This is a genomic window from Polaromonas sp. P1_F4 (genome assembly GCF_056405675.1).
Window position 1 is genome coordinate 1 of the sequence record NZ_JBFUBP010000014.1, and the last position, 57671, is coordinate 57671.

The 57671-nt window shown below is 62.3% G+C and carries 50 protein-coding genes, 2 tRNA genes and 1 pseudogene (1 of these 53 running past the window's edge); 36 read left to right on the top strand and 17 right to left on the bottom strand.

Annotation, left to right across the window (positions count from 1 at the left end; translation table 11 throughout):
• The 19 genes from AC1DYQ_RS20950 to AC1DYQ_RS21040 form a co-directional block, all read left to right on the top strand.
• A partial coding sequence (locus AC1DYQ_RS20950) for an EF-Tu C-terminal domain-related protein (protein ID WP_477686924.1) occupies positions 1–246 on the top strand: 246 nt, incomplete at its 5' end.
• A 17-nt stretch (positions 247–263) separates the two neighbouring features.
• Positions 264–339 (top strand) — tRNA-Trp (locus tag AC1DYQ_RS20955).
• A gap of 132 nt (positions 340–471) precedes the next feature.
• Positions 472–855 (top strand): preprotein translocase subunit SecE, encoded by a 384-nt coding sequence (gene secE / locus AC1DYQ_RS20960; RefSeq protein ID WP_477688415.1) that lies wholly within the window; start codon positions 472–474, stop codon positions 853–855.
• A 68-nt stretch (positions 856–923) separates the two neighbouring features.
• Positions 924–1451: a transcription termination/antitermination protein NusG gene (gene nusG / locus AC1DYQ_RS20965; protein WP_245660946.1), complete on the top strand. Its 528-nt coding sequence runs from the start codon at positions 924–926 to the stop codon at positions 1449–1451.
• Positions 1452–1591: 140 nt separating this feature from the next.
• Positions 1592–2026, top strand: a complete 435-nt coding sequence (rplK, locus tag AC1DYQ_RS20970; RefSeq protein WP_007871338.1) for a 50S ribosomal protein L11 — start codon at positions 1592–1594, stop codon at positions 2024–2026.
• Positions 2023–2718 (top strand): 50S ribosomal protein L1, encoded by a 696-nt coding sequence (gene rplA / locus AC1DYQ_RS20975; RefSeq protein ID WP_457282626.1) that lies wholly within the window; start codon positions 2023–2025, stop codon positions 2716–2718. Before rplK ends, rplA begins: the two co-directional genes overlap by 4 nt.
• 262 nt (positions 2719–2980) lie before the next feature.
• A complete protein-coding gene (gene rplJ / locus AC1DYQ_RS20980; RefSeq protein WP_477688416.1) occupies positions 2981–3511 on the top strand; it encodes a 50S ribosomal protein L10 in 531 nt (176 codons plus the stop codon).
• A 29-nt stretch (positions 3512–3540) separates the two neighbouring features.
• The gene (rplL, locus tag AC1DYQ_RS20985; RefSeq protein WP_431094480.1) at positions 3541–3918 is read left to right on the top strand and encodes a 50S ribosomal protein L7/L12; all 378 of its coding nucleotides are present in this window, start codon (positions 3541–3543) and stop codon (positions 3916–3918) included.
• Positions 3919–4174: 256 nt separating this feature from the next.
• Positions 4175–8287 carry a DNA-directed RNA polymerase subunit beta gene (gene rpoB, locus AC1DYQ_RS20990; RefSeq protein WP_477688417.1) on the top strand — a complete coding sequence of 1371 codons (4113 nt, stop codon included), beginning with the start codon at positions 4175–4177 and terminating at the stop codon, positions 8285–8287.
• 27 nt (positions 8288–8314) lie between these two features.
• On the top strand, positions 8315–12535 hold the full coding sequence (gene rpoC, locus AC1DYQ_RS20995) for a DNA-directed RNA polymerase subunit beta' (RefSeq protein WP_477688418.1): 4221 nt from the start codon (positions 8315–8317) through the stop codon (positions 12533–12535).
• A gap of 293 nt (positions 12536–12828) precedes the next feature.
• Positions 12829–13422: a LemA family protein gene (locus AC1DYQ_RS21000; protein WP_477688419.1), complete on the top strand. Its 594-nt coding sequence runs from the start codon at positions 12829–12831 to the stop codon at positions 13420–13422.
• A gap of 168 nt (positions 13423–13590) precedes the next feature.
• Positions 13591–14592, top strand: a complete 1002-nt coding sequence (locus AC1DYQ_RS21005; protein WP_477688420.1) for a M48 family metalloprotease — start codon at positions 13591–13593, stop codon at positions 14590–14592.
• Between the two features lie 170 nt (positions 14593–14762).
• Positions 14763–15086 (top strand): c-type cytochrome, encoded by a 324-nt coding sequence (locus AC1DYQ_RS21010; protein ID WP_477688421.1) that lies wholly within the window; start codon positions 14763–14765, stop codon positions 15084–15086.
• A 12-nt stretch (positions 15087–15098) separates the two neighbouring features.
• Positions 15099–16409, top strand: coding sequence for an FCSD flavin-binding domain-containing protein (locus AC1DYQ_RS21015; RefSeq protein ID WP_477688422.1), 1311 nt, complete (start codon positions 15099–15101; stop codon positions 16407–16409).
• Between the two features lie 173 nt (positions 16410–16582).
• Complete coding sequence (rsmB, locus tag AC1DYQ_RS21020) at positions 16583–18031, top strand: 16S rRNA (cytosine(967)-C(5))-methyltransferase RsmB (RefSeq protein WP_477688487.1); 1449 nt, start codon at positions 16583–16585, stop codon at positions 18029–18031.
• Positions 18012–18674: a DUF4390 domain-containing protein gene (locus tag AC1DYQ_RS21025; RefSeq protein ID WP_477688423.1), complete on the top strand. Its 663-nt coding sequence runs from the start codon at positions 18012–18014 to the stop codon at positions 18672–18674. The genes rsmB and AC1DYQ_RS21025 overlap by 20 nt, the downstream gene beginning before the upstream one ends.
• On the top strand, positions 18671–20977 hold the full coding sequence (locus tag AC1DYQ_RS21030) for an ATP-binding protein (RefSeq protein ID WP_477688424.1): 2307 nt from the start codon (positions 18671–18673) through the stop codon (positions 20975–20977). Before AC1DYQ_RS21025 ends, AC1DYQ_RS21030 begins: the two co-directional genes overlap by 4 nt.
• Positions 20978–21044: 67 nt before the next feature.
• Positions 21045–21725 (top strand): response regulator, encoded by a 681-nt coding sequence (locus AC1DYQ_RS21035; RefSeq protein WP_457282636.1) that lies wholly within the window; start codon positions 21045–21047, stop codon positions 21723–21725.
• A gap of 57 nt (positions 21726–21782) precedes the next feature.
• Positions 21783–21858 (top strand) — tRNA-Phe (locus tag AC1DYQ_RS21040).
• Between the two features lie 127 nt (positions 21859–21985).
• Here the strand turns inward: AC1DYQ_RS21040 and AC1DYQ_RS21045 are convergent.
• On the bottom strand, positions 21986–22753 hold the full coding sequence (locus AC1DYQ_RS21045; RefSeq protein ID WP_477688425.1) for an SDR family NAD(P)-dependent oxidoreductase: 768 nt from the start codon (positions 22751–22753) through the stop codon (positions 21986–21988).
• Positions 22754–22903: 150 nt separating this feature from the next.
• The gene (locus tag AC1DYQ_RS21050; RefSeq protein WP_477688426.1) at positions 22904–23596 is read right to left on the bottom strand and encodes a FadR/GntR family transcriptional regulator; all 693 of its coding nucleotides are present in this window, start codon (positions 23594–23596) and stop codon (positions 22904–22906) included.
• A gap of 124 nt (positions 23597–23720) precedes the next feature.
• On the opposite strand from AC1DYQ_RS21050, the gene AC1DYQ_RS21055 reads away from it, so the two are divergent.
• The 7 genes and pseudogenes from AC1DYQ_RS21055 to AC1DYQ_RS21085 all read left to right on the top strand — a co-directional run bounded on the left by AC1DYQ_RS21055 (position 23721) and on the right by AC1DYQ_RS21085 (position 30224).
• Positions 23721–24122, top strand: coding sequence for a helix-turn-helix domain-containing protein (locus AC1DYQ_RS21055; RefSeq protein ID WP_477688427.1), 402 nt, complete (start codon positions 23721–23723; stop codon positions 24120–24122).
• Between the two features lie 66 nt (positions 24123–24188).
• A pseudogene (locus AC1DYQ_RS21060) lies at positions 24189–24341 on the top strand (dehydrogenase); the annotation flags it as partial.
• 252 nt (positions 24342–24593) lie between these two features.
• Positions 24594–25697, top strand: a complete 1104-nt coding sequence (locus AC1DYQ_RS21065; protein WP_477688428.1) for a sugar ABC transporter substrate-binding protein — start codon at positions 24594–24596, stop codon at positions 25695–25697.
• A 75-nt stretch (positions 25698–25772) separates the two neighbouring features.
• Positions 25773–27308, top strand: coding sequence for a sugar ABC transporter ATP-binding protein (locus tag AC1DYQ_RS21070; protein ID WP_477688429.1), 1536 nt, complete (start codon positions 25773–25775; stop codon positions 27306–27308).
• Positions 27305–28288 (top strand): ABC transporter permease, encoded by a 984-nt coding sequence (locus tag AC1DYQ_RS21075; RefSeq protein WP_477688430.1) that lies wholly within the window; start codon positions 27305–27307, stop codon positions 28286–28288. Before AC1DYQ_RS21070 ends, AC1DYQ_RS21075 begins: the two co-directional genes overlap by 4 nt.
• Positions 28288–29274, top strand: a complete 987-nt coding sequence (locus AC1DYQ_RS21080; RefSeq protein ID WP_477688431.1) for an ABC transporter permease — start codon at positions 28288–28290, stop codon at positions 29272–29274. The genes AC1DYQ_RS21075 and AC1DYQ_RS21080 overlap by 1 nt, the downstream gene beginning before the upstream one ends.
• 2 nt (positions 29275–29276) lie before the next feature.
• On the top strand, positions 29277–30224 hold the full coding sequence (locus tag AC1DYQ_RS21085) for an SMP-30/gluconolactonase/LRE family protein (protein ID WP_477688432.1): 948 nt from the start codon (positions 29277–29279) through the stop codon (positions 30222–30224).
• 84 nt (positions 30225–30308) lie between these two features.
• Here AC1DYQ_RS21085 and AC1DYQ_RS21090 read toward each other — a convergent pair whose 3' ends face one another.
• Together AC1DYQ_RS21090 and AC1DYQ_RS21095 are read right to left on the bottom strand one after the other, a co-directional pair.
• Positions 30309–31286 (bottom strand): ABC transporter substrate-binding protein, encoded by a 978-nt coding sequence (locus tag AC1DYQ_RS21090; protein WP_477688433.1) that lies wholly within the window; start codon positions 31284–31286, stop codon positions 30309–30311.
• Positions 31287–31372: 86 nt separating this feature from the next.
• The gene (locus AC1DYQ_RS21095; RefSeq protein ID WP_477688434.1) at positions 31373–32371 is read right to left on the bottom strand and encodes an NAD-dependent epimerase/dehydratase family protein; all 999 of its coding nucleotides are present in this window, start codon (positions 32369–32371) and stop codon (positions 31373–31375) included.
• Between the two features lie 626 nt (positions 32372–32997).
• Between AC1DYQ_RS21095 and AC1DYQ_RS21100 the strand changes: the two genes are divergently transcribed.
• A complete protein-coding gene (locus tag AC1DYQ_RS21100) occupies positions 32998–33960 on the top strand; it encodes an amidohydrolase family protein (RefSeq protein WP_477342354.1) in 963 nt (320 codons plus the stop codon).
• A gap of 21 nt (positions 33961–33981) precedes the next feature.
• On the opposite strand, the gene AC1DYQ_RS21105 is transcribed toward AC1DYQ_RS21100, so the two are convergent.
• Positions 33982–35175, bottom strand: coding sequence for a XylR family transcriptional regulator (locus AC1DYQ_RS21105; RefSeq protein WP_477688435.1), 1194 nt, complete (start codon positions 35173–35175; stop codon positions 33982–33984).
• Positions 35176–35330: 155 nt separating this feature from the next.
• Between AC1DYQ_RS21105 and xylA the strand changes: the two genes are divergently transcribed.
• The 7 genes from xylA to xylB are packed head-to-tail and all read left to right on the top strand — an operon-like array spanning position 35331 to position 43839.
• On the top strand, positions 35331–36656 hold the full coding sequence (gene xylA, locus AC1DYQ_RS21110) for a xylose isomerase (protein ID WP_477688436.1): 1326 nt from the start codon (positions 35331–35333) through the stop codon (positions 36654–36656).
• Between the two features lie 23 nt (positions 36657–36679).
• A complete protein-coding gene (locus AC1DYQ_RS21115) occupies positions 36680–38167 on the top strand; it encodes a sugar ABC transporter ATP-binding protein (protein ID WP_477688437.1) in 1488 nt (495 codons plus the stop codon).
• Positions 38154–39164 carry an ABC transporter permease gene (locus AC1DYQ_RS21120; protein WP_457282702.1) on the top strand — a complete coding sequence of 337 codons (1011 nt, stop codon included), beginning with the start codon at positions 38154–38156 and terminating at the stop codon, positions 39162–39164. The genes AC1DYQ_RS21115 and AC1DYQ_RS21120 overlap by 14 nt, the downstream gene beginning before the upstream one ends.
• A 55-nt stretch (positions 39165–39219) precedes the next feature.
• On the top strand, positions 39220–40182 hold the full coding sequence (locus tag AC1DYQ_RS21125) for an ABC transporter substrate-binding protein (RefSeq protein WP_477688438.1): 963 nt from the start codon (positions 39220–39222) through the stop codon (positions 40180–40182).
• 7 nt (positions 40183–40189) lie between these two features.
• Positions 40190–41215, top strand: a complete 1026-nt coding sequence (locus AC1DYQ_RS21130) for a sugar phosphate isomerase/epimerase family protein (protein ID WP_477688439.1) — start codon at positions 40190–40192, stop codon at positions 41213–41215.
• Complete coding sequence (locus tag AC1DYQ_RS21135; RefSeq protein WP_477688440.1) at positions 41212–42366, top strand: Gfo/Idh/MocA family protein; 1155 nt, start codon at positions 41212–41214, stop codon at positions 42364–42366. Before AC1DYQ_RS21130 ends, AC1DYQ_RS21135 begins: the two co-directional genes overlap by 4 nt.
• Positions 42367–42369: 3 nt before the next feature.
• On the top strand, positions 42370–43839 hold the full coding sequence (xylB, locus tag AC1DYQ_RS21140; RefSeq protein ID WP_477688441.1) for a xylulokinase: 1470 nt from the start codon (positions 42370–42372) through the stop codon (positions 43837–43839).
• Between the two features lie 85 nt (positions 43840–43924).
• On the opposite strand, the gene AC1DYQ_RS21145 is transcribed toward xylB, so the two are convergent.
• The 6 genes from AC1DYQ_RS21145 to AC1DYQ_RS21170 form a co-directional block, all read right to left on the bottom strand.
• Positions 43925–44629, bottom strand: coding sequence for an SDR family oxidoreductase (locus AC1DYQ_RS21145; protein WP_477688442.1), 705 nt, complete (start codon positions 44627–44629; stop codon positions 43925–43927).
• 45 nt (positions 44630–44674) lie between these two features.
• Positions 44675–45676 (bottom strand): NADP-dependent oxidoreductase, encoded by a 1002-nt coding sequence (locus AC1DYQ_RS21150; RefSeq protein WP_477688443.1) that lies wholly within the window; start codon positions 45674–45676, stop codon positions 44675–44677.
• The gene (locus tag AC1DYQ_RS21155; RefSeq protein ID WP_477688444.1) at positions 45673–46509 is read right to left on the bottom strand and encodes an oxidoreductase; all 837 of its coding nucleotides are present in this window, start codon (positions 46507–46509) and stop codon (positions 45673–45675) included. The genes AC1DYQ_RS21150 and AC1DYQ_RS21155 overlap by 4 nt, the downstream gene beginning before the upstream one ends.
• 158 nt (positions 46510–46667) lie before the next feature.
• Positions 46668–47285, bottom strand: a complete 618-nt coding sequence (locus AC1DYQ_RS21160; protein WP_477688445.1) for a TetR/AcrR family transcriptional regulator — start codon at positions 47283–47285, stop codon at positions 46668–46670.
• Positions 47286–47486: 201 nt separating this feature from the next.
• The gene (locus AC1DYQ_RS21165) at positions 47487–47846 is read right to left on the bottom strand and encodes a DUF4148 domain-containing protein (protein WP_477688446.1); all 360 of its coding nucleotides are present in this window, start codon (positions 47844–47846) and stop codon (positions 47487–47489) included.
• Between the two features lie 380 nt (positions 47847–48226).
• Positions 48227–49153, bottom strand: coding sequence for a LysR family transcriptional regulator (locus AC1DYQ_RS21170; protein WP_477688447.1), 927 nt, complete (start codon positions 49151–49153; stop codon positions 48227–48229).
• A 206-nt stretch (positions 49154–49359) separates the two neighbouring features.
• On the opposite strand from AC1DYQ_RS21170, the gene AC1DYQ_RS21175 reads away from it, so the two are divergent.
• On the top strand, positions 49360–49644 hold the full coding sequence (locus AC1DYQ_RS21175; RefSeq protein WP_477688448.1) for a DUF4148 domain-containing protein: 285 nt from the start codon (positions 49360–49362) through the stop codon (positions 49642–49644).
• 138 nt (positions 49645–49782) lie between these two features.
• Positions 49783–50604 (top strand): hypothetical protein, encoded by an 822-nt coding sequence (locus tag AC1DYQ_RS21180; protein ID WP_477688449.1) that lies wholly within the window; start codon positions 49783–49785, stop codon positions 50602–50604.
• A gap of 292 nt (positions 50605–50896) precedes the next feature.
• Here the strand turns inward: AC1DYQ_RS21180 and AC1DYQ_RS21185 are convergent, their stop codons facing one another.
• The 6 genes from AC1DYQ_RS21185 to AC1DYQ_RS21210 all read right to left on the bottom strand — a co-directional run.
• Positions 50897–52048, bottom strand: coding sequence for a DUF1513 domain-containing protein (locus tag AC1DYQ_RS21185; protein WP_477688450.1), 1152 nt, complete (start codon positions 52046–52048; stop codon positions 50897–50899).
• A gap of 8 nt (positions 52049–52056) precedes the next feature.
• Positions 52057–53163, bottom strand: a complete 1107-nt coding sequence (locus AC1DYQ_RS21190) for an imelysin family protein (protein ID WP_477688451.1) — start codon at positions 53161–53163, stop codon at positions 52057–52059.
• A 77-nt stretch (positions 53164–53240) separates the two neighbouring features.
• On the bottom strand, positions 53241–54710 hold the full coding sequence (locus tag AC1DYQ_RS21195; protein ID WP_477688452.1) for a di-heme oxidoreductase family protein: 1470 nt from the start codon (positions 54708–54710) through the stop codon (positions 53241–53243).
• Positions 54710–55915: an imelysin family protein gene (locus AC1DYQ_RS21200; protein ID WP_477688453.1), complete on the bottom strand. Its 1206-nt coding sequence runs from the start codon at positions 55913–55915 to the stop codon at positions 54710–54712. The genes AC1DYQ_RS21195 and AC1DYQ_RS21200 overlap by 1 nt, the downstream gene beginning before the upstream one ends.
• Before the next feature lie 117 nt (positions 55916–56032).
• Positions 56033–57358, bottom strand: a complete 1326-nt coding sequence (locus AC1DYQ_RS21205) for a cation:proton antiporter (protein WP_477688454.1) — start codon at positions 57356–57358, stop codon at positions 56033–56035.
• A 252-nt stretch (positions 57359–57610) separates the two neighbouring features.
• Positions 57611–57671, bottom strand: partial view of a phospholipase A gene (locus AC1DYQ_RS21210; RefSeq protein WP_477688455.1) — the 3' end only. The gene runs 1145 nt beyond the window's last position; only the last 61 of its 1206 coding nucleotides appear in the window; its start codon lies off the right edge, out of view; its stop codon occupies positions 57611–57613.

The following is a 57671-nucleotide window of genomic DNA, read 5'->3' on the forward strand; positions in this document are numbered from 1 at the left end:
AAGGACGAAGGCGGCCGCCACACGCCCTTCTTCAACAACTACCGCCCCCAGTTCTACTTCCGTACGACGGACGTGACCGGAGCGATCGAGTTGCCAGAAGGCAAGGAAATGGTCATGCCAGGCGATAACGTGTCGATCACCGTCAAGCTGATCAACCCGATCGCCATGGAAGAAGGCCTGCGCTTTGCCATCCGCGAAGGCGGCAAGACCGTCGGCGCCGGCGTCGTTGCCAAAATCATTGCGTAATTTGTAAGGTTTGATGGAGGGGTATAGCTCAATTGGCAGAGCGTCGGTCTCCAAAACCGAAGGTTGTAGGTTCGATTCCTACTGCCCCTGCCACCCGGCTTTGATGAGTGTCGATGCTGAGGGTGGTTTGAAAAGATAAAAAGCAAGCCCGCCAGGAGTCAAAAACTCCAGGTGGGCTTAAGCGTCTGCAGAGACGCATGAAGATTGAACAGGAAATCGGCGACCATGGCCTCTTCTCAAGTTGAAACCGTCAGTACCAACGCCGACAAGGCCAAGTTGGGTGTGGCTGTCGCGCTGGTGCTGGCCTCGCTGGTGGGCTTCTATTTCTTTGCCAAGCAAGGTCAAGTGGCCCAGTGGGGTGCCCTGATTGCCGGTTTGGTGGCGGCGGTTGCTGTGTTCATGACCTCGGAGTCGGGCAAGCAATTTGTGGCTTTTGGACGGGACTCGTGGCGCGAAGTCCGGAAAGTTGTCTGGCCGGCTCGTAAAGAAGCCATCCAGATGACGGCCTATGTATTCGGTTTTGTGGTGATCATGGCCTTGTTCTTGTGGCTTACGGACAAAACGCTCGAATGGGTGTTTTACGACCTGATCCTGGGATGGAAAAAATAATGAGCGATCTGAACGGCACGGTAGTCAGCGAAGTGGCGGCGGGAACGTCCCTTACGCCGACCCCAGGCATGCAGTGGTATGTCGTCCATGCCTATTCCGGCATGGAAAAAGCGGTCGAGCGCAACATCGTTGAGCGCATCAACCGTGCGGGCATGCAGGCCAAGTTTGGTCGTTTCCTGGTGCCCACTGAAGAGGTGGTTGAGATCAAGAACGGTCAGAAGAAGACGACCGAGCGCCGGTTTTTTCCGGGCTATGTGCTGGTTGAAATGGTCATGGATGATGAGACCTGGCATCTGGTGAAGCACACCAACAAGGTGACGGGTTTTGTCGGTGGCGCCAAGAATCGCCCAGCCCCGATTTCTGAGGAAGACGTTCAGAAGATCGTCAGTCAGATGCAGGTTGGCACCGAGAAGCCGCGCCACAAGGTCGAGTTTGAAACGGGTGAATACGTGCGCGTCAAGGACGGCCCGTTCACCGACTTCAACGGTACGGTCGAAGAAGTCAATTACGACAAGAACAAGGTTCGCGTTTCGGTCACGATTTTCGGACGTGCAACGCCGGTAGAGCTGGAATTCAGTCAGATCGAAAAAACGTAATTTCGATTCGGTAAATAATTTCGCGCCTTGCAACTCGGCGCGAAACGGTCCTTGCGGATTGTTTTTGAGTTGTGTAACCCCCGGGGAGCCCGGACCTGCCTTGGCAGCGTTCAGGCGTTATGACCCGCAAGGAGAAAAGTATGGCGAAAAAAATCGTCGGCTTCATCAAGCTGCAAGTGCCAGCTGGTAAGGCCAACCCGTCCCCCCCGATCGGCCCTGCGCTCGGTCAGCGTGGGCTGAACATCATGGAATTCTGCAAGGCATTCAATGCGCAGACCCAAGGTGTTGAGCCAGGTCTGCCGCTGCCTGTGGTGATCACGGCATTTGCCGACAAGAGCTTTACCTTCGTCATCAAGACGCCTCCTGCAGGCGTGCTGATCAAAAAGGCCATCAAGCTCGACAAGGGTTCGTCCACGCCGCACACGGTGAAGGTTGGCAAGATTTCCCGCGCACAGCTTGAAGAAATCGCCAAGACCAAAATGAAAGACATGACGGCTGCTGACCTCGACGCTGCAGTTCGTACGATTGCCGGTACGGCCCGCTCCATGGGCGTGTCGGTGGAGGGTGTTGTATGAGCAAACTGACTAAACGCCAGAAGACCATTGGCGACAAGATCGACAGCAACAAGCTGTACGCCATTTCCGATGCCCTCGGCCTCGTGAAGGAATTCGCAGTCGCCAAGTTCGATGAATCCATCGACGTGGCTGTACAGCTCGGCATCGATGCCAAGAAATCCGACCAGGTCGTACGCGGCGCTGTCGTGCTGCCAAACGGCACCGGCAAGACCAAGCGCGTGGCTGTGTTCGCCCAGGGCGCCAAGGCTGAAGAAGCCAAGGCTGCCGGCGCTGACATCGTTGGCATGGATGATCTTGCCGCTGAAATCAAGGCAGGCAAGATGGACTTTGACGTGGTGATTGCTTCCCCCGATGCCATGCGCATCGTGGGTACGCTGGGCCAGGTGCTCGGTCCTCGCGGTCTGATGCCTAACCCCAAGGTTGGCACCGTGACGCCTGACGTGGCGCAAGCCGTCAAGAACGCCAAAGCCGGCCAGGTTCAGTTCCGTGTCGACAAGGCCGGTATTGTTCACGGCACGATTGGTCGCCGCTCTTTCGACACCGCCAAGCTGCAAGGTAATCTGGCTGCATTGATCGACGCGTTGCAAAAAGCCAAACCGGCTTCGAGCAAGGGCGTGTATTTGAAGAAAGTTGCGGTTTCGTCAACGATGGGTGTGGGCGTTCGCGTCGACACGCAAACCATCGCAGCGTAATCGCAGAAATTTGAGCAACCCGCAGGGGTTGTTCAATGTGGTGGGCTGCCGGGGTTCGCTCCGGCAGGTCATCAAAGACCGTTGGCGTGGCAGGCTCTTTGGGCTTGCCGCTTAATCGAAAGACAGCCAACGCAGATGGCGGTCCCGCTGCAGATGGTTTTGCAAAGAATCTGAAACAGTTGGTCGCTGAACATGAGCGTGTTGAAGGTAGAAGGTGGTGAAAGCCGCTGGAACCTGACCACACATTTTTAAGGAGTAGACCTTGAGTCTCAACCGCAGTGAGAAACAAGCCGTCATTGATGAAGTGACTGGCCTCGCCGCTAAAGCTCAAACGCTCGTGATGGCGGAATACCGTGGTATCACGGTCGCTGACATGACCCGTCTGCGCAGCCAAGCCCGCGACAAAGGCGTGAACCTGAGTGTTCTGAAGAACACCCTGGCTCGCCGTGCCGTGGCAGGCAGTGCATTCGAAGTCGTGTCCGACCAGATGACCGGTCCGCTGATCTATGGCTTTTCCACAGATGCCGTGGCTGCTGCAAAAGTAGTCGCTGACTTCGCAAAAACCAATGACAAATTGGTGATTCGCGGTGGTGCATTTGGCGGTAAATCCCTGGACGTGAACGGCGTGAAGCAACTGGCCAACATTCCTTCCAAGGAAGTGTTGCTCGCCCAGTTGTGTGGCTTGCTGATGTCGCCTATGTCGCGTACGGCCGTTGTGCTGGGCGCCCTGGCGGCCAAAAAGGGCGGCGGCGCAGCCGATGCTCCCGCAGCAGCTGAAGCTGAAGCAGCGTAATTTGTACCCAACTTTTTAGGAAATTCAAAATGGCATTCGATAAAGACGCATTTTTGACCGCGCTGGATAGCATGACGGTCCTCGAACTCAACGAACTGGTGAAATCCATCGAAGAGAAATTTGGCGTGAGCGCAGCTGCGATGGCTGCTCCCGCTGCTGGCGGTGGCGGCGGTGCTGCTGCAGCTGCTGAAGAGAAGACCGACTTCAATGTCGTGCTGCTCGAAGCCGGCGCCAACAAGGTGTCGGTCATCAAGGCCGTTCGCGAAATCACCGGTCTGGGCCTGAAAGAAGCCAAGGACCTGGTTGACGGCGCTCCAAAGAACGTCAAGGAAGGCGCTCCAAAGGCTGACGCAGAAGCTGCGAAGAAGAAGCTCGAAGAAGCCGGCGCGAAAGTCGAACTCAAGTAATTCTTGGTGTTTGAGAAGGCTGGAAGACCGTAGTCGGGCTTCCAGCCTTTCGTGTTTCAAGGAACACACCGAAAAGAAGATTGCCGCAGTCTTTTTTCCAGTGTTTTCTGACCCCGACTGCAGAAAACGCCTTGGTTCGGGTGACGTGCAATGCGTCACCGTCCGCCATGGTTGGTAGTGGCCAACCACCAAGCTGCCTGAATACGTGGTGTATTCGGGCACGAGAGTCGCCAGAGCCCATCAACGCGGAGAACTCATGGCCTATTCCTACACCGAACGTAAACGCATCCGCAAAAGCTTCGGCAACCGCGAAAGCGTGTTGACTGTTCCCTATTTGCTGCAAATGCAGAAAGACGCGTACACAGCGTTCCTGCAAGCCGACCGTGCGCCTCAAAAGCGGACCGTTGAAGGCCTGCAGGCAGCGTTTGAAAACGCCTTCCCCATCGTCTCGCACAATGGTTTTGTCGAGATGAAATTCATCGAGTACAACCTGGCCAAGCCGGCGTTTGACGTGCGTGAATGCCAGACCCGTGGTCTCACTTTCGCCTCGGCCGTGCGCGCCAAGGTGCAGCTGATCATTTATGACCGCGAATCCTCCACATCGCAGTCCAAGGTGGTCAAGGAAGTCAAAGAGCAAGAGGTTTATATGGGCGAAGTGCCGCTCATGACCGACAAGGGCTCTTTTGTGATCAACGGGACCGAACGCGTGATCGTGTCCCAGTTGCACCGGTCGCCTGGCGTGTTTTTTGAACACGACAAGGGCAAGACCCACAGCTCGGGGAAGCTCCTGTTTTCGGCCCGCATCATTCCCTACCGCGGTTCCTGGCTCGACTTCGAGTTCGACCCCAAAGACATCCTGTACTTCCGCGTTGACCGTCGCCGCAAGATGCCCGTCACGATTCTGCTCAAGGCCATTGGCCTGAACCCGGAATCCATCCTGGCTAACTTCTTTGTGTTCGACAACTTCCGCCTGATGGATAGCGGTGCACAGATGGAATTTGTGGCCGAGCGCATGCGCGGTGAAGTGGCCCGTTTCGACATTACCGACAAAAACGGCAAGGTCGTGGTCGCGAAAGACAAGCGCATCACCGTTCGCCATACCCGCGAGCTGGAGCAAAGCGGCACCACGACAATCAGCGTTCCCGAAGATTTCCTGATCGGCCGTGTGGTCGCCAAGAACATCGTTGATGCTGAGACCGGTGAAATCATCGCCAAGGCCAATGATGAACTGAGCGAAGTGCTGCTGAAGAAGTTGCGCGTTGCCGGTGTGCAGGACCTGCAGGTTTTGTATACCAATGAACTCGACCAGGGTTCGTACATTTCCCAGACTTTGCGCTCCGACGAAACCGCAGACGAGTTTGCTGCGCGCGTTGCCATCTACCGCATGATGCGCCCCGGCGAGCCACCCACCGAAGATGCCGTGCAGGCCCTGTTCCAGCGCTTGTTCTACAACCCGGATACCTACGATCTGTCCAAGGTCGGCCGCATGAAGTTCAACGCCCGCGTCGGCCGCGATTCTTCCACCGGCCCCATGGTCATGACCAACGAGGACATCCTGGCTGTCGTCAAGATCCTGGTCGACCTGCGCAACGGTAACGGCGAAGTCGATGACATTGACCACCTCGGCAACCGCCGTGTGCGTTGTGTCGGCGAACTCGCTGAAAACCAGTACCGCACCGGTCTGGCACGTATCGAAAAGGCAGTGAAAGAGCGCCTTGGCCAGGCCGAGCAAGAGCCGCTGATGCCGCATGACCTTATCAACAGCAAGCCGATTTCGGCTGCGTTGAAAGAGTTCTTCGGTGCATCGCAACTCTCGCAGTTCATGGACCAGACCAATCCGCTGGCCGAAATCACCCACAAGCGCCGTGTTTCGGCTCTTGGCCCGGGCGGTTTGACCCGCGAACGTGCCGGTTTTGAAGTGCGCGACGTGCATGTGACCCATTACGGACGCGTTTGCCCGATTGAAACCCCCGAAGGTCCGAACATCGGCCTGATCAACTCGCTGGCCCTGTACGCCCGCCTCAACGAATACGGTTTCATTGAAACGCCGTATCGCCGTGTGGTGGATGCCAAGATTACCGACCAGATCGACTACCTGTCGGCCATCGAAGAAGGCAAATACGTTATCGCTCAGGCCAATGCGGCCCTGGACGACGGCGGCAAGCTGACCGGTGACCTCGTGTCCGCCCGGGAAAACGGTGAGTCCGTCCTGGTGGGCGCAGAGCGTGTCCAGTACATGGACGTGTCGCCTGCACAGATCGTCTCGGTGGCGGCTTCCCTGGTTCCGTTCCTGGAGCACGATGATGCCAACCGTGCTTTGATGGGCGCCAACATGTCCCGTCAGGCCGTGCCTGTACTGCGTCCCGAAAAGCCGCTGGTCGGCACGGGTATTGAGCGGGTTGCGGCGGTTGACTCCGGTACCGTGGTGACCGCCAACCGCGGCGGCGTGGTTGACTACGTTGATGCAACCCGTATCGTGGTGCGCGTCAACGACGCAGAAGCCCTCGCCGGCGAAGTCGGTGTGGACATCTACAACCTGATCAAGTACCAGCGTTCCAATCAGAACACCAATATCCACCAGCGTCCTATCGTCAAGATCGGCGACAAACTGGCCAAGGGTGATGTGATTGCCGACGGCGCATCGACTGACCTGGGCGAAATCGCCATCGGCCAGAACATGCTGATCGCGTTCATGCCGTGGAACGGCTACAACTTCGAGGATTCGATCCTGATTTCCGAGCGCGTGGTGGCCGAAGACCGCTATACCTCGATTCACATCGAAGAACTCGTCGTGATGGCCCGTGACACCAAGCTGGGTGCTGAAGAAATCACGCGCGACATCCCCAACCTGTCCGAGCAACAGCTGAACCGCCTCGACGAATCCGGCATTATTTATGTCGGTGCTGAAGTCCAGCCGGGCGATACGCTGGTCGGCAAGGTCACGCCCAAGGGCGAGACCACGTTGACGCCGGAAGAAAAGCTGTTGCGCGCCATCTTCGGCGAAAAGGCCAGCGATGTGAAAGACACCTCGCTACGCGTGAGCCAGGGCTCGCAAGGCACCGTGATCGATGTGCAGGTCTTCACCCGTGAAGGCATCGTGCGCGACAAGCGCGCCCAGCAGATCATCGACGACGAACTCAAGCGTTTCCGCCTGGACCTGAACGACCAGCTGCGTATCGTCGAGGCCGATGCGTTCGACCGTATCGAAAAACTGCTGATCGGCAAAGTTGCCAATGGCGGCCCGAAGAAGCTGGCCAAGGGCACCAAGATCGACAAGGCCTATCTGGCCGATGTCGAGAAGTACCACTGGTTTGACATTCGTCCTGCCGATGACGAAGTGGCTGCGCAGCTCGAAAGCGTCAAGAACTCGATGGAGCAGACGCGCCACAGCTTTGACCTGTCTTTCGAAGAAAAGCGCAAAAAACTCACGCAGGGCGACGAGTTGCCAGCGGGCGTGCTCAAGATGGTCAAGGTTTACCTTGCCGTCAAGCGCCGCCTCCAGCCTGGCGACAAAATGGCCGGCCGTCACGGCAACAAGGGTGTCGTGTCCAAGATCGTTCCGGTTGAAGACATGCCGCACATGGCCGATGGCACACCGTGCGACATCGTGCTGAACCCGCTGGGCGTGCCTTCACGGATGAACGTGGGCCAGGTGCTTGAGGTGCATTTGGGCTGGGCCGCCAAGGGTCTGGGCCATCGCATCGGGGACATGCTGCAAGCCGAAGCCAAGGTGCAGGAAATCCGCAAGTTCATGGAAACGATCTACAACAAGTCAGGCCGCGCAGAGGACCTGGCGAAGTTGTCGGATACCGACATCATCGAGATGGCCGGCAACCTCACCACTGGCGTGCCTTTTGCCACTCCGGTGTTTGACGGTGCTTCCGAGGCCGAGATCATGGGCATGCTCCAGCTGGCTTATCCGGACGACATTGCCAAGGCCAAGGGCCTGACGGCAACGCGTACCCAGGCCCAGCTGTATGACGGCCGTACGGGTGATGCGTTCGAGCGCACGACCACGGTGGGCTACATGCACTTCCTGAAACTTCACCACCTGGTGGACGACAAGATGCATGCACGGTCGACCGGTCCTTACTCGCTCGTTACCCAGCAGCCGCTGGGCGGCAAGGCGCAGTTCGGCGGACAGCGTTTCGGCGAGATGGAGGTCTGGGCGCTGGAAGCGTACGGCGCCGCCTACACGCTGCAGGAAATGCTCACCGTCAAGTCGGACGACGTGCAGGGCCGTACCAAGGTCTACGAAAGTATCGTCAAGGGCGAGCACGCGATCACGGCCGGCATGCCCGAGTCGTTCAACGTGCTGGTCAAGGAAATCCGCTCGCTCGGTATCGACATCGAACTCGAACGCAGCTAATCAACAGGAAAGAAAAGGATTTAACTCATGAAATCATTACTCGACCTGTTCAAGCAATTCACGCCGGATGAGCATTTTGATGCCATCAAGATCGGCATGGCTTCGCCCGAGAAGATCCGTTCGTGGTCTTTCGGCGAAGTGAAGAAGCCTGAAACCATCAACTACCGTACCTTCAAGCCAGAGCGCGACGGTCTTTTTTGCGCCAAGATCTTTGGCCCCATCAAGGACTACGAATGCCTGTGCGGCAAGTACAAGCGCCTGAAACACCGCGGTGTCATCTGCGAAAAGTGCGGCGTTGAAGTCACACAAACCAAGGTTCGCCGCGAGCGCATGGGTCACATCGACCTGGCCGCACCGTGCGCGCACATCTGGTTCCTGAAGTCGCTGCCGTCGCGCCTGGGCCTGGTGCTCGACATGACGCTGCGCGACATCGAACGCGTGCTGTACTTTGAAGCATATGTAGTCACCGACCCCGGCATGACCCCGCTGAAGAAATTCAGCATCATGTCGGAAGACGACTATGACGCCAAGCGCAAGGAATACGGTGATGAATACACCGCCAAGATGGGTGCGGAAGGCATCAAGGACCTGCTCGAAGGGCTGGATCTCGACGTTGAAATCGAGAAGCTGCGCAACGACCTGACCGGTTCCGAAATCAAGATCAAGAAGAACGCCAAGCGCTTGAAATTGATGGAAGCGTTCAAGAAGTCCGGCATCAAACCGGGCTGGATGGTGCTCGACGTGCTGCCTGTGCTGCCGCCGGACCTGCGTCCGCTGGTGCCACTGGACGGCGGCCGTTTTGCGACCTCCGACCTGAACGACCTGTATCGCCGCGTGATCAACCGCAACAGCCGTCTGCGCCGTTTGCTGGAGCTGAAGGCGCCGGAAATCATTGCCCGCAATGAAAAGCGCATGCTGCAGGAAGCTGTGGACTCGTTGCTCGACAACGGACGCCGTGGCAAGGCCATGACGGGCGCCAACAAGCGCGCACTGAAGTCTCTGGCCGACATGATCAAGGGCAAGTCAGGCCGCTTCCGCCAGAATTTGCTGGGCAAGCGCGTCGACTACTCGGGCCGTTCTGTTATTACTGTGGGCCCAACGCTCAAGCTGCACCAGTGCGGCTTGCCCAAGCTCATGGCGCTGGAACTGTTCAAGCCTTTCATCTTCGCTCAGCTTGAGTCGCGCGGCATCGCCACGACCATCAAGGCGGCCAAGAAGGAAGTCGAATCCGGCACGCCAGTGGTGTGGGACATCCTGGAAGAAGTCATCAAAGAGCACCCTGTGATGCTGAACCGTGCGCCCACGCTGCACCGTTTGGGCATTCAGGCCTTTGAGCCTATCCTGATCGAAGGCAAGGCCATCCAGCTGCACCCGCTCGTCTGCTCGGCCTTCAATGCCGACTTCGACGGTGACCAGATGGCTGTCCACGTGCCGCTGTCGGTGGAAGCACAGATGGAAGCCCGCACCCTGATGCTGGCTTCGAACAACATCCTGTTCCCTGCCAACGGCGAGCCGTCCATCGTTCCTTCGCAGGACGTTGTGCTGGGCCTGTACTACACGACCCGTGACCGTACCAACGGCAAGGGCGAAGGCCTGGTGTTCTCCGACACTGGTGAAGTGCGTCGCGCATTTGACGCGGGTGAGCTTGACCTGAACGCCCGCATCAGCGTGCGCCTGACCGAGTACACCAAAGACAAGGCCACCGGCGAATTTGTGCCGTCGACCAAGCTGTGGGAAACCACGGGCGGCCGTGCACTGCTGTCCGAGATCCTGCCCAAAGGTTTGCCTTTCTCCAACATCAACAAGGCGTTGAAGAAAAAGGAAATCTCCAAGCTGATCAACGTGTCTTTCCGCAAGTGCGGATTGAAAGAGACCGTGGTGTTTGCCGACAAGCTGCTGCAGTCGGGCTTCCGCCTGGCGACAAAAGCCGGCATCTCGATTTGCATCGACGACATGCTGATCCCCAAGGAAAAGCCCGCCATCATTGCGCGTGCACAGAAGGAAGTCAAAGAAATCGAGCAGCAGTATGTCTCGGGTCTCGTGACGTCCGGCGAGCGCTACAACAAGGTGGTCGACATCTGGGGCAAGTCCGGCGACGAAGTGTCCAAGGTCATGATGGCCCAGCTTTCGAAAGAGAAAGTGCTGGACCGTAACGGCAAGGAAGTCGAGCAGGAATCCTTCAACTCCATCTACATGATGGCCGACTCCGGCGCCCGCGGTTCCGCTGCGCAGATTCGCCAGGTCGCCGGTATGCGCGGTTTGATGGCCAAGCCTGACGGCTCCATCATCGAAACGCCGATTACCGCCAACTTCCGTGAAGGCCTGAACGTGCTGGAGTACTTCATCTCCACCCACGGTGCCCGTAAGGGCCTGGCCGATACGGCGCTGAAAACGGCCAACTCCGGCTACCTGACCCGCCGCCTTTGCGACGTGGTTCAGGATCTGGTGGTCACCGAAGAAGACTGCGGCACGCAAGAGGGTTCCCTCATGCGCGCCATCGTCGAGGGCGGTGAAGTCATCGAGTCGCTGCGTGACCGTATCCTCGGCCGCACGGCGGTTGAAGACATCCTGCACCCGGAAAACCGCTCGGTGCTGGCCAAAGCCGGGATCATGCTGGACGAAGACCTGATCGAAGAGCTCGAAGCAGCTGGCGTGGACGAAGTGAAAGTGCGTACTGCACTGACCTGCGAAACCCGTTTCGGCCTGTGCGCCAAGTGCTATGGCCGAGATCTGGGCCGCGGCGGCCTCATCAACATCGGCGAAGCGGTCGGTATCATCGCCGCGCAGTCGATCGGTGAGCCCGGCACGCAGCTGACGATGCGTACCTTCCACATCGGCGGCGCCGCATCGCGCGCAGCGATTGCCTCCAGCGTCGAAGCCAAGTCCAACGGCGTGATCGGCTTCAATGCACCGATGCGCTATGTGACCAACAGCAAGGGCGAACTGGTCGTGATCGCCCGTTCCGGTGAGATCATCATCCATGATGAACACGGCCGCGAGCGTGAGCGCCACAAGGTGCCGTACGGTGCCACACTGACCGTCAAGGCCGACCAGACCATCAAGGCCGGCGCCATTCTGGCCAACTGGGATCCGCTGACGCGCCCCATCATTACCGAGTTCGCCGGCAAGGTGGCCTTCGAGAATGTGGAAGAAGGCGTGACAGTTGCCAAGCAGGTTGACGATGTGACGGGTCTGTCCACCCTGGTGGTGATCGATCCGAAACGCCGCGGCGCCACGAAAGTGATCCGTCCGCAGGTCAAGCTGATCGACGCCTCCGGCCACGAAGTCAAGATCCCCGGCACCGATCACTCGGTGACGATTGGCTTCCAGGTGGGTGCGCTGGTCCAGGTGCGTGACGGCCAGGACGTGGGCCCCGGCGAAGTGCTGGCCCGTATCCCGATCGAAGGCCAGAAGACCCGCGACATTACCGGCGGTCTGCCGCGTGTTGCCGAGCTCTTCGAAGCCCGTACGCCGAAAGACAAGGGTACGCTGGCCGAAATGACCGGTACCGTGTCGTTCGGCAAGGAAACCAAAGGCAAGGTTCGTCTGCAGATTACTGATCCCGAAGGCAAGGTCTGGGAAGACCTCGTTCCGAAGGAAAAGAACATCCTGGTGCACGAAGGCCAGGTGGTCAACAAGGGCGAAAGCATTGTGGACGGCCCGGCCGACCCGCAAGACATCCTGCGCCTGCTGGGTATGGAAGAGCTGGCCCGCTACATCGTCGACGAAGTACAGGACGTTTACCGCCTGCAGGGCGTGAAGATCAACGACAAGCACATCGAAGTGATTGTTCGCCAGATGCTGCGCCGTGTGGTCGTTGAAAATGTTGGTGATTCCAGCTACATCGCTGGTGAACAGGTCGAGCGTTCTGCCATGCTGGATGCCAACGACGCCCTGCGCGCTGACGGCAAGATTCCGGCAACGTTCAGCAACTTGTTGCTCGGTATCACCAAGGCTTCGCTGTCGACCGATTCGTTCATTTCCGCGGCTTCCTTCCAGGAAACCACGCGCGTGCTCACCGAGGCTGCCATTATGGGCAAGCGCGACGAGCTGCGCGGCCTGAAAGAAAACGTGATCGTCGGCCGCCTGATTCCTGCCGGTACCGGCATGGCCTACCACGAGGCACGCAAAGCCAAGGACCAGATGGACGACGCAGAGCGCCGCGCCATTGCCGAAGCCGAAGCGGCCGAGCTCGAAGCCATGCCCGCTGCAGCAGAAGCTGGTGGCGAGAGCTCCGCTTCCGAGTAAGCTGCCCCGCACTCGCGCCCTGACAGGTGCAAGGCCCCACGCCCGCAAGGGTGTGGGGCTTTTTTTATGGATTGCTGATTGCACTTGCCGGTTCACTGCCCCGGAATTTTTAACAAAATACGGCTTTTCCCCATGACTGACGAGCGCGAGCAGCTATAAAAAATATAGCATATCGAACCTTCAGCTGGCATGTGCGACCTTGCCGTGCAGACCCAAAACCAGTTAACCTCGCGGCAGCCGCCCGCACAACTGTCGGGCAAGTTGTATGTCATCTTTTGCACCAAGGACTATCGATGCCCCTCAGCACCCTTGTTTTTATTGCCGTGTTTGCCTTGCTGGTTTTTTGGGCCGTAGGCGCTTACAACCGGCTGGTCCGGCTGAAAAACATCATTGCCAATGCTTTCGGCCAGATCGACGTGCAACTCAAGCGCCGCTACGACCTGATTCCCAATCTGGTCGAAGCCGCCAAAAAATACCTGCAGCACGAGCAGAGCACGCTCGAAGCCGTCATGCTTGCCCGCAACCAGGCGCGCACGGCCAGCGATGCGGTGCGCAGCCGCCCTGCCAATGCCGGTGCCGTTGTGGCGCTGGCCGCCGCCGAGCAGTCGCTGGACGGCAGCCTGGGGCGGCTTTTTGCCGTAGCCGAGGCCTACCCCGAACTCAAGGCCGACCAGACCATTCGTGAACTCAGCGAAGAGCTCACCAGCACCGAAAACAAGGTCGGCTTTGCCAGGCAGGCTTATAACGATGCCGTGCTGGACTACAACAATGCGCAGGGGCAGTTTCCCGCGCTGCTGATTGCCCGCACGTTTGGTTTTGCACCGTCGGCCATGTTGCAGGCCACTGAGAGCGCCGTCGAACGCCAGGCCGTCCGAATCCAGATGTGAACGTGGCCCCCGCGCTTTTCACTTCGTGTAATGCGCTGCCCCTCGAGGGGGTCGCTGCGCCCGTGGCCCGGCGAAGCCGGTTCCGCGGCCCCTGCTGGTTTGAGTCCTCCATAGGCTTCTCCGATCGCCTTGACGTATCGAAGGGGGAAGCGACCCGGGGGAGCAAGAATGCGATTTTTTGACCGGCAGGAAACCGCGCGCGCCCAGACCCAGCGGCTCCTGCTGCTGTTCGGCCTGACGCTGATCGCCCTGCTGCTGGCAGTGAACGGAGCGCTGGCATTGGTTTGGCGTCTGGTGACGCCGGGCTTCAGCGGTTATCCCGCCTATTTTTTCACCGTCAACACTTCGGTGACGCTGTTGTTTGTGCTGGGCGGCTGGTGGCTGGAGACCTCCGCGCTGAGCAGCGGCGGCCAGGCGCTGGCACGCCGTGTGGGCGCGCGCGAAGCCTGGCCAGCCAGCCGGGAGGCCGAGCAGAAGCTCTGCAACATCATGGACGAGCTGGCCATTGCAGCCAGCATGAAGCCGCCGTTGGCCATGGTGCTGCCGCGCCTGGACGCCATCAATGCCTTCGCCGCGGGCTGGGGCGGTGACGACGCGGTTATCGCCGTCACGCAGGGCGCGCTCGACAAGCTCACACGCGACGAACTCCAGGGCCTGGTGGCCCACGAACTGAGCCATCTGCGTGAAGGCGACACGCGCCTGAACATGCGTCTGGCGGGCATGGTGTTCGGGCTGGAGATGATCTTCAACCTGGGCCGCAGCATGTGCGAAGGTGATGAGAACGGCCAGCGGTCTTTCCTCGCCTTGCCCGGTTTTCCCATCCTGGTCACGGGCACACTGGGATGGCTGGCGGGGCGTGCGCTCAAGGCCGCGATCTCGCGCCAGCGGGAGTTTTTGGCTGATGCGCGCGCCGTGCAGTTCACACGCAGCCGGGAAGGACTGGGCGGCGTGCTGCGCAAGGTGGCCGGCGAGGAAGAGCAGGGGACGGCGCCTTCGCGCAGCCTGCACCCGGCCGTGCAGCATATGCTGCTGGTCGATGCCCGCGACCGGGGCCGCTGGTTTGCCAGCCATCCGCCATTGGCCGAGCGCATCCGCGAAATCTACGGCCGGCCCATGGCGGCATTGTCTACGCAGGATGAGCTTGCGACGCGGCCCGACGCCATCCTTTGAATACAAGACTGCCAACGATAAGCTGGTGTTAAGTACATCGCCAATGGTTCGAATGCCGGTGTGACGCGGCGTACCGAAGTACTGGATACTCCCTATAGGGTACCGGGGGCACCGCGTTAAATTGCCAGATGAAGACACAACCGACGTTTGAACCCGTCAGGAGAAAAACCATGAGAATCCCACGACTTGCCAGGCTCACCTTGCCACTGCTTTGCCTGGCCCTCAGCCCCTTGGCGCAGGCGCAAAGCAAGGAAGCGCTCTATACCAAAAGCCTGGCCGCCACCTGCGCCAACTGCCACGGCACCAATGGCAAGGTGGTCGACGGCTCCACGGTCACCTCGCTGGCCGGCCTCGACAAAAGCTACATCGTTGCGCAGATGAATGCCTTCAAGGCCGGCACGCGGCCCGCCACGGTGATGCACCAGATCAGCAAGGGCTTCAACGATGCGCAGATCGAATCGCTGGCCACCTACTTTGCTGCACAGAAGAAGTAAGGAACAGACACCATGAATACGCCTCTTCACACTGTTTCGCTGGCGGGCTTCAAGCGCCGCTCTTTCCTGCAGTCAAGCGCTGCCCTGGGTTTGCTGGGCCTGGCCGGGTGCGCCAGCACCTCGATTCCTTCCAAAGCCAAAGTGGTTGTTATAGGTGGCGGCTACGGCGGCGCTACAGCTGCCAAATACGTGCGCCTGCTCTCGGACAACAAGATCGACGTGGTGCTGATCGAGCCGCAGGAGGCGTTTATTTCCTGCCCTATTTCCAACCTTGTGCTCAGCGGCGGCAAACAGATTGCGGATCTCACCACATCGTATGCGGGCCTGTCGCGCAACCACGGCGTCACCGTGGTGAAGGACTACGCCAGCGCCATCGACACCGCCAGGAAAACGGTCACGCTGGCTGGCGGTGCCACCATCGCCTACGACAAGCTGGTGGTCTCGCCTGGTGTGGAACTGATGTTCGGCAGCATCGAGGGCCTGAAAGACGCCAATGCCTCCGGCCAGGTTCTGCAGGCCTGGAAGGCTGGCGCGGAAACCGTGGCGCTGCGCCGGCAGCTTGAAGCCATGCCCGATGGCGGTGTGTATGCCATCACCATTCCCGAAGCGCCATACCGCTGCCCACCCGGCCCGTACGAACGCGCCAGCGTTATTGCCGGCTACTTCAAGGCCGCCAAACCGCGCAGCAAGGTGCTCATCCTTGATGCCAATCCGGACGTCACATCCAAAGGGCCGCTCTTCAAGAAGGTGTGGGCCGAGCAATACAAGGGCATTGTCGAGTACCGGGGCCAGCACAAGGCCACGTCGGTCGATGCGAAGGCCGGCATTATCAAATTTGATGTGCAGGACGACGTGAAAGCCAACGTGCTCAATGTGCTGCCCGCCATGCGCGCCGGCACCATCGCAGTGCAGGCGGGCCTCAACAACCAGGCCAACAACCGCTGGTGCGGCGTGAACTACCTGACGTTTGAATCCACTGCCGCAAAGGACGTGCATGTGCTCGGCGACTCCATTCAGGTCGCGCCGGCCATGCCCAAGAGCGGCCACATGGCCAACAACCATGGCAAAGTGGCAGCCGCCGCCATCGTGGCCCAGCTCTCGGGCTGGGAGGTCAACCCCGCGCCCATGCTCACCAATACCTGCTACAGCTTTGTCGACAACAAGAACGTGATTCATGTGGCCAGCGTGCATGAATACGTGGTGGCCGAGAAAACCTTCAAGGCCGTTGCCGGATCCGGCGGCGTGAGCACCGGTCCTACCGAACTCGAAGGCGTCTACGCGCTGAATTGGGCCAGCAATATTTGGGCTGATACGCTTAGTTAGCCCCACGGTCGTTCGTTTCGCGTAACTCCCTGCCCCCCGAGGTGGCCGCTGCGCCTGCGGTCCGGCAAAGCCGGTCCCGCGGCCCCTGCTTGCAATTCGGAGTGGCGCAGCGGGGACTTGCTACTGGTCTAATACGGGTTGGCCGCCAGTTCAGGGCGGCAGACGTGAGACAGATGCAAGACAACCCGACCCAAGTTCCCCTGTGGCGCCAGCTGCAAGGGGCTGCCTCCCTCTTAATGGCCGTTCGTGACGGCCAGTCCATGACCGCCGCGCTGGAAGATGTGGACGCCGCGTTGCGGCCCGGCGTTCAGGCGCTGGGTTTTCACACACTGCGCTGGCTGGGCCGCGCCGAGGCCTTGCGCCAGCAACTGGCCCGCCGCCCGCCGCCGCCCGAGGCGGATGCGTTGCTGTGTGTCGCCCTCGCCTTGGCCTGGAACGAAATCGATGTCAGCCGGCCGGAACAATTTTCCGACGGGCCGCCCCCAGGAAAATTAGCCCCTTCTTCTTCTGAATGGGGCAGCGCATCGCCGAAGGCCCGCGAAGCGACAAGCGCGGGGGGCAGATACACCGCGCACACGCTCGTTGATCAGGCTGTGGAAGCCGCCAAGCGCGGCGACGCCACACAGCACCAGGCCAGCTTTATCAATGGGTGCCTGCGCCGGTTCTTGCGCGAACGCGAGGAGCTGGTGGCACGCACCGAGAAAAGCCCGCAGGCCGTGTGGAACCATCCCCAGTGGTGGATAGACCGGGTGCGCAAGGACCACCCCGGAGACTGGCAGGCCATACTGCAGGCCAACAATACCCAGGCGCCGTTGATCTTGCGTATTAATGAACGAAAAACGACTCCAGACCAATACCAGCGGGCGCTGGCAGCTATCAATATTGAAGCAACCCCAGTGGGCGAGCATGGAGTGATCCTCGCTCACGCGCAGGCCGTGAGCTCGCTGCCGGGCTTTGCCGAAGGGCATTTTTCGGTCCAGGACGCCGCGGCGCAGCTGGCTGCGCCTTTGCTTCTGGAAGGTTTGAAAGCCGAGGGCGGTGAAGCCGGGAGGCTGAAAGTGCTGGATGCCTGTGCTGCACCGGGCGGCAAAACCGCTCACCTGCTTGAACTGGCCGATTGCGACGTGACAGCGCTGGATATTGATGCGCGCCGCTGCGAGCGCGTGAAGCAGAATCTGCACCGCCTGGGTCTGCAGGCTGACATCCGTGTCGGCGATGCCGGCCAGCCTGATTCCTGGTGGGATGGGCAGGCATTCGACGCGATCCTGCTGGACGCACCCTGTACGGCTTCGGGCATCGTGCGGCGTCACCCGGATGTACGCTGGCTGCGCCGGCCCACGGACATCGCTCAATTGGCCGACATCCAGGCGCATTTGCTGAAAACACTCTGGCTTTTGCTCAAGCCCGGCGGGCGCCTGCTGTATTGCACCTGTTCAGTTTTTCGCGCGGAAGGCGACAACCAGATACAAACGTTTCTTACGCACCACACCGACGCCTTATTAAAGCCTTCGCCGGGGCATTTGCTCCCCCAAAGTGGCGCCGGAGCGACGGTCTTCCCGGACAATTTGATGCGTGAACACGACGGTTTCTATTACGCCCTCCTTGAAAAGCGCAGCCGCTGACGGCTGGCGGCGTGTGGTGGGCGTCATGGGGCGTTTTCTGCCGGGGCTGTGCCTTTGCATCGCGATGGCCGCACCGGGACTGGCGTCGGCCACCGAGATCACGCAGCTGCGCGTGGAGCGCGGTGACGACGGTGTTCACCTGTCCGCCCAAGTCCGGTTTGAGCTTCCGGCGGTGGTGGAAGACGCCCTGCTCAAGGGGATTCCGATGTTCTTTGTGGTCGAAGCCGACATTTACCGCGACCGCTGGTACTGGACGGACCCACGCGTGGCCAGTGCGGCCCGTACCGTTCGCCTGGCTTACCAGCCATTGACCCGCCGCTGGCGGGTCAACATCGCTTCGGGCCTCATCACCAGTTCGGCGGGCCTGCGCGCCACGCTGAACCAGAATTACGAAACCCTTCCCGAGGCCCTGTCTGCCATCCAGCGCGTGGCGCGCTGGAAAATCGCGGATGCGGCCGAAGTCGACCCCGACGCCGCCCACAAGCTTGATTTCAGTTTCAGGCTCGACCTGACGCAGCTGCCGCGTCCCTTCCAGATCGGGGTGGCCGGGCAAAAAGACTGGAATATCTCCGCACAGGTCAGGGAGCGGCTGAAACTGGAACCCGCCACACCTGTGGTTTCCAGCGCCGAGGGCGTCAAGTGAACCTGCAGGTCAGCGGCGGCTCCCTCAAGAGCAGCAAGGCTTTTCGCTGGACGGTCGGTGTCGGGGTGGGGGCCATCGCGGCGCTCGGCCTGGTGCTGATGTTCCTGCTGACGCAGGCCACCGGCAATCGCGAGCTGTACGAGCGGAATTACGCGCTGCTCTTCGTGCTCAACGTGGCCGTTGCCGGCTTGCTGCTGCTGGTCATCGGATGGATCGTGGCGCGCCTTGCCCTGCGACTGTACCGCGGCCGCTTCGGCAGCCGGCTGCTGGTCAAGCTGGCCGCCATCTTTGCGCTGGTCGGCCTCATGCCGGGGCTGATGATTTATGTGGTGTCCTATCAGTTTGTGTCGCGGTCCATTGAAAGCTGGTTTGACGTCGAAGTGGAGGGCGCACTGGCGGCCGGGTTGAACCTGGGCCGGGCCACGCTGGACACCCTGGCCGCCGACCTTGGCAACAAGACACGCCAGGCCGCCACCCAGATTTCCGAGACGCCGGACGCCATGGCTGGCCTCGCACTTGAACGCCTGCGCGACCAGCTCCAGGCCAGCGATGTGGTGCTCTGGAGCCCCTCGGGCCAGGTGATCGCCAGCGCAGGTGAGTCGAGATTCCTGCTGAAACCCGAACGCCCTTCGGTGCAGCAACTGCGCGCGGCACGCACACAGCGCGTCGTCACGCAAATTGAAGGCCTCGATGAGGTGGTGTCTGCCGGCAACGGTGAGCTGGCCGCAGGTGGGGCTGCCGGCATCGCGCCGGGGGCCGTTGCGCGTGTCAAGGCGATTGCCGTGGTGAACAACCCCAATGTGAACGTGCTGGGCGACGCAAGGTTTTTGCAGGTAACCCAGTTGCTGCCCGAGGGTCTGGTGGCCAATGCCGTTGCCGTCCAGGAAGCCAACCGCGAATACCAGGAGCGCGCGCTGGCACGTGGCGGCCTGCGCAAAATGTACATAGGCACACTCACGCTCAGCCTGTTCCTGGCCGTGTTCGGCGCGGTGCTGCTGGCCGTGGTGCTGGGCAACCAGCTGGCCAAGCCGCTGCTGGTGCTGGCGGAGGGCGTGCGCCAGGTGGCCCAGGGCGACTTGACACCCAAGGCTGCGCTGCAGGGCAAGGACGAGTTGGGCGGGCTCACGCGTTCTTTCGCCGACATGACGCAGCAACTGGCCGACGCCCGCTCGGCGGTTCAGCAAAGCATGAGCCAGGTTGACGCTGCGCGCGCCAACCTGCAGACCATTCTGGACAACCTCACTGCCGGCGTGATCGTGCTGGATGTGCATGGCCGCATCCAGTCCAGCAACCCTGGGGCCACCCGCATCTTGCGCGGGCCGCTGGCGGCGTACCACGGAAAGTCACTGGGCGAAGTGCCGGGCCTGGGCCTGTTTGCCAAAGATGTGCTGGCCCAGTTTGCCGATTACCTCAGCGATGGTGCGCCGCACGGGCTTGAGCATTGGCAGCAATCTTTTGAGCTCAACGCGGCCGTGCCCGGTGCGCCCGACAACGCCATCACGCTGATCGCCCGTGGCGCCAAGATGCCGGGCACCGAAGAATTTTTGCTGGTGTTTGACGATGTTTCCGAAATGGTGTCGGCCCAACGCGCGCAGGCCTGGGGCGAGGTGGCGCGCCGCCTGGCCCACGAGATCAAGAACCCGCTCACGCCGATTCAGCTGTCGGCTGAGCGCCTCGAAATGAAACTCACCGGCAAGGTCGGCGAACCCGAGCAGCTGTTGCTCACCAAATCCGTCAAGACTATCGTCGACCAGGTCGACGCAATGAAGCGGCTTGTGAATGAATTCCGCGACTACGCGCGCCTGCCGGCCGCCGAGCTCAAGCCTGTTGACCTCAATGCATTGATCAACGACGTGATGCAGCTGTACCTCAGCGACGGTCACAGTGAGCTGCGCAGCGGCAGTGCTGCGGTTCCGGTCGTCACAGAGCTGGACCCCAAGACTCCGAAAATTCAGGGCGATGACCAGCAGCTGCGCCAGGTCATCCACAACCTGTTGCAGAACGCCCAGGATGCGCAGGAAGGCAAGGAGGACGGACGGGTTACGCTCAAGACCGAATACTCTGAAACGTCCAGGCGTGTGCGTCTGACGGTGCGCGACAACGGAACGGGCTTCCCCGAACACATCCTTAAACGCGCGTTCGAGCCCTACGTCACGACCAAGGTAAAGGGCACGGGTCTGGGGCTCGCGGTCGTCAAAAAAATTGCAGATGAACACGGTGCCCGTATCGATATTTCAAATCGCGTAGCGGACGGTTTGGTGCAAGGGGCACAAGTGTCGTTATCATTTGCAGTTGTGGCTTAACAACACATTCAGTAACACTTCGATATCCGCACGGCATTCGCAATAACAGGCAGGCAGCAATTCAATCATGGCAAATATTCTGGTGGTCGACGACGAGCTGGGCATACGCGACCTTCTCTCAGAAATTCTTAATGACGAAGGGCATCAGGTCGAGCTCGCCGAGAACGCCGCTCAGGCTCGTGCCGCCCGCGGACGTTCCAGGCCCGATCTGGTGCTGCTGGACATCTGGATGCCCGACACTGACGGCGTGACGCTGCTCAAGGAGTGGTCTTCCAGTGGCTTGCTGACCATGCCCGTCATCATGATGAGCGGTCACGCCACGATCGATACGGCAGTCGAGGCTACCAAGATCGGCGCCATGGCGTTTCTTGAGAAACCCATCACGCTGCAAAAACTCCTGAAGGCCGTGGAACAGGGCCTCACCAAGGCAGCTCCCCGCAAACCCGCCGTAATGAACAGCAGCCCCGCGGCACACGCAGCCGACCTCACGGTAGAAGCCGTGATGACCGGCGGGACCTTGCCGACACCTGTTGACCTGGGACCGCAGGCCACGCAGAGTTTTCTGCTGGAAAAACCATTGCGCGACGCGCGTGACGAATTTGAAAAAGCCTACTTCGAATTTCATTTGGCCAAGGAAGGCGGCTCCATGACCCGCGTGGCGGAGAAAACCGGTCTTGAGCGTACCCACCTCTACCGAAAGCTCAAGCAACTCGGTGTGGATCTGACCCGAGGCAAACGCGGCGTCTGACCTTGAAGACTCAGGGGGCCGGACACCCCTTTCGGGTGATATATAATCTGAGGCTCAGGCCCGGTAGCTCAGTCGGTAGAGCAGAGGATTGAAAATCCTTGTGTCGGTGGTTCGATTCCGCCCCAGGCCACCAGACGCGTAAGCCCTTGATTCCTAACGGATTCAGGGGCTTTTTCAGTTCTGGGGCGTCGCTATCCTCCTGGTGGGACCGCCCATGTCAGATTTCGATGGTATTCAATATTCTTCGGGTGGCCCATCGATCATGTCCACCCCCCATCGACAACCAAATCCTGCGCCGTCATCATCTCGCTGTCGTCGGAAGCGAGGAACATTGCTGCCTTCGCAATATGTTCAGGCATCAAATCCCCCGGCAGACATTGCGCGCGGGCCAGGTCTGCCTTGGACTCGGGTGTGACCCACAGCCGCAACTGTTTTTCCGTCATGGTCCAACCCGGCACCAGGGTGTTCACTCGAATGCGGAAGGGGCCGAAGTCTCGCGCCAGGCTCCTGGTGAGCCCTTGCACGGCCGCCTTGCAGGTGGTGTAAACCGGCATGCCGCCTTGCTTGAGCATCCAGCTGACCGAGCCGAAGTTGACGATGGAGCCGCCGCCCAACGCTTTCATGTCTGGCGCGACTTCCTGCGCCGCGAAGAACTGGTGCTTGAGATTCACGGCGACACCCGCGTCCCAGTATTGCGGTGTCGTGTCCTCGATCAGGTGTCGCTCGTCGTTGGCCGCGTTGTTCAGCAACACCCGGATCGGCCCGATCTGGGCGCGAAGCACTTGGATCGCCTGGCGCATTTCGTCAGTGTCGGTGACGTCGCCGCGCACGAAATGCACGCGTTTGCCGAGCTCCTTCGCCACACTTGCCTGAAGGGCGAGCGCGTTGTCCACGTCGATGTCGATGAACCCGACCTTCGCATCTTGCGCTGCGAACTGCCGCACCAGGGTGGCACCGATGCCGGTCGACCCCCCGGTGATGAGGACGGATCGATCCTTCAGGCTGGGATAGCGGGTTTGCATGTTCATGTGAATCGTCTCCTAAATTGCGATGTGCAGCGGCGGGGGTGCACGCGCGATGCTAGGCTCGGCTCGGGCCCGGCACCAATTCAATTTCCGGCGTGAGCGATAGCAATCTGCGCATCATGCGCTCATGGATGCACGCCTCAGGGGACGGGGTCAGTCCCCCACCCAACGCAGCTCGGAGGCGCGCAGATGGGCGAGCATGGCAGCCTGTGCGGCTATCGGATCGCGTGCATCCAGAGCGCTGAGAATAGCTTCATGTTCCTTCAGTGCAGCCTTCCAGGTGCTTGGGTTCTCGTATTTCGAAGACAGCTTGGCCGAGATCGGGCTGTGCCGTTCATCGAACAACTCGGCGATGATGCGGGCCATAACGGAATTACCACTCATCTGCGTAAGCGTCATGTGAAAGCGTCGATCAAGATCCAGCGGAGCGCGGTTGCGATCCGTTTCAGCCCTCATTCTCGTGACGATCGTCCTGAGCTGCTTGAGCTGCTCAGGGGTGCCGCGCGCGCAGGCAAGGATCACCACCGCGCTCTCCAGGGCGGAGCGCGTCTGCATCAGTTCCCGTGGGCTCTCGCCGAGTGCGGGTGTGGCCTTCCCGGAAGTGCGTTTGGGTTGCGGGCAGACGTAGACACCCGAGCCGCCACGGATCTCGACACTGCTCTGGACGTCCAGGGCGATCAATGCCTCGCGCAGCGAAGGGCGGGACACGCCCAGGAGCAATGCCAGCTCGCGCTCGGCCGGCAGACGGTCGCCGACCTGGAACGATCCTTTGGCGATCAGTTCCCTGATCTGATCGGCGATCTGCTGATACAGGCGACGGGGTTCGGCAGGCTTGATAACTCTCATGGCGGGGAAGGTGTAACGAAAGAATCATACCGTCGGGCGGTGCCCCTGCGTGGCCATGGCCGGTAAGTTGTGGTGGAAAAACCTTGTCTGGTCAGACCAAAATTGGTACATTCAAAAAATTGGCATGACCAAATTTATCAACCTTCAACGCTTCGACCTTGCTTCGATCCGGCTCGTGGTGCTTTGCGCCGAGTCCGGTTCATTGTCGGAAGCTGCGCGCCGTTGCCACTTGTCCCTGTCGGGCGCCAGCCACCGGCTGAAGGCTTTCGAGGATGCGGTGGGGGAGCCCGTCTTCCAGCGCCACCGCCGGGGACTGCGCATCACCATCCGTGGGCGCCACGTGGTGTACTGCGGCATGCAGCTTCTGGACTGGGTCGACCGCCTGGCCGGGCCGGCCTTGTTTGATGGCGAGATGCCGGAACTAATTTTGAACGGAGTATCAGAGGCTGCGAAAGTACCGCTTCCGCTGCTGGGAGTCTTTCCGAGATTCGAAAGCTCGCCGCCGAGAGTGGTCAGTCCAAATTAGCAAATATATCGTTACCGGCCTGAGCCCTGCACAAGGCCAATCATGCTGACGTGATCTGTGAAGGAACGCGAATTCCGGTTCCTCGCCCACGGTGGAAAGTACGTCCTCGTTTCCATCGTCCGCGACAGCATTAATCTCTTCGATCCTCAGCTTCACAAGCGCGAAGCCACGTTACTTGGCAGCCGCAACGCGAGGGTCGAGGACTTCCGGACTGTCATGTTGCCCCGCTCCTGGAGCTCGCCGTCGTGTTGGTGACGCAGGCAGGCTGACCCGCCTGCGGCGCCTTGGGTCCTGAGGGGCGACGCAGCCTTCGAAGCGGCGCAAGTCAAGGGAAAGCCCTGATGCGGTCCGATATGACCAGACCAAAAATGAATCGGTTAAGTTTTGGCCTGGCCAAATGCTTCGCGCAATCCTGCGCCGTTGTCAGCTCGCCGGCTTCAGAGACCGGCACACTCTAAACAGGAGACAAGCATGCAAACGAGACGAGATATTCTGGCCGCGGGTGCGGCCGCGACACTGGCCGGCCTGGGCGCGCCGGCGTTGGCCCAGACCTACGAGCCGGCTTGCTTCAAGCCGTTCTCCGGTAACACGAAGACCATTCAGTATCCGGCCAAGAAGGGACCTTACCGCATCGCACTGGCCAATGGTTATGCCGGGAACAGCTGGCGCATCCAGATGATCAAGTCGCTGAAGGCTTATGCAGCAACGCCGGAAATGAAGCCGCACATCAAGGAGCTGAAGGTCGTGTCTACCGGCACGGACGTGGCTGCGCAGCTGGGCGCCATCGACAACTTCATCAATGCGGGCTTCGACGCCATCCTCACGATCGCGGTGTCGCCCACCTCGTTCAAGCCGGTGATCAAGCGCGCCAAGGAGGCTGGCGTCGTGCTGATCCCGTTCGACAACGTGCTCGACACCGACGAGGTGATCCAGGTCAACGAAGACCAGCTGGAAATGGGCCGCCTGATGGGCCGCTGGCTGGAGAAGAACGGTGTGACCAGCGGCAAGGTGCTGGAGATCCGTGGCTTGCCGGGCAACTCGGTGGACCGCGACCGCCATCTCGGTTTCCGCGAGATCATGGACAAGCACAAGCAGGTCCAGATCATCGAAGTGGTGGGCAACTGGGACGACGGCACTTCGCAGAAGGTAGCGGCCGACGCGATTGCCGTGCACGGCCGCTTCAACGGCATCTACACGCAGGCTGGATCCAACGGCACCATTCGTGCGCTGATCGAGGCCAAGCACCCGTTCGTGCCCATCGGTGCGGAAGGTGAAAATGGCTTTCGCAAGATGGTCTATCAGTACCATAAGGACGGCCTCAAAGGCGCTTCGGCCGCGCAGTCGCCTGGCCTGGTCTCGGTGGCCCTGAAGGCGGCCATCGCCGCATTGCAAGGTCAAAAGCTGCCGCAGTACATCTCGGTACCCATTCCCTACGTGGAATACCAGAACATGGCACCCGGCAAGAACTTCTACCCGGATTTACCTGACACCTTCTACGTGGCCAACGAGTTTCCGCCTTGCAACATCAACCTGACGGCGCCGGACATCATGAAGCAGAGCGAGGGAAATACCTGAGATCAGCCTTGGAGTTTTAACGCCGGGTTGTGTGGCCGCGCCCGGCTTTTTTCCTGTTTGGAGGCTTTTCTTTCCGTGACCCAGAAACCCTTGCTCGAACTCCAGGGCATCACCAAGCACTACGGCGGCGTATGTGCGCTTGACAGCGCGGACTTTGCTTGTACGGCAGGTGAAATCCACGCTGTTCTGGGCGAGAACGGTGCCGGCAAGTCGACCTTGATCAAGATCATCGCCGGCGTCGTTCAGCCCGACGCGGGCCGCATTTTGCTGGACGGCAAAGAACTGCGGCTGGACTCTCCGAACGCCGCACGCGAGCGCGGTATCGTTTGCGTGTTCCAGGAACTGTCGCTGGTCCCGGACTTGTCCGTGTGTGACAACATTTTCCTGTCCAGGCCCCCGATGAAGTACGGCCTGATCGACGCCAAGACTCAGCAAGAGCGAGCTACCGAGCTGCTCTCGTTGTTGGGTTGCGGCGACATTCATCCCATGGACCGCGTGCGCGACCTGCCGCTATCCCGCCGGCAGGTCGTCGAGATCGCCAAGGCGCTAGGCGCGCAGCCGCGCCTGCTCATCCTGGACGAGGCGACCTCCGCCCTCAGCAGCGAAGACGTGGAACGCCTGTACCGGTTGCTCTTCAGTTTGCGAGACCAGGGCGTCGCAGCGCTGTTCATCTCGCACCGCATGCACGAGGTCAAGGCGCTCGCCGGTACCTGTTCGGTCTTTCGCAGTGGCCGCCGCGTCGATACGTTTGCCAACGGCACTCGGTCCGACGCTGAAGTGGTGCAACTCATGATCGGCCGTGACGTCGCCAAGTCGTACCCGCCCAAGACCGGTCCGGCCACGGATGCGCGACCGGCTGTCACGGTCAAGTCCTTGAGCTGGGAGCCCAGCCTCCGGGACATTTCGCTGGAGATTCTGCGAGGCGAGATCATCGGCCTGGGAGGGCTGGACGGACAGGGGCAGCGCGAATTGCTGCTGGCGCTTTTCGGCGTGCTTAAGGGTGTGCACGGCGAAATCGAGGTTTTTGATCAACCGGTCGCCAATCTGGCACCACACATATGCAAGCAAGCCGGGCTGGGGATCGCCCTCATCCCGGAGGATCGCAAGACCGAAGGGTTGGTCTTGCCCATGAGTATCCGTGAGAACGCGAGCCTTGCCCGGCTGGAGGCGCTCACGCGCTATGGCCTTCTCAGTCCGGGGGCCGAGCAGGCGGCCGTGGCGCAGATGGTGGACAAGTTGCGCATCAAGATCGGTTCCGTGGAAGACCCGGTGCAGACCTTGTCCGGGGGCAACCAGCAGAAGGTGGTGATCGCCAAGTGGCTGATGACCCAGCCGCGCGTGCTCCTGCTGAACGATCCCACACGCGGCATCGATGTGGCCACCAAGCAGGAAATCTATGTCCTGTTGCGCCAGCTTGCTTCCCAGGGCGTGGCCATCCTGCTCTACTCCACCGACTACGAAGAGCTGATCGGCCTGGCGGACCGCGTCCTGATCATGTACGAAGGACGCATCGCGCGCACGCTTGTCGGGGAGGAGATCACCGAGCAGGCGATTGTGGCCTCATCCCTCAACGTATCCCTCGCTTCAACCGAACCGGAGGCCGTCACATGAACAGGGAAGAATGGCTGCGAGCGTTGCGCCGCAACAGTGGTCCGCTGGGTGCGCTGGTGGTGTTCATCCTGATGTTTTCGCTGTACCTGCTCGAGCATCCGCGCTCGATCTCGGTCGGCATCGTCACCACGGCCTCGAACAAGGCGGCGCTGCTGGCCATCGTTGCGATGGCCCAGACCCTGCCCGTCATCACGCGCGGCCTGGACCTCTCCGTGGGGATGGTGATGGTGCTCACCAGTTGCCTGGCCTCCGTCGTGGTGAACGGTGCGCCTTGGCAAGTGGCACTCGGGGTGGTGCTGGTATTGGCCTCCGGGGCGGCGGCCGGCGCCCTGAATGGTGCAATCGTCGTGTTCGGGCGCCTGCAGCCGATCATCGTCACGCTCGCCACGGGCGCAGTGTTCTTCGGCCTGGCCTTGCTGCTGCGTCCGGCGCCGGGCGGGGAGGTCAGCGAGGGCTTGTCAGACGCGCTGACCGGTCGTCTCTTCGGCACGATTCCCACAACGCTGGTGTTGCTGGCCGTGGTCATCGTGCTGGGCTGGATGCCCTTCAGGCGCACGGTCATCGGCCGTGCCTGTTATGCCGTGGGGTCGTCCGAGCAGGCGGCTTATCTTTCTGGCGTTCCATCGCAGCGGGCCAAATTCATCGCCTATACCGCCGCGGGACTGCTTTCCGGGCTGGCCGGGTTGCTGCTGTCGCTGATCTCCCTGTCGGGCGAGGCCAGCTCGCCGCAGGCGGGCCTGTACACCCTCAATTCCATCGCGGCGGTCGTGATCGGCGGAACCTCGCTCTATGGGGGTGCAGGGGGCATGGTGGGATCGGTGTTGGGCGCCTTCGTGTTGCGCACCATTGGCGACCTGCTGTTCGTGTTCAATGCACCTGCGCTTTGGCAGCCACTGTTCGAAGGACTCATCCTCCTGGCTGCTGTGTGCGTCGGCGCGCTGCACGTGCTTCGCCTGCGAAACCGCCTGGACCTGTTCTGATGACCAGCCTTTCCGTTGGCACTCGGCGCTCCTCCGCCACCAGCAAGCGTGTGTTGCAGCGACTGCTGTTGAATCCGCCGGCCATGGTGGGTCTGTGCTCGCTGGCTCTTCTGCTGGCCGCCAGCCTCGTAAACAGCAACTTCCTGATGCCGGGCTACCTGCTGCTGCAACTGCAGATCGCCGCCTTCCTTGGCATCACAGCCGCCGGGCTCATGGCGGTCATCCTGTTGGGCCACATTGACCTGTCGGTGCCCTGGACCATCACCACCGGGGCAATGATGGCCGCCGCCGCGGGCGCCACCTATGGCGCCGGCTGGGCGATCCCCGCAGGCATCGCCTGCGGCGCGCTGATCGGCCTGGTCAATGGGTTGGGGGTGGCGATCCTGCGCATCCCTTCGATGATTTTCACGCTGGGCGCGAACGCCGTGCTGCAGGGCCTGATGGTCCTTTACTCAGGCGGGCATGCGCCGGTGCACGGCGCCACCGAACTGATGCGCGCCCTGGGCGTGGGCAAGACGCTGGGCGTGCCCAATGCCGTGTGGACCTGGGTGGCCGTCTCATTGCTGTTCTACCTGGTGCTGACGCGCACTGCCATCGGCCGCTACGTGTACATCATCGGCAACACTGAGCGCGCCGCCTACCTGTCCGGCGTGCGCACCGGCAAAGTCATCGTGCTGTGCTTCGTGGCCTGCGGGGCTCTGGCAGCGCTCGCCGGCATATTGCTCGCCGGCTACTCGGCCAACGCATACCAGGCCATGGGTGATCCCTACGTGCTGCCCGCGATCGCCGCGGTCGTGCTGGGCGGCACCAACATCCTGGGCGGCCGCGGCAGCTACCTGGGCACCGTTGCAGGCGTAGTGTTCATCGTGCTGCTGCAAAGCGTGCTTGCGGTGTTGCAGATGCCCGAGGCGGGCCGTCAGATCATCTACGGTGCGCTGATCCTGTGCATGCTGCTGCTGTATGGCCGTTCGGCCAGGGTGAGGTGATCTTGGCTGACCACTATGGCATCCGGGGCGACTTCCTGCTGCACGATGCGCGTTTTCGCGAACTGGTTCCGCCGAACGGGTTTGTAGAAAAGCTCTTCACCGGCACGCGTTGGGCGGAGGGCCCCGTGTATTTCCCGGCCGGTGACTTCCTGCTGTTCAGCGACATCCCCAACAACCGCATCCTGCGGTGGGTGCCCGACGGTCCAGGCGATGGATGCGTGGTGGAATTCCGCAGGCCCTCCAACTTCGCCAACGGCCATACGCGCGATGGCGAAGGCCGCCTTATCAGCTGCGAGCATGGCACGCGCTGCATCAGCCGCACCGAGCTCGATGGCAGGCGCACCGTGATCGCAAACGCCTTTGAAGGCAGGCGGCTGAACTCGCCGAATGACGCAGTTGTCGCGCCCGATGGCGCCGTGTGGTTCTCCGATCCAACCTACGGGATCTTGTCCGATTACGAGGGTTATGCGGCCGACCCCGAGTACGGTGGCCGCTACGTGTTTCGGGTAGACGCCGCGAGCGGGCGAGTGGAAGCCGCCGCCACGGACTTCGTGCAGCCCAATGGATTGGCGTTTTCTCCGGACGGCATGCGACTGTATGTGGCGGATTCCGGGGCATCGCATGATCCGCAGGGGCCGCGACACATTCGGGTGTTTGAAGTGGCAGCTGGCGGCCGGCTGCGAGGCGGCGAAGTCTTCGCCACCGTGGATGCGGGGATACCGGACGGCCTTCGCGTGGACCTGCGCGGCAATGTCTGGACCAGCGCCGGAGACGGCGTGCATTGCTTCTCGCCGCAGGGCGAACTGCTTGGCCGGATCCTCGTTCCCGAGCCGGTGGCCAATGTAGAGTTCGGCGGGCAGCGAGGTAACCGCCTCTTCATCACGGCCACGACGTCGCTGTACGCCTGCTACCTGGCGACGTCTGGTGCCTGGGCACGCAGCCTGGTGTAGCTCACGACATCGCGGCGACCTTGAGAATGATGAGCCGCAGCTGGGCCCGCCGCTGTGGCTTGCAGCGGGGCCCGACTGTCAGTGTCAATACTTGCGGTTCGGGAATTCCTTGGCAGCCACTTCGGCCGGGAACACGCCCTCGATCGACTTGATCCAGCGCGGCAGCGTCTGACCGGCGGCGGCTTTGGCTGCCGCTTCCATCAGCTGGGGACCAAGCAGGGGGTTGCACTCCACGCTGACATTCATCTTGCCGGCGATCATCGCCTCGAAGGCGCCCTTGACCGCATCCACGCCGATTACGAGGATATCCTTGCCCGGCTTCAGGCCCGCTTCCTCGATGGCCTGAATCGCGCCGATGGCCATGTCGTCGTTGTGCGCGTACAGCACGTTGACCTTCTTGCCTTCAGCCTTGAGGAAGGCCTCCATGACTTCCTTGCCCTTGGCGCGGGTGAAGTCGGCGGTCTGCGAGCGGATGATCTTGTAGCGCGGATTGGCTTTGAGCCCTTCCTCGAAGCCCTTCTTCCGTTCGATCGCGGGATCGGAGCCCACGGTGCCCTGCAGCTCGACGATGTTCACGTCGCCCGTGGTGCTCTTGGTGTGCTCAAGCAACCACTGCGCGGCGCGCCGGCCTTCCTCGACGAAGTCCGAACCCACAAAGGTGGTCCAGGTGGAGGGATCCTTCACCACCACACTGCGGCTTTCGAGAATGACAGGGATCTTGGCGGACTTGGCCTCCCGCAGCACGGTATCCCAGCCCGTCGTGACGAGCGGCGCGAGGATGATGACGTCCACCTTCTGGGCGATGAAGGACCGGATTGCCTTGATCTGGTTCTCCTGCTTTTGCTGCGCGTCAGAGAACTTCAGTTCATAGCCGGCCGCGCTGGCAGCGGCCTTGACGGAGTCCGTATTGGCTGTGCGCCACTCGCTTTCGGCGCCGGTCTGCGCGAAGCCGATCACCAGCTTCTTGCCTTTCGCCTGGCTCCAGGCCGGTGTCGCCCAAGCGTATGCCAGGCCGGCGGCCGCCATGATGGCGGCAAAGCTGCGTCGTTTCATCGGGTTCATCTTGTGTCTCCTGTCTTCGTATCTGTTCGATCGGGTGCAGCACTCTTGCCTTACTGACCGCCCGGTGCTGTGGCGGGCGGCTGAACTCAGCCGGGATACCAGACCATGCGAGGGTCGTCGGGCGCTCGTTGGTACGTCCACGCTGACTCGACCATCCGGGCCATGTCGAACTGGGGGCGCCAGCCCAGCAGGAACTTCGCCTTGGTGTTGTCCAGCCACGTGGAGTGGTACGGTGTGCGGACTGGCACGAGCGGCAGGCCCCGCGTGCGTGCCAGGTATGTGCCAAGCTCGCCATAGTCGAGTGGCTCGTCCATGCACACGTTCATCAGTTGCTGCCGGGCGCGTGGTGCGTCCAGGGCCAGCAAGATGGCATCCACAAGATCGCATACATGGACGAAGTTGCGCTTCACCGGTTGCCCATCCGGATCAAGCATCACCGGGACGGCGCCGCTGCGTACATGGTCGCGCGCTTCGCTCTGTGTCACCAGGTCCCGCCAGCGCGGGCCTCCGAACACGTCGTCGCCGAAGGACAAGGTGAAGCGGAAATCGTCTTTCTCCATGATCCAGGGTGCACGCAGGCAGCAGCCGTTCAGGTCATACTGGGCCTGGTACTGCTGGAGCATTACTTCTTCCAGCGCTTTGGACAGGGCATAGCATCCAGGGTAGGCGGTATGCGGCTGGCTTTCTACCACCGGTACGGGGTGCGCGTAGTGGAAATGCCCGACAGCGGCGTCGCCGCCGACCAGCACGAATTGCCGGAAGGTGGCGCTTGTCCGGCAGCCCTCGAGCAACCAGAACATGCCCTTGACGGCGACATCCATCACCTCGTCCGGCGTTTCCTTGCTTGTGGCCAGGTGCAGCACGTGTGTCACGCCTTCGAGCGCGCGCTGCACGTCCGCGCGATCCTGAATGGAGCCCCGCACGCACTCCAGGCGTTCGCGGGGCTGCAACACACGGTTGTGGCAGAGCGCCCGCACGCGGAAGCGCTCGAGACTGGCGTCCTCCAGTACTCGCTGGATGAACGCGCGGCCCACCTTGCCGGTGGCACCCGTGACGAGAAGGAGTCCGGAAGAAGGTGGTTGCATTCGGGCCCTCTGAATGGCGCGGATGATAGCAAGCCGGCCCTGCTTTGGCGATCATGTTTTGGGCTTGATCCATACACGAATTCGTATGGGTTGCAACCTATAGCGATTCCGGAGTTGTCCTCCTGGCTGTGCGCTTCAGAGGAGAAAAGACTTCGCTGCAAACGACATGGCGAAGCCAGCAGGAAAGAAAGTGGACTTGGCCTCGGGCGCGAGCCTTCACCGATTAGAGAGGGTGGCGGCTCTCTACGACGCCGGCGCCGTCCCTGTTTCTCGCCGGGTCACTGCGTTCGGGCGCTTGCACCGAGTGAAAACCACTTGCCGGGGAGGTGCCGGTTATTTCCGATCCATCGTTGCTTCTCTGTGGGCTTCGCGGGTCTGCGGTGTTGGTTGGTCAGGCCAATATTGACACATATGTAATATTGGTCTTACCCTGATCTGCGATCCTGCCGGAGACGTGTCACCGTCCAATGGCGTCTCGATCAGCGTCAACACTGTGTCAGCCATCACTGACTTACCGTATGACAGGGTTCGTTCCGGAACACCCATCAACCCGACAAGGAGGAGACCATGAAGGAGACAGTAAGCAAAGGCCTGAGGCACTGTGCGGCAGCAGCGGCGGCGCTGGCATGACGTGGCTCGCAACGGCGCGCGGGGGGCGTGGCGCCGTCGATCAGGCGCTGCTGGCTGCGATCGAATCCGCCGAACGCAACGCCTCGTCCGGCAAACGGCCCATCGTCGAGACACATATTCATTTCTGGCAGATGACGCGGCCCGGCGGTGTGCCATGGCCCACAGCAGTGGAAGGGCCGATCTTCCGCGACGTGCTGCCGCCGGAGTACAGCGCATTCGCCAGATCCCAGGGCGTGGTGGCGGCCGGGATCGTGGAAGCGAGCGGCATTGTTCAGGACAACCAGTGGGTCCTCGATCTCACCAAGAACGATCCGTTTTACGCGTTCTTCGTCGGGAATCTCGAGATTGGCGCGCCGAACTTTTCCGCTGACCTCGCGCGTTTCGCAGCTGACCCGCGCTTTGTGGGAATCCGCGGCTATCTCACCGGCCCGGCTGAGGGCATCACGCTCAGCGCGGCACAGCTCACCAGCCTGCGCGACCTGGCAGCGCGCGGTATGACGCTCGACATCATCAGCCGGGGGACCAGGAACCCGAAGAGCCAGGTGCAGGCGCTTTGTACCGCGGTGCCCAATCTGCGCGTCATCATCGACCATTTGGGCGGCGCAACCGGGCCGGCGGTGGACCCCGCCTGGGCGTCCGACGTTCGTCGCCTCGCCAGCGACTGCCCGAATCTGTACATGAAGTTTTCGTCGTTCTATGACATGTACGCTCCCGGCGACGTGGTTTTTCCGTCTCCCACCGACCTCGCTTCGTACAAGCCGCAGTTCGACGTGCTGATGTCCGCGTTCGGCAAGGACCGCCTGATCTGGGGCAGCAACTGGCCGGTAATCACCCTGCACGGGACTTTCGAAGCCCAGATCGCTGTCGCCGAGGCGTATCTGGCCCCGTTCGGTGCCGGCGTGCGCGACAAAGTGATGTTCAAGAACGCCCTCGCGTTCTATCGCCGGCACAAGGCGTAGCGGACCGGAGAAACTGCCGGCTCAGCTCCGACGGCTTTCCCGCCACGAAGCCGGCGTTGCTCCCAGTTCCCGTTTGAACACTGTATTGAGGTACTGGACGGAACGAAAGCCGCTCGCCCGCGCGATGTCATCGATGCCCATTTGCGTGTTGCTGAGCAACTGAAAGCAACGCTGCAACTTGTACAGCAGGATTTCGTCGTGGACGGAGCGCTTCAACTCGCGGCGAAAGTACATCTCCAGCGATGAGCGCGAAAGCCCCACCGTTTCGGCAACCTGCTCCGTCTTGATGCCCTGGCAGGCGTATTGACGGATGTAATGGAGAGCGCGCATTACGGTTGCGCTGTGTTCGACGTCGCGCGCGGTGGACGCGCGCGAATGCACGCCGGCTGGGGGCACGACCACACGCACGTCGTTCACCGGCGAGCCGCTCAGGGCCTGGTGCAACAGGTGCGCCGCGCGATGGCCCATTTCGTGGGTTCCCTGGCTGACCGAGCTGAGCTGGATTCTCGTCAGGTGTTGGCCCAGTGTGTCGTTATCGATCCCGATGATGGCGACTTCGTCGGGAACTGCGATTGCACCGACGATGCAAGCCTGCAGCACCTGCCGTGCACGCGCGTCCGTGACGGCGACTATGCCAACGGGCTTGGGCAGGCTTTGCAGCCAGGAGAGCAGTTTCCTTGTCGCGCTGCCCCATGTGGGCGCGCTGGTTGCCAGGCCCCGGTGGATCTCACCAGCCAATCCGTCGCGGGCAAGCCGGTCGGTGAACGCTTTTTCGCGCTCCTGGGCCCAACGGTTGAGCGGCGATTCCGGCAGGCTATAGCAGGCAAAGCGGGAAAGTCCGGACTCCACCAGGTGGGTCAGCGCGTGCGAGACCAGTTCGCGGTTGTCCGTCGCAACGTAGGGCACATTGACGGGGTAGCACGCGGGATCCTCGTAGGAACCCCCGACGGCGACGACAGGTACGCGTACTCCTGTGAGAGCGTGCGCCACGGCCGGATCGTCGTAGTCCGCGATGATCCCGTCGCCGTCCCAATCGTGAATGCCGTCAAGCCGAAAGCGGAAATCCTCTTCAAGGAAGAGATCCCAGGCGACCCGCGTGTGGTTCACATAGTCGCCGATGCCCGTGATGATCTCACGGTCGTACACCTTGCTCGCATGGAAGAGCAGTGCCACGCGCAGCACAGTGGGGCCACTTTGACGTATTGACGATTTCATGGTCGGGTCGGTTGACCATGAGGATACCGGCATATCGGGCAGATTGCTGCGCTGCAGAAAGCAATTTCGCAAGCCGCCCTCGCAAATTTCGCAATCGCGGGCGGAGGCCCGCGGTTCTAGGATGGTGCCATTGGAAGCTGTTACCCACCACAAACATGAACTTTCTCGAATCCATCGCGCCCGTACGATATGAAGGTCCGCAGGCCACGACGCCGTTGGCCTACCGTCACTATGACGCCAATGCAATCGTGCTGGGCAAGCCGATGGCACAGCACTTGCGGCTCGCCGTCTGCTACTGGCACACCTTCGTGTGGCCCGGCAGCGACGTCTTCGGACAAGGCACGTTTGCACGGCCCTGGCATACCGGTGGTGACGAGTTGACGATGGCGCGGAAGAAGGCGGATGCGGCCTTTGGCCTGATTTCCCGGCTCGATGTCCCGTTCTACACTTTCCATGACACCGATGTGGCGCCGGAAGGCGCGAACCTGGCCGAGTACCGCAGCAATCTGTCCGCGATGGTGGACGTGCTCGCGCAGAAGCAGAAAGAAACCGGCATTTCGCTGCTATGGGGGACTGCCAACCTGTTCAGCCATCCCCGCTACGCAGCCGGCGCAGCGAGTAACCCCGACCCCGACGTCTTCGCGTACGCGGCGACGCAGGTTTTCAGCGCACTCAATGCCACGCAGCAGCTTGGCGGCGCCAACTACGTGATGTGGGGTGGCCGTGAAGGCTATGACACTCTGCTCAATACTGATTTGCAGCGCGAGCGCCGGCAGCTGGGTCGATTCATGCAATTGGTGGTGAACCACAAACACAAGATCGGCTTCAAGGGGCAACTGCTTATCGAGCCCAAGCCGCTGGAGCCGACCAAGCACCAATATGACTTCGACAGCGCCACTGTGTATGGCTTCCTGAAGGAATTCGGCCTGGAAAAAGAGATCAAGCTCAACATCGAGGCCAACCACGCCACGTTGGCGGGCCACAGCTTCCAGCACGAGATCGCAACCGCCGCCTCCCTCGGAATCTTCGGCAGCATTGATGCCAACCGTGGCGACCCGCAGAACGGATGGGACACCGACCAGTTTCCCAACAGCGTGGAGGACCTTACGCTGGCACTCTACGAAGTCTTGCGCGCCGGTGGAATCGGCAGCGGCGGGTTCAACTTCGACGCGAAAGTGCGGCGTCAAAGCATGGACCCGGTTGATATTCTGCACGGGCATGTGGGTGCGATCGATGCGCTGGCGCTGGCGCTCAAGAGCGCCGCGCGTTTGATGGAGTCCCGCGAGCTTGAGCAGTTCCGCCAGCAGCGCTACGCGAACTGGGACGGTGAACTGGGGCGGCGCATCATCACGGGCGACATGAGCCTCAGCCAGCTCGCCGAACATGCCTTCGTCAACGATCTTCGGCCCAAGCCTGTGAGCGGCCGTCAGGAGTGGCTGGAAAACCGGGTCAATGCCGCGATCTTCGCCGGCGCGGCCTGAAGAACCGAACGCAGGAGCACTCAGTGAGTTTGACGGTCGGCTTCAAGGACGTGAGCAAGAGCTTCGGCCCCGTGCAGGTACTGCATGGGGTCAGTTTCGAACTCGCGCCGGGCCGGGTGTACGGGGTGCTTGGAGAAAACGGTGCCGGCAAGTCGACGCTGATGAAAATCCTGGCCGGCTACGAGGCCGCCAGTGAGGGCGTGGTGGAGGTGGGCGGGCATGTCGTGCGTTTCAAGGGGCCGCGCGAGGCCGAAGCGGCCGGTGTGGTGATGATCCATCAGGAATTCAACCTTGCTGATGACCTCACCATTGCGCAGAACATATTCCTCGGTCATGAGCGCAAGCGTTACGGGCTGCTGGACGAAGACCTGATGGCCAGGGAGGCGGGCGCCGCATTGCGTCAGGTTGGCCTGAATTGCAGCCCCGCGCGCCGCGTGGGCGACCTCATCGTGGCCGAGAAACAGCTGGTGGAGATCGCACGCGCGCTCAGCCGGCGCGCGCGCGTACTGGTGATGGACGAGCCCACCGCCACATTGACGCCCTCCGAGACCGAGCGCCTGTTTTCCCTCATCGGGCAACTGAGAGCGGCAGGCTCCACCATCCTTTATATTTCCCACAAGCTGGACGAAGTCGAACGCATCACCGACGAGGTGGTCGTCATGCGCGATGGGCGATTCGTGGCTCGGCGGTCCACGCAGAGCGTGACACGCCAACAGATGGCCAGCCTGATGGTGGGGCGCGAACTGGCCGATCTTTTTCCGGGCAGGCTTCCCGTGGCGGCCGGCGCGCCCGTCCTGCTGGACGTGAAAGGACTGACCGTGCCCGGGTGGTGCCACGACGCAAGCTTCCAGGTGCGCGCCGGGGAGGTGCTTGGCTTTGCAGGGCTGGTCGGTGCGGGCCGGACCGAGCTGTTTGAAGGGCTCCTGGGGTTACGCCCCTCCAGCGTGAAATCTGTGCAGGTAGCAGACAAAACCTGGACGCGGCGCAATCCGCGTTCGGCCGCACGGCTGGGTCTCACGTATCTCAGCGAGGACCGCAAGACGCGCGGCCTGCACCTGCGCATGGGGCTGGCGCAGAACCTCACGCTGATGGCGCTGGAGCGTTATGCGAAGCCGCTGCTCGACCCGCAGCGGGAACAGGCAGCCCTCGTGGCCGCGACCACGGCATTTGGCATCCGCACGCAACGCTCCGACATACCGGCTTCCGCACTGTCCGGCGGCAACCAGCAGAAGCTGGCGCTCGCGCGGGTGTTACACCCCGATCCCAAAGTCGTGGTGCTGGACGAACCGACACGGGGAGTTGACGTCGGCGCCAAGCGCGATATCTATTTCCTGATCCAGCGGCTGGCCAGCGAAGGCCGCGGGATCATCGTCGTGTCCTCCGAGCTGCTCGAGCTGATCGGGTTATGTCATCGCGTCCTTGTGATGCGCCAGGGAAGGCTCACTGCCGAGCTCGCGCAGGACCAGCTGTCCGAAGAACTGTTGATTGCCCATGCAACTGGAACCCACTGATACCGCCGCCGCTCCTGTGCCTGTCGCCAGGCCGGCACTGCGCAAATGGCCCTCTTTCACGGGAGCCGGGCCACTGGCCGGGTTGGCACTTATGTGCATCGCGGGTGCGATTCTCAACGAGAACTTCGCCAGCCTCGACAATGCGATGAACGTGCTCACCCGCACGGCTTTCATCGGAATCATCGCAGTGGGGATGTGCTTCGTCATCATTTCCGGCGGCATCGATCTTTCGGTGGGATCCATGGCCGCGCTGATTGCGGGCAGCACGATCCTGCTGATGAATGCGACAGCAGGCGCCGGCTGGAACCCCATGGCGGCCGTGGTGACCGGCATGGCCTTCGCCGTCGTACTTGGCGCACTGTTCGGCCTGGGCCACGGGCTGCTCATCAGCAAGGGCCGCATCGAACCTTTCATCGTGACGCTGGGAACGCTGGGCATCTTCCGCGCGTACCTGACCTACTTCTCCAACGGCGGCGCCATCACGCTCGACAGTGCACTGGTCGATGTCTACAGCCCGGTGTATTACGGCAGCTGGCTGGGGGTGCCGGTGCCCGTGTGGGTATTCGCCGCTGTCGCATTGCTGGGCGGCCTCGTTCTCAACCGCACTGCCTTCGGCCGGTACGTTCAGGCCATCGGTTCCAACGAGCAGGTTGCGCGCTACGCGGCCGTCGAGGTGGACCGCGTCAAGGTTCTCACATACATGTTGCTGGGCATCTGCGTGGGTATTGCCACCGTGCTCTATGTGCCGCGCCTGGGTTCGGCCTCGCCGAGCACCGGGCTGCTGTGGGAGCTGGAAGCCATCGCTGCGGTCATCGTCGGAGGCACTGCCTTGCGTGGCGGCGCCGGCGGCATCACCGGCACCGTAATCGGCGCCGTGCTGCTCTCGGTGATCGGCAACATCCTCAACCTGACCAGCATCATCAGTGTGTACCTGAACGCGGCGGTGCAGGGCTTCGTGATCATCGCCGTCGCGTTCTTCCAGCGCGGGCGCAAGTAACCGGTTCCCCACAGGTGGCAAGGCTGCCGTTTCTCACAACATAAGGAGACAAACCATGAAATCACTGATAAGTCTGATGGCCGCAGGCGCCACAGTTCTCGCGGCGCTGGGTGCGGCACCCTCCGCCATGGCCCAGGGCAAGCCCCACATCGGCGTCTCGATACCGGCCGCCACGCACGGCTGGACAGGCGGGGTCGTGTACTGGGCCAACCGGACCAAGTCCGAGCTGGAAAAGCAATACCCGGGCCTGAAAGTCACCATCAAAACGGCCGGGTCTGCTTCGGAACAGGCGAATCAGGTACAGGACTTGCACACAGCCAACAAGATCGACACCCTCGTGATCCTGCCATTCGAGTCGGCGCCGCTCACGCAACCGGTCGCGCAGGTCAAGGGCAAAGGCGTGTACGTCACGGTTGTCGACCGCGGCCTGACGGATGTGAGTGCGCAGGACGCATACGTTGCCGGCGACAACCCCGGCTTTGGCAAGGTATCGGCCGAGTACATGGCCAAAGCCCTGGGCGGCAAGGGTAACGTCGTAGTACTGCGGGGCATTCCCACGGTCATCGACAACCAGCGCGTGGACGCGTTCACGGCTGTGATGAAGAACTATCCCGACATCAAGGTTCTGGATGCCAAGCACGGCAACTGGAACCGCGACGATGCCTTCAAGGTGATGCAGGACTACCTGACCCGTTTCAAGCAGATTGACGCCGTCTGGGCCTCGGACGACGACATGGCGGTCGGCGTGCAAAAGGCAATCGCGCAGGCCAAGCGAACCGATGTCAAGCTCGTGCTGGGCGGCGCGGGTTCCAAGGACTACATCAAGAAGGTCATGGACGGCGACAAGATCGTGACGGCCGACGTCACCTACTCGCCCGCCATGATTGCCGATGCGATGAAGCTCACGGCTGCCGCGCGGGTGAAGGGTGAGAAACTGCCTGCCACCACCATCATCCCGTCGGTGCTGGTGACCAGGGAAAACGCCAAGCAATACTACTTCCCCGATTCCCCATTCTGAGGCAGCCATGGCAAGACCTGTCACTCTTTTTACCGGGCAATGGGCGGACCTGCCTCTCAAGGAGCTGGCACCCCTGGCACGCAGCATGGGCTACGACGGCCTGGAACTGGCATGTTGGGGCGACCATTTCGATGTGCAGGAGGCCCTGGCGAGCGATCGCTACGTGCAGGACCGGCGCGATCTGCTGGAACAGCACGGGCTGCGCTGCTTCGCCATCGGCAACCACCTGGTGGGCCAGGCGGTGTGCGACCTCATCGACGAGCGGCACAAGGCCATCCTGTCGCCTCAAGTCTGGGGGGACGGCGATCCGGAAGGCGTGCGGCAGCGCGCCGCGCGGGAAATGCAGGACACCGCGCGTGCCGCCGCCAAGCTGGGCGTGAAGGTGGTGACGGGCTTCACCGGCTCGTCCATCTGGCATTCGCTGTACGCGTTTCCGCCCACTTCGCAGGAGTATTGGGACAAGGGCTTCGTCGACTTTGCCAACCGGTGGAAACCCATCCTCGATGTGTTCGAGCAGTGTGGCGTGAATTTCGGGCTGGAAGTGCACCCCACGGAAATCGCCTTCGACATCGCTTCGGCGCAGCGCGCCATCGAAGCCGTGGGAGGTCACAAGCGTTTCGGTTTCAACTTCGACCCCAGCCACCTGGGCTACCAGGGCGTGGACTACGTCAAGTTCATCCGGACATTCGGCGATCGCATCTATCACGTGCACATGAAGGACGTGTGGTGGGGCCGGGGCGACGGCACCGTGGGGGTCTTCGGCGGGCACACCAATTTCGGTGACGCGCGCCGCCACTGGGACTTTCGCAGTGTCGGGCGGGGACAGATCGACTTCGAATCCATCATCGTTGCACTCAACGACGTGGGTTACAACGGACCGCTGAGCGTCGAGTGGGAGGACAGCCGCATGGACCGCGTGCACGGCGCTACTGAAAGCGCGGCCTACAGCAAGCGGCTGGACTTCAAGCCGGCCGCGGGAGCGTTCGACGCCGTGTTCGACAAGGCCAAGCAGGGTGGGATGGCGGGCTCATGAGAAAACTGCGCTATGCGATGGTGGGCGGCGGGCAGGGTGCTTTTATCGGCGCTGTGCACCGCAAGGCCATGGCGCTGGATGGGCAGATGGAGCTGGTGGCCGGTGCGCTGTCCTCGGATGCTGAGCGCGCGCGCGCGTCGGGCCGCGACCTCGGCCTGCGGGATGAACGCAACCACGGCCGCTGGGAAGACCTGCTGGAAGGCGAACTGCGGCGCAGCAAGGATGAGCGCATCGATTTCGTTTCCATCGTCACGCCCAACCATGTGCATTTCCCCGTCGCCCGCGCGTTCGCCGAGGCGGGCATCCATGTGGTGTGTGACAAGCCGCTGGTCCATACCTGCGAGGAGGCCGCCGAGCTCGTTCGGGTTGTCAAGCGCAGCGGCTCCATCTTCGGTGTCACGTACAACTACACGGGCTATCCCATGGTGCGCGAGGCGCGTGACATGGTTGCGCGCGGCGCGATCGGCGTGGTGCGCAAGGTCATCGTCGAATACAACCAGGGTTGGCTTGCCACCCACCTGGAGGCAAGCGGGCAGAAGCAGGCCGACTGGCGGACGGACCCGGCGCGCAGCGGCGTGGCCGGCGCCATCGGCGACATCGGCTCGCACGCGGAGAACCTTGTGGCGACGGTGACGGGGCTGGAGCTGGAAAGCATCTGCGCGGACCTCACCATCTTCGTGCCGGGCCGGCGCCTTGACGACGACGGCAATGTCCTGCTGCGGTTCAAGAACGGCGCCAGGGGCGTGCTGATCGCGTCCCAGATCGAGGTGGGCTGCGAGAACGACCTGCGGCTGCGCGTGTTCGGCACCACCGGTACGCTGGATTGGCGCCAGGAGGAGCCTAACCGGCTGCTGCATGCCCCCATCGACGGCCCGGCCCGCATGTTGACGCGGGGCTCTCCGTGGCTCGGTGAGGCGGCTCGCCGCGCGACACGACTGCCCACGGGGCACCCCGAGGCCTTTATCGAAGCCTTTGCCAATGTCTACCTGGGAGTGGCTGCGCACATCCGCGCGCTGCAATCTGGCAGTACACCGGATTCGCTGGACGCCGACTATCCCCGCCTCGAAGATGGCGCCCGCGGTGTGCGGTTCATCGAGAAGGTGGTGCAGTCTGCGGCCAGTACGGCCAAGTGGACGCCGTTCGAGGACTGACCGATGTTCATGGGCATTGATCTGGGCACCTCCAGTGTCAAGGCGGTCGTGCTGGACCGTGGCCACCGCCTGGTGGCCAGCGGCTCCGCGCCGCTGACGGTGGATGCACCCCATCCCTTGTGGCGTGAGCAGCATCCCGCTGAATGGTGGCGTGCGTGCGATGCAGCCGTGGGCGCCGCGTTGCAGGAATTGCTGCGCGGCGGCCGCACAGGCAGCGAGATCGAGGCCATCGGCCTGACCGGGCAGATGCACGGCGCGACCCTGCTGGATGCGCGCGGTGAAGTTCTGCGGCCGGCCATCCTCTGGAACGACGGCCGGGCGGCGGCAGAATGCGCGGAACTGGAGCGGGCGGTGCCGCGGTCACGCCAGATCACCGGCAACCTGATGATGCCGGGTTTCACGGCGCCCAAGCTGCTTTGGGTATCCAAACACGAGCCCGGCGTGTTCGACCGGGTCCGGCAAGTACTGCTGCCCAAGGACTGGCTGCGCTGGCGCCTGACCGGCGACTATGCGACCGACCTGTCCGACGCGTCCGGCACACTGTGGCTGGATGTGGGCAGGCGCGAATGGAGTGACGAACTCCTGGCCGCTTGCGGCCTGTCCACCGCGCACATGCCCAGGTTGCACGAAGGCCCGGAGGTTACCGGCACCCTGCTGCCCGAGGTCGCGCAGCATTGGGGCTTGCGCGAAGTGCCGGTGGTAGCCGGTGCCAGCGACAACGCCGCGGGAGCGCTGGGCGCTGGAGTGGTGAACCCGGGTGAGGCGATGCTGTCCCTGGGAACGTCCGGTGTGGTGTTCGTGGCCACCGGCTCTTTTGTCGCCAATCCGCAGCAGGCGGTGCACAGCTTCTGCCACGCGCTGCCGCAGGCCTGGCACCTGATGTCCGTGATGCTGTCGGCCGCCTCGTGCCTCGAATTCACAGCGGGACTACTGGGAGAGCGCGACGTGGCCGTGCTGCTTGCGCAGGCAGAGCAGCGCGGCCTGCGAGAAGATACGCCGTTGTTCCTGCCTTATCTGAACGGCGAACGCACGCCGCACAACAATCCGCATGCCAAAGCCGTGTTCTTCGGCATGCACGCAGGCACGCAGCGCGAAGACATCGTGAACGCCACGCTCGAGGGTGTGTGCCTGGGCATGGCGCAGGGGATTACCGCGCTGCAGTCGGTCCAGCCTGGCCTGGCGTGCGTCAGCCTGATCGGCGGCGGCTCGCGCAATGCCTATTGGGCTCAGATGCTGGCCGACGCTACCGGCCTGCAGGTAGTCCGGCATGCGGATGCCGAGGTTGGCCCATCACTGGGCGCCGCCCGGCTGGCCTGGCTGGCCTGCGACCCGGGCGAAGCGGCGGGAATATTTCGTGCACCAGAGGTGACTGACGTATTCGAGGTGCGAGCGGCCGAACGCACGCGAATGCAGGACCGCGCCGACCGGCTGGCAGGGCTGTACAACAGCCTCGTGCCTCACTTTCAGCCATAGAAAGTGGAGTCGCCACCCGCGTGTTGGCGTGGCGATGGCATCTGTCACAACCTGCAGGCGCAGATGGTCCGGCCAGGCTTCGAAGTCAGGATGCCTGCGGAAGGTAGCTGGGCCTGACCGCTGTCATCCCGGCTTTGACATGTTGGGTGATTTCATCGGCCAGCACTTCATCAACCCCCGATTCGAGTCCGTCGAGCGCACGCTTGACGATGTCTTCAGGGCTGGACTTCGGAACCTCGAAGCCGCGCGTGAGGTCGGTATCTACATAGGCCATGTGCAGCCCCAGCACCTGCGTCTTTTGCGCCGCCAGTTCACTGCGCAAGGCATTGGTGAGCGACCAGGCTGCGGACTTGCTGGCTGAGTAAGCTGCCAGCTCACCGCCGTTCACCCACGAGGCCACCGACAACACGTTGAGCAGGGCGCCGCCGCCGTTGCCTTTGAGAACCGGCGCGAAGGCCTTGCTCATGCGCAGCACGCCGTAGACGTTGGTCTCGAAGATGCGCCGGGTGGTGTCTTCACTGTCGGCCGCCAGAAAGCCACCCGGCTGGGCAATGCCCGCGTTGTTGATTACCAGCGTGACATCCGGCGCCAGTGCGGCGGCGGCCGCCACGTCTTCGGGCCTGTTGACGTCGAGCCGCAGGGCCTGCACTCCGGGCAGGGTGACGGTTGCGGGGTCTCGCGCGGCCGCGTAGACCTTGCGGGCACCGCGGGCGAGCAGCTCGCGCGCGAATGCCAGGCCGATGCCGCGATTGGCACCGGTGACGAGAACAACAGCGTTTTTGATTTGCATGAGAAAACTCCAATGGGTGGGAAAAGCTGATTAGGGAAAACAGGCTCACTTGACCTTGATGACGACCTTGCCTTTTGCACGGCCCGCCTCGACGTAGGCCAAGGCCTCGTTGGTTGCTTCGAACGGAAAGACCCGGTCCATCACCGGACGGATGGCTCCAGCATCGAAGAGCCGCGTGATCTCGCGCAGTTGGCTGCCACTTGCCTTCATGAAGAGGAACGCGTAGTCAACTCCGCGGCCCTTTGCCCTGCGCCGGATGCCTGAACTCAGCATGCGCATCACCAGCTTTACAAATGCAGGAGCACTGCTTTCCTTGCCGAATGCGGGATCGGGTGGGCCGGAGATGGAGATGAGTTTCCCACCGGGCTTAAGCACACGCAGTGACTTTTCCAACGTCTTGCCGTCCTGGCTGTTCAGCACGACGTCGTAGTCGCGCAGGAGATTTTCGAAATCCTGCGTCTTGTAGTCGATCACGATGTCCGCGCCCAGACTCTTGACGAGCGCGACATTGGCCGTGCTCGTCGTCGTGGCAACGGTGGCGCCCAGATGTTTCGCCAACTGGATGGCAAAGGTGCCAACGCCTCCTGAGCCAGCCTGGATGAAGACCTTCTGCCCTTTTTTCAGCTTGGCCTTCTCGACCAGTGCCTGCCAGGCCGTTAAGGCCACCAGCGGGATGGACGCGGCTTCTTCCATCGTGAGCCCCGCAGGCTTGAGCGCCAGGGATGCCTCTTTGACGGGGACAAATTCCGCAAACGTGCCAATCCGGAAATCATCGGACCGCGCATAGACTTCATCGCCCGGCTTGAATTGCCGCACGCGCGGGCCAACCTTGACGACCACTCCGGCAACGTCGTGGCCCAGGATGAGAGGCAGGCGATAGGGCAGGATGAGTTTGAACTCGCCGTCGCGGATCTTGAAGTCCAGCTGGTTCACACCAGCGGCATGCACCTGGACCAGGACCTCGTCATCGCGCAGCTCCGGGCTTGGCATGTCCGTCAACCGCAAGCTGCTCTTTTTCCCATAACGTTCAACGATGAATGCTTTCATGATGTTTTCACTGTTGGCATCACGTCGAGCCGCAGATCTTTTCGAATCCCGGCATCCACCAGACCCGCAGGCGCAAATGTGCGGAGAAATCGCAGGCGACTCGCGAGTCCGCCAGCGGTGTATCGGAGTTTCGGGTGAGCGGCACTGGCAGCTTTCAGCACGACGTCAGCCACGACGCCCGGCTGTTCCGCAGTTGCCATCACTTCCTTCACGCGCTGGCTCACGGCAGCGCGAACCTCGCGGTACTCATTGAGCTGAGCGTCGGGTTCCAGGAAGTTCGCGTCGAACGGCGTCTTCGTGTATGCAGGCTCGATGACCGAGACCCGGATGCCCCTGGTGCGTAGCTCATGGTCGAGCGACTCGGAGTAGCCTTCGATCGCATGCTTCGTCGCCGCATACAGTGCCCCGTACGGCATTGGCAGGAAACCAAGCACCGAGCCGATGTTGATGATGCGTCCCGCGCCCTGTCGGCGCATGTGCGGCACGACGGCGCGCGTCATCCGGACGATCCCGAAGAAGTTGGTGTCGAAGATAGCTTGAGCCTGCGCGATCGAACTCTCTTCCGCACCAGCTGGAGCGACCCCGAAGCCGGCATTGTTGACGAGCAGGTCTATGCGGCCTTCCAGCTGAATCAGCTTCTGAACTGCAGCCTCGACCGACTCGTCCTGGGTCACGTCCAGAGACAACATGTCGAACGGTTGCCCGCCGGGCTGGCCGCCGCGCCTGCTGGTGCCGTAGACCTTGTAGCCGGCTTTTGCAAGCCGCTCAGCAGTCTCCTTGCCGATGCCTGAGGAGGCGCCCGTCACGAGTGCAATTTTGTTTTCAGTAGCCATGGTGTTTCCTTCGGGGTGTAGATACGGGACGGGGAACGGGTCGGCTTGAGGTGCATGACCGAACAGAAGGTCTCATTGGGCTGGCCTTGTGTTGATTTCGAATGATGGTTGTCATATATGTGAGCAAGCGAAAAGGCCGCAGGTACTGTGTCTCGGGTTCAGGCGGAGGCGGGGGCAGCAGCTGGAGTCAGGTGCTTGATGGCGGCCTCGCACAGGCTGTTTGCCAATGTGGGTTCGTCAACCGCGCGGGCCAGCAGCAAGGTGCCGACCATGGTGGCCAGGGTCATCATCGCCCGTTCGTGAGCACCGTGCTGCCCCCAGTCAGGTGACTGGCGGGCGACAAAATCAATCGTTTCTTTGATGTGCCGGGTGGTCGCGCGGCGTATTTCGGGTGTCTGGCGCGCCGTTTCCGATCCCAGCGCCACCAGGGGGCATCCCATTTCAACCTGTTCAAGGTGCTCAGGCGAGAGGTAGCCGCGCACCATGGATTCCAGTGCCCGCCCTGAGGGCACGCCGGCGACCACGCCTGCAGCAATGGCAGCGGCGTCGGCGCAGGCCCGCGTTGCGGCTTCGGCCAGCATGGCCTCGCGCGACGCGAAGTGGGCGTAAAACGCACCATGGGTCAGGCCGGCCTCTTTCATGATGTCGGCCACGCCGGTGCCGCTATAGCCGCTGCGGCGTATTGCCCGCGCGGCCACGGAGACGATACGTTCGTGGGAGGCCTCCTTGGCGGCCGTTCTGGCGTTGATTTTGGTATTTCGCATGATACTCATCATACATGATTTCGCAACTATGCGTGCCAAGGCAATTTTGATCGCTGATTTGTTGAATGTCCCTCACGCAAAGCGAGGAAGGACAACAGGGAAGGACGGGCCGTGCTGCGCGCAGGCCAACGTCCAGAAAGCCTGGAGGCTTCCTGGACGCTGCAGTGCGATTTAACGGGAGGTGCACACGCCTGGCCGGCGGTGCGGCGCTGCTTAACCCGCGGAGTGTGCCCTGCCGTGTGCGGCAGGCACGTTGAAGTCGTTGGGGTAGGAGTTGTCGATGCTCAGCTTGTAGCCTTCATGCTGTGCCTGCTCCAGTTCGGCGCGGACTTCGGCGCGGGTCTTGGTGCTCGCAACGGGTGCGGCATCGGTTCCGGGATAGCCGCTGTCGCTGTTGACCTGGTACGACGCGCGTGGTGATTGCGCCAACTCTGCGCGGACATCGGCGCGGCTCAAGGTGCTGGCGGCGCTCACTTCATTGCCGGGGTAGTTGCTGTCCTGGGCAAAGCTGTTCGCCGAGGCGAGCGCTGCAAGGGCAAGAACGGATGCGGAAACAAGTTTCGTCGATTTCATGGTGAATTTCCTTTAAGAACAAGTGTGAAAACAGGCGGGACGGGCGTTGTGCCCGTGAGGCCTTCATCGTTGAGTCGCTTTGAATAGGTGGCTCACCGATGTATCAAACCTTGTTCCGCGGCGCAGATACACAAGTGCGTATTGGCAGAACATTCAATTGTCGAAACCGGAACAATAACGGTGTGTAGTCCTGGAACTTTTTGGCGTTCAAAAAGTTCGCCCACGTTTCTTCGCGATTTGTGAGACGTGTTTCACGAAGGGTGAAATGCCATGAACTAGGACAGCAACCAGGGCGGCTGCCATTGTTATGTGGGGCCGCGAGCCCGCTTTTCCACACCGGCCGCCCGGGTGAGTGCTTTTGCCGTGCGTCGGCGCAGGTTTTAGTCCTGCCGGGCTTCCATCTTCCTGATCACAGCGCGCGTGTACTCGGTCATGAATTCCAGAAACACACTGGTACGTGTCGGAATGAATTTGCGGCTGGGCAGCGCTGCATAGAGCGTGTTGGTGCCGGTGGTCCAGGGCGACAAAATACGTTGTAGCGCGCCGCTGTTGAGGTGGTTGGCCACCAGGTCGATGGATTGGCTCATGATGCCCGCACCGTCCACACAGGCGCGTATCAGCGTGTCCGAATGGTTCACCAACATGCTGGGCTCGATTTGCACCTCCACTTCGCGATTGTTTTCCTTCGGGTTGAACAAGCGCCAGCTGCGGTGGCGGTTGGCCTGTGCCTTGATGCGCATGCATTGATGATGGGGCAGGTCTTCAGGTTGTGCGGGTGTGCCGTGGCGGCGCAGGTAGTCTGGCGAGGCACAGAGAATGCCGGCGGAAGACGCAATGGGCCGGGCGATGATGTTGGCGTCAAAGGTGTCGGCAGCGCCCAGCAGGGTGAGGTCGTAGTCTTCCACGGGCGGCATCAAGGGAGAGTCCACATAGATATCCAGCACGACCTTGGGGTAGCGCCGCGCGAACTCCGCCACCAGGGGCGCAATCACGTGCACGGCAAATACCGGCGGGGTCAGGATGCGGATGACGCCGGACATTTCCTGCGCATGGGCCTGGGCGGCGGCATGCGCTTCGTCGATGTCATCGAGGATGTGGCGCACCCGTGCCAGGTAGGCCTCGCCGGCATCCGTCAGGGCCAGGCGTCGGGTGGTGCGCTGCAGCAGCCGCACGCCCAGGTGATCTTCCAGGTCGCCGACCAGCCGGGTCACCACGGCGGAAGACATGTCGAATTTGCGCGCGGCCGCCGCAAAACTCCCGTCATCCACCACCTGCTGAAACACACGCATTGATTGAAGCCGGTCCATGGGTTACCCCTAAATTAAGCCATCATTGTTGCTGATTTAACAGCAATGTATTGTCGGAATTGCTATTTTTTGATTGATTTGAATGGAATAAAGTTCATACATCGATGAGCCGAAGCCCACTACAAGGCGACTCACCGAGGCTGGACAGACGGGAAGATGAGCCCGCCATGCCCGGAACGTCACTTAACTTTGAGAGGATATTCATCATGAAATCGAACTTTATCGCCGCTTCCGTTGTTGCTGTTGCCGCCCTGACTTCCGTGGCTGCTTCTGCCCAAACCTTCAACTCCTATCTGTTTGACCAGATGCAGGCGCCCGCGACCAAAACCCGCGCGGAAGTAAAAAGCGACCTGCTGCAGGTCCAAAACGCCGGCTCCGCTTCGAGCTACAACGGCGCCACCGCCCAGCAAAACCTGGGCGCTCCCCGCGCCGAGAAGGCCGGTGCAGCACCCCAGGCTGCTGCTGAAGCTGTGAAGACCAGCCAGCAATAAGCCTTTACGGCGCCTGACCGGTCCCGACGCTTTTCGCCCCGGCAGCCTTTGGCTGCCGGGGCGATTGCATTTGGGCATGCGGGATTCACGCAGGCCGTATACGACAGTATCCGACCGCACTCTAGAATTCCCCTCATCTTGAGAACCTCCAACGCACCTTACGCCTTTGCCTTTGTCGCCGCACAGCTGTTGGCCCTGCCGGGCCTGGGTCTGGCGCTTTACCTTTACACCGTTGGCAATATGGCGGGCAGTGGTGGCTGGCTGCTGGGCGTGTTCGAACTGCTGTTTTCAGGCGTGGTGGTCCTGCCCGCGATGCTGCTGTGCGCGGTGCTCTTGCTGATTGCAGGCTTGTTCTCCCGGGTGCGGCCATGGGCTTGCCTCGTGCTGTTGCTGGTCAATGCGGCCGTGCTGGCTGTTGGCTGGGCGATCAGTCCAGCCACCGAAGCCGCCGGGCTGCTGGTCTGGGTCGCCACAGCGCTTTCGGCCGCGGCTGCTGCTGCGCTGGCGTGGCAGGCGTTCTCGCCGGCGACGAGGCCTGAGCGGAACATGCTGTGGGGACAACTCCTGCTGGCTGTCGGGCTTGGGATTGGATTGGGGCTGGCAGGCGGTGGCAGTGTCCCTGCTCCGTCACCTGCCGAGCCGGATCCCATGGCAGCGATACCGCCGGAGCGCGTATTCAAGGGATTGCTGGGCGGCAAGCCGGTGCACCTCGCGGTGCATGACTGCAAGGTTTACCGCGCGATACCCAAGGCGTCCAAGGAGCCCGGCGAGAACGGCTGGCAGATGGTGCTCGAACCCGATCTCTATCCCTTCTTCACGTATTGCGAGCGGCAGTCGCTGCAGGCAGACAACGGTGTTGTCACCGTCACCCTCGGGCGCATCGCCTTCGGTGCAGGGGGCTGCTGCGCCACGGGGGGCACTTACCGTTCCAGGGATGGCGAGCTATGGAAGAAGCTGTGAAGTCCGCCGAATAGGGCGCCGAATAAGCTGCGTTCGAATCGGCAGGGCATGACGTTGCTATAAAAACAATAGCTGCTTGCGCTCGTCCTGCTTGGGTCAAAGCCATTTTTCGCTTTGAAAATAGCTGTTTTTAGTTGTCCGGGGACGGTAAAAATCCGGAAAAATCCCCGCCAGGACGCGGTTTCAGGGCCTTTTTGTGTGCCAAATGTGCCGGTAGCCCAATAACAACGGGCGCGAGCAGCTATCAAAAATATAGCAATTCATCGATGCCCCCAGCCAACCCAACCGTTATCTAACCCGGCAGAGGCGCCCAGTGGTTGTCCAGCCGCACATTTTTGAGCGCCGGCAAAGCCGTGCGGCCCGCGACGTCGCGCGTCAGCGCGGCGAGCCGTCCGCCGGCCCACAACATGGCGTCAGCCTGTCCCGCGGCCGGAGCCGAGGTGACGGCGCAGGCTTCTTCCAGCGGAAAAAAGCCTGTCCAGCGCCCATCGGCCTGCCATACGGCCACGCCATTGGCGCGCGGGCAGCCCACGGCAAAACCACCCGCCGCCCAGGCGATGTCGCCGCCGTAACCGGCCAGCACACGTCCGTCGGCAGCGGCGCAGGTTTGCAATTTCTGGCCGTCAAAAAGCGCCAGCACGGGCGCGCGGGCCTTGGCCGCAGAGTCGTCATGCTCGGCCTGCAGCGCGATGCCCAGGACACGCGCACCGCCCGCCACCGGTGCGCTGCCCCAGGCCATGTGCCGCAGGCTCAGGCGCCTGTCGGCCAGGCGCCACTGGCCCAGCCGCGCGCCGCTGCGTGTGTCCAGCCGCACCAGCGAAGCGTCCATGCGGTCCATGTGAATTTTCAGGCGGCCGGTTTCAGGCAGCGCGGGAATGCCGCCGTTCGCCACGACCAAACTGCCGTCGTCGTCCAGCAAAAGTTCGTGCGGGTCCATGCCGTGGGTCGGCCATTCGGCCAATTTCTCCAGCGAGGCGGCATCGCGCAGGCCGATCACGCCTTCGCCGGTTTCGAGATGCGTTTCGGTGCTGTAGAGCGTTTTGCCGTCGGGGCTGGCGATCACGTGGCCGTTGAAGGCGCGGTCAGGGTCGGCCCAACCCCAGGCGATGGCCTGGCCGGCGTTGTCGCCTTCGGGCTTCCAGCGCAGCAGCCAGTCGCCCGGCCGGCGGGCCACCGCCAGCAGCGTGCCGCTGCGCTCGACCCACACGCCGTGGGCACGCGTAGGCACGTCGAGTGCGGCGCTGACCTGGAGCGCGGCGCCGCGATAGGCCAGCACACCGACCTGGTAGCCGTGCGCTGCCTCCCAGGCGGCGGCCAGCTGTTGCGGCCGGCTAGTAGCGGTGGCCGCTGCCAGCGCGGGATTGAGCCAGGCGCTGGTGCCAGCCGCTGCCAGTGCCAGCCATTGCCGGCGCCGCAGTGTTGTCAGGGCCTCAGCCTTTTTCATGCAAATTCCTAATCGCCGTCGGCATCTGAAAAGCCGATGCTCACTTCCAGCGCGGGCGCGATGTCGGCTTCGGCGAGTTTTTTCAGGTCGGCCAGCGAGCGCCCGGCGCTGCCCATGCCGGCCTTGTTGGCGGGCGATGCGCTTTGCATGGCTTTGTCGGCTTTGTTCACCGCTTGCGCGAGCTGGTTGGCCGGCTCGTTGCGGCCCAGTCCGCGCAAATAGGTTTCCAGCGGCGCCAGGCCGGCGCCGGGCAAAGGGGCTTCACGCGCCTGCGATGCGCCCAGTGTGCGCAGCGCCTGCCATTGCGCGGCCCAGCGCGCGGCCGTCTGGCCGCTGGCGCTGCGCGCGTAGGCGGCATTGCGGTTGCCTTGCGCGCCGGCCATGCGGGGTTTTTCCATCTCGGCCCAGCGCAGGCGTTCGAGTGCACCGGTCCACTGGTTGACCAGCTCGCTCATCGCCGGCCCATTGCTTTCTTCCGACTCGCCGGGTTGGCGCGCTGCCAGCTCGCTGAAAGCCTTCGCCAGCGTGTCGGCTTCGCGCTGGATGTCGGCGGCCACCTGCACCGCGTAGCGGCAGGCCGGCGTGGCGGGTGCAAACGACGAAACAGGCTGGTTCCACAGCAGCCACTCCAGGGCCGGCAAGCCTTTGGCCGGCGAGCCTATGCTTTCCATGGCCGTGGCATCTTGCGGCGCTGACTGAATCGCCCGCTTGATGAGCTCGGGCCGCGTCGGCGAAAAGTCGATCTGCCGCGCCGAGCGCCGCTGCACCAGCGGGCCGATTTGCACGCCGCTCAGGCGGTCCCAGGCGAGCGCAGTGGTTTTCCAGCGCTCTTTGGCTTGCTCCAGCTTTGCGGGTGCGGTGGTGGCGGTTGCGTCGCACACGGCTTGCATTGCCGCAGGCAAGCCGCCGGCCTGCTCGGCAAACGCGGTGGCTTGCGGCGCATACCAGAAGCGATGGATGCCGCGCATGAAATCACCCGCCGTGTAAAACGGCACGGCAACGTTGGGCGCGACCACTTGCGCCTGCGCCGTGCCGTCGGCCAGCAGCAGCGCGGCGGCGATGGCCGGCACGGCCTTGCGCCAGGCCGGCTGCAACAAAGAGGTGAGGGAATTCATCGGGCTGCTCCCTTGTGTGGGTTGTCGCTTGCGATGCCTGGGTCAGGCACTCGATACCTTCATGACGTTCATGGCACTCACAGCGATTCGAGGAATTTCACCAGCGCGGCGCGTTCCTGCGCATTCATCCGCAGGACTTTGTCCTTGCTGGCCTTGGCTTCGCCGTCGTGCCACAGCACGGCTTCCAGCGCGCCGCGCGCGCGGCCGTCGTGCAGCAGGCGGTTGTGGCCGTTCACGTCGGGCACCAGGCCGATGCCCCACAGCGGCGGCGTGCGCCATTGGCGGCCATCGGCCAGGAAGTCGGGCCGGCCATCGGCCAGGCCTTCGCCCATGTCGTGCAGCAGCAGGTCGGTGTAGGGCCAGATGGTCTGGCCCTGCACGGCCTTGCTGCCCAGCCGCGGAAACGGGCTTTCACCGGTGACGTAGCTCGGGCGGTGGCAGGCGGCGCACTGTGCTTCGGCAAACAGTTTCTGGCCGCGCACCACCTGGGCATCGCGCGGATTGCGGCGCGCCGCCGGTGCCAGTGTGGTTTCATAAAACACCACGTCGTTGAATGTTTTTTCGTCAATCTCGCTGGCCTTGCCCTGTGCGCCGCGCGGCGCCGCCAGGCAGTCTTTCTGGGCGGCCGTGCAGGTCTCTTTCGGAAAGACCGGCGAGGTGATGCCCATGTCGCCGAGGAAGGCGCCCGCGGTCTGGTGCGCCAGGGTGGCGACGTTGGCCTTCCAGCCGAAGCGGCCTGTGCGCATCTGCTGCGTCGGCGCGTCCCACACCTGGTTGACGACGCCGCGCACCGGGCTGTCAGATGCGGCCTGCTCGCGCGCATTGCGCAGGATTTCCGCTTCGGGAATCGCTTCGAGCAAACCCACGCCGGCCATCTGCGGCGCGATGCGCGGGCTCACCATCACATCTTTGACCATGGGGCCGTAGTGGAGTTTGCTGAAACCGTAGCGGGGCTTTTGCAGCTGGTAGGGGGTGCCGTCGGCGAACTTGCCGCGCACCACGTCGTAGCGCAGGGATATCTGTCCCTCTGGCATCACGCCCTGTACCGCGAAATTGGAAAACTGGTCGCCGTACACCGGGTCGGGCATGGGGCCGCCGTGCGCGTCCTTGCCCGGCACCGACAGGCGCAGCAGCAGGCCGACCGGCTGGTCGGCCAGGCCGCGGTTGAAGTCGGGCGGTGCGCCGCGCCCGTCCTGCACATGGCAGCCGCCACAGGAGCGGGCGATGAAGTGCGGGCCCAGGCCGTCACGCGCGGTGGTGGAGGACGGCGCCTGCACCCAGTTGCGCTTGAAGAAGGAATTGCCGATGACAAACCGCGTGCGTTCCTCATCGCCCAGGTTGGCCAGCGGAAATGAAAACGCGTTGTGGCCGGTGGCAAACACCGTGGTGTCGCCGCCGGTTTTCTCGTCGTCGGGCGCCGTACCGGCTTGCGCACCCGGCCCTGCCGACGCCCAGAAGGCCAGCCCTGCCAGTCCCGCCGCGGCCACGCAGGCAAGCACTGCACGCGCAGGGCGCGTGACCATCCGGAACGACGCGGTGTCGGCCATTAAGGTTTGACCAGGGTCAGCTTGGTGATGCCGGCGGCGTTGGCGGCTTCCACCAGGTCCTTGCTTTGCTGCACCAGGCTGTCGACGGTTTTTTGCACACGCAACCGGCCGGGTGCGTCTTTGGCGCCGACGATTTCGCGGTCAAACGGCGCCTGGATGCCTTCGGCGGCGGCGACGGATGCGGCGATCTGCTTGCTGGTGCGGTCTGCCAGTGCCGGGTTTTTCACCGCCACCAGGTCACGCAGTGAGGGGCCGGCCAGCGTCGTGCCGTCGGCGCGCTTGTACTGGCCCAGCCAGGCGTTCTGGATGCCTTTGGCGTTGTTCACCACGTCGCGGTGCGTGTTGTCGGAAAAGCACGAGTGCTCATCTTCCTGGTCCTGGCTGGCCAGGGCGACTTCGAGGCGCTCACCGGCGAGTTCACCGCGCGAGAGCGAGCCCAGGCCGACAAAAATCTTGCGCACCGACTCCATGCCGCCGCGCTCGAACTTCGCGCGGTAAGAGGCCGGCGTGGGAGCCCAGGCTTTGGTGAGGGTGCCGAGGTCGTCGACCAGCAGTTCGGTCACTACCTTGAGGTATTGGCGGCGGCGGTCGGCGTTGGGTTTCTTGCCGTCCACAAAATCTTCAAACGAACGGTTGCCCGGGCCGGTGGTGCTCAGGTCCTGGCCCCACAGCAAAAATTCAATCGCGTGCCAGCCGGTGGCGATGTTTTCTTCGCCATTGCGCTCGTTCAGGCTGGCCAGCCGTTTTTTGTTGATCACGGCCTTGCGGTTGTTGATGATGCCGGCGTTGGGTGCGTCCTTCACGTAGTCGACATAGGACTCGTCCATGGGCCAGGCATTGATGCGGCCTTCAGGGCCGTTTTTGTCATCGATCGGGCCGCCGTAAAAACGGAAGGCCTCGGTCTGGCCGTAATACTCGCGCGCGTCCAGCCAGGCCTTGCGCGCGGCCTTGAGGCCGTCGTCCGAAGGCGCGTCGGTAAAAGCCTGTACCGCTTTTTGCAGGATCAGCGTGCTGGCCAGCGTGTCGTCATAGTTTGATTGCACCAGGTGGGCGTAATGCTTTGCCACGGCGGCCGCCGTGGTGGCTGGTGCCGCCACTGTGCCAGGCGCGGTACCGGCCGCCGTTGCTGCGGGCTGGGCCATGGCGGGCACTGCAAGCAGGGCCACCAGGGCGGCAAGGATGGCGGGTTTCATTGCTGGTTTCATGACGACTCCTGTGTCTTTGTTAATCGGTCAAAGCGCGATTATACAAATGAGAATCGTTATCGTTATCAATAAGGTGACATTCTGTGAGGCTGTGCGGGATGCACACCGGCCGTTTTCTCAGGGCCTGCTTTGCTTGCCCGGTTTGCGCGCTTCATAGCGTTTCATCAGCGGCGTGACAGAAATGCCGTGGGCAATCACCGATGCGACGACCACCGCGAGCGTGATGGAAAGCAGCCGCTGCGCGAGCGCGGGCGGGAGGTGGTGGTTGATGGCGTAGAGCAGGTAATACAGCGAGCCGATGCCGCGAATGCCGAACCAGGCCATCAGGCGGCGCTGTGAACCCCTGACCGGGGTACCCAGCAGCCCGATAAAAACCGCCGCCGGCCGGATCACCAGGAACAGTGCCGGGATAAACCACAGCACTTCAGTGCGAAAGCGTGTGGTGGCGACCAGCACGCCCACGGCCAGCACGATGGCGACTTCCACGAAGCTTTCCAGCTGGCTGTTAAAGCGCTCTACTGCGCGCATCATGTGGGCGGGCGCTTCCGCGCCCGAGGCTTCCTGGTCATCGGGGCTCAGCGTTTCGTCGGGTGCGGCCGCAGCCTGGGGTACGGGCCGCGCATCGGGCTCGTCGATGCGGCGCAGCGCCAGGCCCGCCGCAAACACCGCCAGGAAGCCGTAAGTCTGAAAGAGCAGCGCCAGGCCGTACGTCAACCCGATGAGTCCCAGCGCGATGAATTCGTCCGAGCCCAGTGCTTCGCGGTGGCGCATGCGCAGGTAGAGGATGGCGCGGCCCACCAGCGTGCCCAGCAGCCAGCCCAGGGCGAGACCGCCGGCCACGGCCCACAGCACGTCGACGGCCCACCAGCGCCAGCCGCCTTCGCCGAGTTCGTGCAGGCCCAGCAGGCCCAGCCCGAGCATCACAAATGGAAATGCGGTGCCGTCGTTCAGCCCGCCTTCACCGGTGAGGCCGAAACGCAGGCGGTCGCGGTCGCCCGGGTTGGCCACCTGCACATCGGAGGCCAGCACCGGGTCGGTCGGCGCGAGGATGGCGCCCAGCAGCACCGCGGCGCCTACGGGCAGATCCAGCACATAAACGCCCAGTGCGGTGATGGCGGCCACGGTGACCACCATCGACACGGTTGCGAGTTGCACCGGAATCCGCCAGCGGCCATCCCGTACGCGGAACTCGAGCTTCATGCCCGCGGTGAACAGCGAGATCAGTACCGCCACCTCCGTGAGGCGCTCCAGCAGCACCGTGTTCTTGAGGGCGTCGAGTTTGAGCAGCCCCAGCCCAACGGGACTGACCGCCACACCAACACCGAGGTACAGCATGGCGGCACTCAGAGGCAACCGTGCAATGAAAGAGCCGCCCAGGGTCATGGCAATCAGTAGCGCACCGGCCACGATGCAGGCCAGCGTGAAGGTGGTGGGCTCGGTCATGGCGCAGCCGGTGCGCGCAGTGACAGGCACGCGCAAGAACCGGTGGAGATGGCGACGAGGGGCATCCGCACAGCTTAAAGCAAGGCGGCGCGCAGGTGGCTGTTCGCGGCCGCGGCCCGCATGCGGCTGCGGGAGTGCCGGGTGCACTTCAGGATTTAAGCGAAAAAGCTCTCAGAGCCAATACAATCGGGCGCTAGTAGCTATAAAAAATATAGCAGGTGAGCCTGCGGCTGCCGCCGCAACCCGGCGGAATTACCAGTCCACCAGGCTCAGGCCGATGCTCAGAACATTGCGCTTTCGGTTGTAGTCCACG

Excerpts from the sequence above, each read along its gene's own strand:
- AC1DYQ_RS21075 (WP_477688430.1), top strand. The coding sequence starts at position 27,305 with ATGAACAGGGAAGAATGGCTGCGAGCGTTGCGCCGCAACAGTGGTCCG.
- AC1DYQ_RS21045 (WP_477688425.1), bottom strand. The coding sequence starts at position 22,753 with ATGAACATGCAAACCCGCTATCCCAGCCTGAAGGATCGATCCGTCCTC.
- AC1DYQ_RS21065 (WP_477688428.1), top strand. The coding sequence starts at position 24,594 with ATGCAAACGAGACGAGATATTCTGGCCGCGGGTGCGGCCGCGACACTG.
- rsmB (WP_477688487.1), top strand. The coding sequence starts at position 16,583 with ATGCAAGACAACCCGACCCAAGTTCCCCTGTGGCGCCAGCTGCAAGGG.
- AC1DYQ_RS21195 (WP_477688452.1), bottom strand. The coding sequence starts at position 54,710 with ATGGCCGACACCGCGTCGTTCCGGATGGTCACGCGCCCTGCGCGTGCA.
- AC1DYQ_RS21100 (WP_477342354.1), top strand. The coding sequence starts at position 32,998 with ATGACGTGGCTCGCAACGGCGCGCGGGGGGCGTGGCGCCGTCGATCAG.
- AC1DYQ_RS21135 (WP_477688440.1), top strand. The coding sequence starts at position 41,212 with ATGAGAAAACTGCGCTATGCGATGGTGGGCGGCGGGCAGGGTGCTTTT.
- AC1DYQ_RS21015 (WP_477688422.1), top strand. The coding sequence starts at position 15,099 with ATGAATACGCCTCTTCACACTGTTTCGCTGGCGGGCTTCAAGCGCCGC.
- AC1DYQ_RS21155 (WP_477688444.1), bottom strand. The coding sequence starts at position 46,509 with ATGGCTACTGAAAACAAAATTGCACTCGTGACGGGCGCCTCCTCAGGC.
- xylB (WP_477688441.1), top strand. The coding sequence starts at position 42,370 with ATGTTCATGGGCATTGATCTGGGCACCTCCAGTGTCAAGGCGGTCGTG.
- AC1DYQ_RS21105 (WP_477688435.1), bottom strand. The coding sequence starts at position 35,175 with ATGAAATCGTCAATACGTCAAAGTGGCCCCACTGTGCTGCGCGTGGCA.
- AC1DYQ_RS21170 (WP_477688447.1), bottom strand. The coding sequence starts at position 49,153 with ATGGACCGGCTTCAATCAATGCGTGTGTTTCAGCAGGTGGTGGATGAC.
- secE (WP_477688415.1), top strand. The coding sequence starts at position 472 with ATGGCCTCTTCTCAAGTTGAAACCGTCAGTACCAACGCCGACAAGGCC.
- AC1DYQ_RS21175 (WP_477688448.1), top strand. The coding sequence starts at position 49,360 with ATGAAATCGAACTTTATCGCCGCTTCCGTTGTTGCTGTTGCCGCCCTG.
- AC1DYQ_RS21090 (WP_477688433.1), bottom strand. The coding sequence starts at position 31,286 with ATGAACCCGATGAAACGACGCAGCTTTGCCGCCATCATGGCGGCCGCC.
- AC1DYQ_RS21130 (WP_477688439.1), top strand. The coding sequence starts at position 40,190 with ATGGCAAGACCTGTCACTCTTTTTACCGGGCAATGGGCGGACCTGCCT.
- AC1DYQ_RS21050 (WP_477688426.1), bottom strand. The coding sequence starts at position 23,596 with ATGAGAGTTATCAAGCCTGCCGAACCCCGTCGCCTGTATCAGCAGATC.
- AC1DYQ_RS21160 (WP_477688445.1), bottom strand. The coding sequence starts at position 47,285 with ATGATGAGTATCATGCGAAATACCAAAATCAACGCCAGAACGGCCGCC.
- AC1DYQ_RS21190 (WP_477688451.1), bottom strand. The coding sequence starts at position 53,163 with ATGAATTCCCTCACCTCTTTGTTGCAGCCGGCCTGGCGCAAGGCCGTG.
- AC1DYQ_RS21125 (WP_477688438.1), top strand. The coding sequence starts at position 39,220 with ATGAAATCACTGATAAGTCTGATGGCCGCAGGCGCCACAGTTCTCGCG.
- AC1DYQ_RS21095 (WP_477688434.1), bottom strand. The coding sequence starts at position 32,371 with ATGCAACCACCTTCTTCCGGACTCCTTCTCGTCACGGGTGCCACCGGC.
- rplA (WP_457282626.1), top strand. The coding sequence starts at position 2,023 with ATGAGCAAACTGACTAAACGCCAGAAGACCATTGGCGACAAGATCGAC.
- rplK (WP_007871338.1), top strand. The coding sequence starts at position 1,592 with ATGGCGAAAAAAATCGTCGGCTTCATCAAGCTGCAAGTGCCAGCTGGT.
- rplL (WP_431094480.1), top strand. The coding sequence starts at position 3,541 with ATGGCATTCGATAAAGACGCATTTTTGACCGCGCTGGATAGCATGACG.
- AC1DYQ_RS21000 (WP_477688419.1), top strand. The coding sequence starts at position 12,829 with ATGCCCCTCAGCACCCTTGTTTTTATTGCCGTGTTTGCCTTGCTGGTT.
- AC1DYQ_RS21185 (WP_477688450.1), bottom strand. The coding sequence starts at position 52,048 with ATGAAAAAGGCTGAGGCCCTGACAACACTGCGGCGCCGGCAATGGCTG.
- AC1DYQ_RS21080 (WP_477688431.1), top strand. The coding sequence starts at position 28,288 with ATGACCAGCCTTTCCGTTGGCACTCGGCGCTCCTCCGCCACCAGCAAG.
- AC1DYQ_RS21145 (WP_477688442.1), bottom strand. The coding sequence starts at position 44,629 with ATGCAAATCAAAAACGCTGTTGTTCTCGTCACCGGTGCCAATCGCGGC.
- AC1DYQ_RS21005 (WP_477688420.1), top strand. The coding sequence starts at position 13,591 with ATGCGATTTTTTGACCGGCAGGAAACCGCGCGCGCCCAGACCCAGCGG.
- AC1DYQ_RS21035 (WP_457282636.1), top strand. The coding sequence starts at position 21,045 with ATGGCAAATATTCTGGTGGTCGACGACGAGCTGGGCATACGCGACCTT.
- rpoC (WP_477688418.1), top strand. The coding sequence starts at position 8,315 with ATGAAATCATTACTCGACCTGTTCAAGCAATTCACGCCGGATGAGCAT.
- AC1DYQ_RS21055 (WP_477688427.1), top strand. The coding sequence starts at position 23,721 with ATGACCAAATTTATCAACCTTCAACGCTTCGACCTTGCTTCGATCCGG.
- nusG (WP_245660946.1), top strand. The coding sequence starts at position 924 with ATGCAGTGGTATGTCGTCCATGCCTATTCCGGCATGGAAAAAGCGGTC.
- AC1DYQ_RS21200 (WP_477688453.1), bottom strand. The coding sequence starts at position 55,915 with ATGAAACCAGCAATGAAACCCGCCATCCTTGCCGCCCTGGTGGCCCTG.
- AC1DYQ_RS21165 (WP_477688446.1), bottom strand. The coding sequence starts at position 47,846 with ATGAAATCGACGAAACTTGTTTCCGCATCCGTTCTTGCCCTTGCAGCG.
- AC1DYQ_RS21205 (WP_477688454.1), bottom strand. The coding sequence starts at position 57,358 with ATGACCGAGCCCACCACCTTCACGCTGGCCTGCATCGTGGCCGGTGCG.
- AC1DYQ_RS21010 (WP_477688421.1), top strand. The coding sequence starts at position 14,763 with ATGAGAATCCCACGACTTGCCAGGCTCACCTTGCCACTGCTTTGCCTG.
- rpoB (WP_477688417.1), top strand. The coding sequence starts at position 4,175 with ATGGCCTATTCCTACACCGAACGTAAACGCATCCGCAAAAGCTTCGGC.
- xylA (WP_477688436.1), top strand. The coding sequence starts at position 35,331 with ATGAACTTTCTCGAATCCATCGCGCCCGTACGATATGAAGGTCCGCAG.
- AC1DYQ_RS21150 (WP_477688443.1), bottom strand. The coding sequence starts at position 45,676 with ATGAAAGCATTCATCGTTGAACGTTATGGGAAAAAGAGCAGCTTGCGG.